At 62.2% G+C, this 57671-nt stretch carries 47 protein-coding genes, 3 tRNA genes and 2 pseudogenes (2 of these 52 cut by a window edge); 19 read left to right on the plus strand and 33 right to left on the minus strand.

The features are described from left to right. The 6 genes from RO07_RS20680 to RO07_RS20705 all read right to left on the minus strand — a co-directional run. Positions 1–955: the 5' portion of a heavy metal sensor histidine kinase gene (locus RO07_RS20680; protein WP_039405392.1), read on the minus strand. It extends 524 nt beyond the left edge of the window; 955 of the gene's 1479 nt are visible here — the first part of the coding sequence; the start codon lies at positions 953–955; the stop codon falls past the left edge of the window. A 68-nt stretch (positions 956–1023) separates the two neighbouring features. Beyond that, positions 1024–1716, minus strand: coding sequence for a heavy metal response regulator transcription factor (locus tag RO07_RS20685; RefSeq protein WP_039405394.1), 693 nt, complete (start codon positions 1714–1716; stop codon positions 1024–1026). A gap of 61 nt (positions 1717–1777) precedes the next feature. Then, complete coding sequence (locus tag RO07_RS20690) at positions 1778–4981, minus strand: efflux RND transporter permease subunit (RefSeq protein WP_052266760.1); 3204 nt, start codon at positions 4979–4981, stop codon at positions 1778–1780. Positions 4982–4998: 17 nt separating this feature from the next. After that, positions 4999–6288, minus strand: a complete 1290-nt coding sequence (locus RO07_RS20695; protein ID WP_084072734.1) for an efflux RND transporter periplasmic adaptor subunit — start codon at positions 6286–6288, stop codon at positions 4999–5001. Positions 6289–6296: 8 nt separating this feature from the next. Continuing rightward, positions 6297–7601 (minus strand): TolC family protein, encoded by a 1305-nt coding sequence (locus RO07_RS20700; protein WP_052266761.1) that lies wholly within the window; start codon positions 7599–7601, stop codon positions 6297–6299. A 144-nt stretch (positions 7602–7745) separates the two neighbouring features. After that, positions 7746–8066: a DUF4148 domain-containing protein gene (locus RO07_RS20705; RefSeq protein ID WP_039405396.1), complete on the minus strand. Its 321-nt coding sequence runs from the start codon at positions 8064–8066 to the stop codon at positions 7746–7748. Positions 8067–8281: 215 nt separating this feature from the next. Between RO07_RS20705 and RO07_RS20710 the strand changes: the two genes are divergently transcribed. Continuing rightward, positions 8282–9295: a cation diffusion facilitator family transporter gene (locus RO07_RS20710; protein WP_039405398.1), complete on the plus strand. Its 1014-nt coding sequence runs from the start codon at positions 8282–8284 to the stop codon at positions 9293–9295. Between the two features lie 78 nt (positions 9296–9373). Here the strand turns inward: RO07_RS20710 and RO07_RS20715 are convergent, their stop codons facing one another. The 4 genes from RO07_RS20715 to RO07_RS20730 form a co-directional block, all read right to left on the minus strand. After that, on the minus strand, positions 9374–10246 hold the full coding sequence (locus RO07_RS20715; protein WP_335645819.1) for an ABC transporter permease: 873 nt from the start codon (positions 10244–10246) through the stop codon (positions 9374–9376). An 89-nt stretch (positions 10247–10335) separates the two neighbouring features. Then, positions 10336–11241, minus strand: coding sequence for an ABC transporter permease (locus tag RO07_RS20720; protein ID WP_039405400.1), 906 nt, complete (start codon positions 11239–11241; stop codon positions 10336–10338). After that, positions 11238–12317, minus strand: coding sequence for an ABC transporter ATP-binding protein (locus RO07_RS20725; RefSeq protein ID WP_039413108.1), 1080 nt, complete (start codon positions 12315–12317; stop codon positions 11238–11240). Before RO07_RS20725 ends, RO07_RS20720 begins: the two co-directional genes overlap by 4 nt. A gap of 163 nt (positions 12318–12480) precedes the next feature. After that, positions 12481–13656, minus strand: a complete 1176-nt coding sequence (locus tag RO07_RS20730; protein WP_039405403.1) for an ABC transporter substrate-binding protein — start codon at positions 13654–13656, stop codon at positions 12481–12483. A 308-nt stretch (positions 13657–13964) separates the two neighbouring features. Between RO07_RS20730 and RO07_RS20735 the strand changes: the two genes are divergently transcribed. The 3 genes from RO07_RS20735 to RO07_RS20745 all read left to right on the plus strand — a co-directional run bounded on the left by RO07_RS20735 (position 13965) and on the right by RO07_RS20745 (position 17494). Then, positions 13965–15248 carry a glucarate dehydratase family protein gene (locus RO07_RS20735; RefSeq protein ID WP_039405405.1) on the plus strand — a complete coding sequence of 428 codons (1284 nt, stop codon included), beginning with the start codon at positions 13965–13967 and terminating at the stop codon, positions 15246–15248. A 160-nt stretch (positions 15249–15408) separates the two neighbouring features. Then, positions 15409–16518, plus strand: coding sequence for a porin (locus RO07_RS20740; RefSeq protein ID WP_237171478.1), 1110 nt, complete (start codon positions 15409–15411; stop codon positions 16516–16518). A gap of 229 nt (positions 16519–16747) precedes the next feature. Then, the gene (locus tag RO07_RS20745; RefSeq protein WP_115089050.1) at positions 16748–17494 is read left to right on the plus strand and encodes a FadR/GntR family transcriptional regulator; all 747 of its coding nucleotides are present in this window, start codon (positions 16748–16750) and stop codon (positions 17492–17494) included. 23 nt (positions 17495–17517) lie between these two features. Here RO07_RS20745 and RO07_RS20750 read toward each other — a convergent pair whose 3' ends face one another. Continuing rightward, the gene (locus tag RO07_RS20750) at positions 17518–18135 is read right to left on the minus strand and encodes an MSMEG_1061 family FMN-dependent PPOX-type flavoprotein (protein ID WP_039405413.1); all 618 of its coding nucleotides are present in this window, start codon (positions 18133–18135) and stop codon (positions 17518–17520) included. Positions 18136–18227: 92 nt separating this feature from the next. On the opposite strand from RO07_RS20750, the gene RO07_RS20755 reads away from it, so the two are divergent. Next, on the plus strand, positions 18228–19055 hold the full coding sequence (locus RO07_RS20755) for an AraC family transcriptional regulator (protein ID WP_039405415.1): 828 nt from the start codon (positions 18228–18230) through the stop codon (positions 19053–19055). 84 nt (positions 19056–19139) lie between these two features. Here the strand turns inward: RO07_RS20755 and RO07_RS20760 are convergent, their stop codons facing one another. Further along, positions 19140–20483: an MFS transporter gene (locus RO07_RS20760; RefSeq protein ID WP_039405416.1), complete on the minus strand. Its 1344-nt coding sequence runs from the start codon at positions 20481–20483 to the stop codon at positions 19140–19142. 214 nt (positions 20484–20697) lie between these two features. Continuing rightward, a complete protein-coding gene (locus tag RO07_RS20765) occupies positions 20698–21636 on the minus strand; it encodes a LysR family transcriptional regulator (protein ID WP_039405418.1) in 939 nt (312 codons plus the stop codon). Between the two features lie 121 nt (positions 21637–21757). Between RO07_RS20765 and RO07_RS20770 the strand changes: the two genes are divergently transcribed. Then, a complete protein-coding gene (locus tag RO07_RS20770; RefSeq protein WP_039405420.1) occupies positions 21758–22897 on the plus strand; it encodes an iron-containing alcohol dehydrogenase in 1140 nt (379 codons plus the stop codon). Between the two features lie 87 nt (positions 22898–22984). Beyond that, positions 22985–24430, plus strand: coding sequence for an NAD-dependent succinate-semialdehyde dehydrogenase (locus RO07_RS20775; RefSeq protein WP_039405422.1), 1446 nt, complete (start codon positions 22985–22987; stop codon positions 24428–24430). Between the two features lie 181 nt (positions 24431–24611). Here the strand turns inward: RO07_RS20775 and RO07_RS20780 are convergent, their stop codons facing one another. The 4 genes from RO07_RS20780 to RO07_RS20795 all read right to left on the minus strand — a co-directional run bounded on the left by RO07_RS20780 (position 24612) and on the right by RO07_RS20795 (position 27294). Further along, positions 24612–25130, minus strand: coding sequence for a 2'-5' RNA ligase family protein (locus RO07_RS20780; protein ID WP_039405424.1), 519 nt, complete (start codon positions 25128–25130; stop codon positions 24612–24614). A gap of 181 nt (positions 25131–25311) precedes the next feature. Beyond that, a complete protein-coding gene (locus RO07_RS20785) occupies positions 25312–25839 on the minus strand; it encodes a GNAT family N-acetyltransferase (protein WP_052266762.1) in 528 nt (175 codons plus the stop codon). Positions 25840–25884: 45 nt separating this feature from the next. Beyond that, positions 25885–26466 carry a membrane protein gene (locus RO07_RS20790; RefSeq protein ID WP_039405426.1) on the minus strand — a complete coding sequence of 194 codons (582 nt, stop codon included), beginning with the start codon at positions 26464–26466 and terminating at the stop codon, positions 25885–25887. A gap of 186 nt (positions 26467–26652) precedes the next feature. Then, entirely contained in the window at positions 26653–27294 is a 642-nt protein-coding gene (locus RO07_RS20795; protein ID WP_039405428.1) for an alanyl-tRNA editing protein, read from the minus strand. Between the two features lie 889 nt (positions 27295–28183). Here RO07_RS20795 and RO07_RS20805 point away from each other — a divergent pair. Further along, a complete protein-coding gene (locus RO07_RS20805; RefSeq protein ID WP_147284599.1) occupies positions 28184–30835 on the plus strand; it encodes an autotransporter outer membrane beta-barrel domain-containing protein in 2652 nt (883 codons plus the stop codon). Positions 30836–30845: 10 nt separating this feature from the next. Here the strand turns inward: RO07_RS20805 and RO07_RS20810 are convergent, their stop codons facing one another. Together RO07_RS20810 and RO07_RS20815 are read right to left on the minus strand one after the other, a co-directional pair. Next, complete coding sequence (locus RO07_RS20810) at positions 30846–31595, minus strand: SDR family oxidoreductase (RefSeq protein ID WP_039405430.1); 750 nt, start codon at positions 31593–31595, stop codon at positions 30846–30848. Positions 31596–31890: 295 nt separating this feature from the next. Then, positions 31891–32280, minus strand: a complete 390-nt coding sequence (locus RO07_RS20815) for a rhodanese-like domain-containing protein (protein ID WP_039405431.1) — start codon at positions 32278–32280, stop codon at positions 31891–31893. Between RO07_RS20815 and RO07_RS20820 the strand changes: the two are divergent. Beyond that, positions 32261–32755: pseudogene (locus RO07_RS20820) on the plus strand (helix-turn-helix domain-containing protein); the annotation flags it as partial. The gene RO07_RS20815 and the pseudogene RO07_RS20820 overlap by 20 nt on opposite strands. A gap of 241 nt (positions 32756–32996) precedes the next feature. On the opposite strand, the gene RO07_RS20825 reads toward RO07_RS20820, so the two are convergent. Further along, complete coding sequence (locus RO07_RS20825) at positions 32997–33983, minus strand: hypothetical protein (RefSeq protein WP_039405432.1); 987 nt, start codon at positions 33981–33983, stop codon at positions 32997–32999. Positions 33984–34379: 396 nt separating this feature from the next. On the opposite strand from RO07_RS20825, the gene RO07_RS20830 reads away from it, so the two are divergent. Then, entirely contained in the window at positions 34380–34946 is a 567-nt protein-coding gene (locus RO07_RS20830; protein ID WP_039405434.1) for a peroxiredoxin, read from the plus strand. A 113-nt stretch (positions 34947–35059) separates the two neighbouring features. Here RO07_RS20830 and RO07_RS20835 read toward each other — a convergent pair whose 3' ends face one another. Continuing rightward, positions 35060–35971: a LysR family transcriptional regulator gene (locus RO07_RS20835; RefSeq protein ID WP_039405437.1), complete on the minus strand. Its 912-nt coding sequence runs from the start codon at positions 35969–35971 to the stop codon at positions 35060–35062. Between the two features lie 146 nt (positions 35972–36117). On the opposite strand from RO07_RS20835, the gene RO07_RS20840 reads away from it, so the two are divergent. Together RO07_RS20840 and RO07_RS20845 are read left to right on the plus strand one after the other, a co-directional pair. Continuing rightward, positions 36118–37338: an MFS transporter gene (locus RO07_RS20840; RefSeq protein WP_418303728.1), complete on the plus strand. Its 1221-nt coding sequence runs from the start codon at positions 36118–36120 to the stop codon at positions 37336–37338. A 30-nt stretch (positions 37339–37368) separates the two neighbouring features. Continuing rightward, positions 37369–38580: a serine hydrolase domain-containing protein gene (locus tag RO07_RS20845; RefSeq protein WP_237171311.1), complete on the plus strand. Its 1212-nt coding sequence runs from the start codon at positions 37369–37371 to the stop codon at positions 38578–38580. 120 nt (positions 38581–38700) lie between these two features. Here RO07_RS20845 and RO07_RS20850 read toward each other — a convergent pair whose 3' ends face one another. Next, the gene (locus tag RO07_RS20850; RefSeq protein WP_237171312.1) at positions 38701–39273 is read right to left on the minus strand and encodes a P-loop nucleotide/nucleoside kinase family protein; all 573 of its coding nucleotides are present in this window, start codon (positions 39271–39273) and stop codon (positions 38701–38703) included. After that, positions 39248–39670: a MerR family transcriptional regulator gene (locus RO07_RS20855; protein WP_052266765.1), complete on the minus strand. Its 423-nt coding sequence runs from the start codon at positions 39668–39670 to the stop codon at positions 39248–39250. Before RO07_RS20855 ends, RO07_RS20850 begins: the two co-directional genes overlap by 26 nt. Before the next feature lie 117 nt (positions 39671–39787). On the opposite strand from RO07_RS20855, the gene RO07_RS20860 reads away from it, so the two are divergent. The 5 genes from RO07_RS20860 to RO07_RS20885 all read left to right on the plus strand — a co-directional run bounded on the left by RO07_RS20860 (position 39788) and on the right by RO07_RS20885 (position 50248). After that, positions 39788–40708, plus strand: coding sequence for an alpha/beta fold hydrolase (locus tag RO07_RS20860; protein WP_039405442.1), 921 nt, complete (start codon positions 39788–39790; stop codon positions 40706–40708). A 378-nt stretch (positions 40709–41086) separates the two neighbouring features. Next, the gene (locus RO07_RS20865) at positions 41087–43078 is read left to right on the plus strand and encodes an OspG family effector kinase (protein ID WP_115089048.1); all 1992 of its coding nucleotides are present in this window, start codon (positions 41087–41089) and stop codon (positions 43076–43078) included. A gap of 1908 nt (positions 43079–44986) precedes the next feature. After that, a complete protein-coding gene (locus RO07_RS20870; protein WP_039405446.1) occupies positions 44987–45892 on the plus strand; it encodes a hypothetical protein in 906 nt (301 codons plus the stop codon). A 1633-nt stretch (positions 45893–47525) separates the two neighbouring features. Next, positions 47526–48329, plus strand: a complete 804-nt coding sequence (locus RO07_RS20875; RefSeq protein ID WP_039405449.1) for a hypothetical protein — start codon at positions 47526–47528, stop codon at positions 48327–48329. A gap of 644 nt (positions 48330–48973) precedes the next feature. Continuing rightward, a complete protein-coding gene (locus tag RO07_RS20885; protein WP_397558746.1) occupies positions 48974–50248 on the plus strand; it encodes an IS256 family transposase in 1275 nt (424 codons plus the stop codon). 301 nt (positions 50249–50549) lie between these two features. On the opposite strand, the pseudogene RO07_RS20890 reads toward RO07_RS20885, so the two are convergent. From RO07_RS20890 to RO07_RS20920, 7 genes and pseudogenes are all read right to left on the minus strand, one after another. Next, a pseudogene (locus tag RO07_RS20890) lies at positions 50550–50991 on the minus strand (late control protein); the annotation flags it as partial. Positions 50992–51164: 173 nt separating this feature from the next. Then, positions 51165–51362, minus strand: coding sequence for a hypothetical protein (locus RO07_RS26395; protein ID WP_174556329.1), 198 nt, complete (start codon positions 51360–51362; stop codon positions 51165–51167). 212 nt (positions 51363–51574) lie between these two features. Next, a tRNA-Cys gene (locus tag RO07_RS20900) sits at positions 51575–51648 on the minus strand. Between the two features lie 282 nt (positions 51649–51930). Beyond that, entirely contained in the window at positions 51931–53181 is a 1251-nt protein-coding gene (locus RO07_RS20905; RefSeq protein WP_039405457.1) for an aminotransferase class V-fold PLP-dependent enzyme, read from the minus strand. 53 nt (positions 53182–53234) lie between these two features. Next, positions 53235–53690, minus strand: a complete 456-nt coding sequence (locus RO07_RS20910; protein ID WP_052266767.1) for an iron-sulfur cluster assembly scaffold protein — start codon at positions 53688–53690, stop codon at positions 53235–53237. A 2-nt stretch (positions 53691–53692) separates the two neighbouring features. Beyond that, the gene (locus RO07_RS20915) at positions 53693–54136 is read right to left on the minus strand and encodes a helical membrane plugin domain-containing protein (protein WP_218026555.1); all 444 of its coding nucleotides are present in this window, start codon (positions 54134–54136) and stop codon (positions 53693–53695) included. Between the two features lie 42 nt (positions 54137–54178). Next, complete coding sequence (locus tag RO07_RS20920; protein WP_039405461.1) at positions 54179–55369, minus strand: NAD(P)/FAD-dependent oxidoreductase; 1191 nt, start codon at positions 55367–55369, stop codon at positions 54179–54181. Positions 55370–55538: 169 nt separating this feature from the next. On the opposite strand from RO07_RS20920, the gene RO07_RS20925 reads away from it, so the two are divergent. Further along, entirely contained in the window at positions 55539–55997 is a 459-nt protein-coding gene (locus tag RO07_RS20925) for a helix-turn-helix domain-containing protein (RefSeq protein WP_072637123.1), read from the plus strand. A gap of 161 nt (positions 55998–56158) precedes the next feature. Here the strand turns inward: RO07_RS20925 and RO07_RS20930 are convergent. The 3 genes from RO07_RS20930 to pgsA form a co-directional block, all read right to left on the minus strand. Then, a tRNA-Gly gene (locus RO07_RS20930) sits at positions 56159–56234 on the minus strand. A gap of 48 nt (positions 56235–56282) precedes the next feature. Beyond that, positions 56283–56358 (minus strand) — tRNA-Gly (locus RO07_RS20935). Between the two features lie 177 nt (positions 56359–56535). After that, positions 56536–57129, minus strand: a complete 594-nt coding sequence (gene pgsA, locus RO07_RS20940; RefSeq protein WP_039405463.1) for a CDP-diacylglycerol--glycerol-3-phosphate 3-phosphatidyltransferase — start codon at positions 57127–57129, stop codon at positions 56536–56538. Positions 57130–57307: 178 nt separating this feature from the next. On the opposite strand from pgsA, the gene kch reads away from it, so the two are divergent. After that, on the plus strand, positions 57308–57671 hold the 5' end (the start) of the coding sequence (kch, locus tag RO07_RS20945) for a voltage-gated potassium channel protein (RefSeq protein WP_237171313.1). It continues 863 nt past the right edge of the window; 364 of the gene's 1227 nt are visible here — the first part of the coding sequence; its start codon is at positions 57308–57310; its stop codon lies beyond the right edge, outside the window.

Consider the following 57671-nt stretch of genomic DNA (forward strand, 5'->3'; position numbering starts at 1 on the left):
TCTCCGTATGAGCGGACTCCGTGCGCGCGAGAAAGAGCATCGACGAGATCATGTGCGAAAGCCGCTCGCACTCCTCGACGCTCGACTCCAGCACGGCCTTGTATTCGGCCGGCGTCCGATCGCGCGAAAGCGCGACCTGCGCTTCGCCCATGAGGTTCGATATCGGCGTGCGGATGTCGTGTGCCAGATCCGAGGAAAACTGCGAGAGCCGCGTGAACGACTCGTTCAGGCGCGCGAGCATCCGGTTGAACGCATGCGAGAGGTCGCGCAGTTCCGCCGGCGTATCGTCCTCGGCCAGCGGCGTGCTCATTCGCTCGCTCGACACCTGCTCGGCCGCATGGGTGAGCTGTCGCAACGGCTTGAGTCCGAGCGTCACGAGCCAGTACGCCATGGCGCCGACGATCAGCGTGCCGATGATCTGCGCGACGACCGCCGTCAGTGCGAAGCCCGCCAGCACATTCACCTGATCGCGCGGATCGAGCTGCACGACGAGGGTCACGTGGGCGCCGGGACGGCTTTCTGCCCCCCGGGCGCCCCCGACACCGATAACGCCGTCGGCCGCGATATAACGCAACCGCACACCGAGCTCGGCGTTGGCGACCTTCTGCACGTCGCGCTCGTCCGGCACCTTGTCGCTGCTCACGCGCGACAGCGCCGCCACGGGCGGGCGATAGCCGCGACTCGCGATCAACGTCTTGCCGTCCACGTCCAGCACGGCGAAATCGAGATTCTGATGCCCGTGCGTCGCGTCGTACCAGCGGCGTGGATCGGCGCCGATCTGCGCCTTCGAGGTGATGCCGCTCAATTCCGAGCGAAGCGCGTTGACGGTGCCCAGCAGATCCTGATGCGCACGCGCGCGCAATTGCTCGGCCAGCGCGAAGTACTGATATGTCGCCATCAACGCCAGCACCGTGAACATGCAGCCCGCGACGAACAGCGTGAGGCGGGCGCGCAACGATCGTGCGCGACGCCAACGCCAGGGGAGTGAAGCGGTCGGTGTCGGCCGGGATGACGTCGTGGCGCTCATGACGGCAGCGCCGCGGGCGGATCGCGAAGTTCGAGCACGTAACCCATGCCTCTGACGGTGTGAATCAGCTTGGGCTCGAAGGGCTCGTCGATCTTCGCGCGCAGGCGTCGCATGGTCACGTCGACGATGTTCGTGTCGCTGTCGAAATTGACGTCCCATACCTGCGACGCGATCAGGCTTCTGGGCAGAATTTCGCCCTGCCTGCGCATCAGCAACGCGAGCAGCAGGAATTCCTTGGCGGTAAGTGCGATGCTGACGCCCTGACGCGTCGCCTTGTGTCCAAGCAGGTTCAGTTCGAGATCGCCGACCCTGAGCACGTCGGGCTCGCGCGTGCGCCCGCGCCGCAGGATCGTGCGCACGCGCGCAAGCAGCTCCGCAAAGGCGAACGGCTTGGTCATGTAGTCGTCCGCGCCGAGATCTAGTCCTCGCACACGGTCGCCGAGATCGTCGCGGGCGGTCAGGAACAGGACGGCCGTGTGCTGCTGTGCGCGCAGTTCGGCCAGCACCTGCCAGCCGTCCTTGCCCGGCAGCATGACGTCGAGCACGACGAGATCGTAGGCGCCGGTCACGGCCAGGTGCAGGCCGTCAGTGCCGTCGTTCGCCACATCGACGACGTACCCGGCCTCGGTCAACCCCTTCTTCAGGTACTGACTCGTCTTGTATTCATCCTCGATCACCAGGATCCGCATGTCCTCTCCCCAGCCCCAGTCCTCTCCAATCGGTCTTCGCCCGATCCGCGGCGCGCCCCGCTCAGACACGGCGCCGGCGCGCGATCCATGCAAGCATTGCCGCCCATCGACCATTGCCGCCCTGCTCGTCGCGCTGGCAGACCCTCCGATACAGCACCGGCAGCACCAGCAGCGTGAGCGCGGTCGACGACAGAATGCCGCCGATGACCACGGTCGCCAGGGGACGCTGCACCTCGGCGCCCGTGCCTGTCGCGATGGCCATCGGCACGAAGCCGAGCGACGCCACCAGCGCCGTCATCAGCACCGGACGCAGCCGGGTCAGCGCGCCATCGCGCACCGCGGCGTCGAGCGGCTGCCCGTTTTCACGCAAATTGCGTATAAAGGATATCAAGACCAGGCCGTTGAGGACCGCCACACCCGACAGTGCGATGAAACCGACGGCTGCCGTGATCGACAGCGGGATGCCACGCAGCCACAGCGCCACGAGGCCGCCGCTGAGCGCGAAAGGAATGCCGGTGAAGACGACGAGGCCGTCACGCACGTTGTTGAACATGGCGAACAGCAGCCCGAACACCAGCAGCAACGCCACCGGCACGACGATCTTCAGACGTTTCGACGCCGATTGCAGCTGCTCGAACTGCCCGCCCCACGCCGTCCAGTAGCCCGCCGGGATCGCGACCTTGTCGATTTCGGCGCGCGCGTCCTCGACGAACGATCCGAGGTCGCGGCCACGAACGTTGGCGCTCACCACGATCCGGCGTTTGCCGTCTTCGCGGCTGATCTGGTTGGGGCCCGGCGCAAGATCGAGCGTCGCGACCTCCGACAACGGAATGAAGGCTGCGCGCACGGCCGTGCCGTCGGGGTTCGTCGTTTCGCCGCGAGGCAAGGCGATCGGCAGACGGCGAATCGCGTCGATGTTCTCGCGCAACGCATCCGGCAGACGCACGACGATGCTGAAGCGTCGATCGCCCTGGAACAGCGTGCCGGCCGTCTGCCCGCCGAGCGCCGCCGCCACGGTGTCCTGCACGTCGGCGACGTTCACGCCGTAGCGCGCGATCTTCGCGCGATCGACGTTGATCGTCAGCATGGGCAGGCCCGACGTCTGCTCGACCTTCACCTCCGTCGCACCGTTGACCGTCTGCAGCCGCGCGCCGATGCGATTGGCCACCTCGTTCAGCACGTTCATGTCGTCGCCGAACACCTTCACGGCGACGTCGCTGCGCACGCCCGAAATCAGTTCGTTGAAACGTAGCTGGATCGGCTGCGAGAACTCGTAGTTGCTGCCGGGAATCGACTGGGCAATGCGCGTGACTTCCTCGATCAGTTGCTCGCGCGACTTGCCCGGGTCCGGCCAGGCCGACTTCGGCTTGAGCATGATGTAGCCGTCGGAGATGTTCGGCGGCATCGGGTCCGACGCCACTTCCGCCGTCCCGGTTCTCGCGAACACCCGCTCGACCTCGGGCAGTTGCGCTACGAGCGCTTTCTCCAGTTGCTGCTGCATCTGCACCGATTGCGTGAGACTCGTGCCCGGGATCCGCAACGCCTGAATGGAGAGATCGCCTTCGTTGAGGTTCGGCATGAACTCGCTGCCCAGGCGCGTGCCGAGCGCAAACGTGAGCAGCACCGTCGCGCTGGCGCCGGCGATCACTGTACGGCCATGGGCGAGCGCCCATTCGAGTGCAGGCTCGTAGACGCGGCGCGCAAACCCCATCATGCGATTCTCTTTCTCCGAGACGCGATTGCCGATGAAGGCCGCCACGGCCGCGGGAATGAACGTCACCGAAAGCACCATCGCGGCGGCAAGCGCCATGACCACCGTCATCGCCATCGGGTGGAACATCTTCCCTTCCACACCCGTGAGCGCAAAGATCGGCACATACACGACCATGATGATGGCCTGACCGAACAGCAGCGGTCGGCGCGCCTCGCGCGCGGCGGAGAACACTTCCGCCAGCCGCTCGCGCAGCGTGAGCGGCCGCCCGAGCGCGTGTTGCGCGTGGGCGAGACGCCGCACGCAGTTCTCCACGATCACGACGGCGCCGTCGACGATGATGCCGAAGTCGAGCGCACCGAGACTCATCAGGTTCGCGCTCACGCGCGTGGCGGCCATGCCGGTAAAGGTCATCAGCATCGCCAGCGGAATCACCAGCGCGGTGATCAACGCCGCGCGCAGGTTGCCGAGGAACAGGAAAAGGATGGCGATGACGAGCGCCGCGCCTTCGAGCAGGTTCTTCTTGACGGTGGCGATGGCCTTCTCGACGAGCGCCGTGCGGTCGTAGACAGGCACGGCGGAAACGCCCGGCGGCAGCGTCTTGTTGATCGCCACCATCTTCTGCGACACGGCGTGCGAGACGGTCCGGCTGTTCTCGCCGATGAGCATGAACACGGTGCCGAGCACGACCTCGCGACCGTTCTCCGTCGCCGCGCCCGTGCGCAGCTCCCGCCCGATCGTCACCTCCGCGACATCCCTGACCTTGACCGCCACGCCGTTGACGTTCTTGAGCACCACGTTACCGATGTCGTCGGTGTTGCGCACCTGCGCCGGCACGCGAATGAGGTATTGCTCGCCGCCGCGCTCGATGTAGCCCGCACCCACGTTCGCGTTGTTGCGCTCCAGCGCCTGCACGACTTCGGCCAGCGTCAGGCCATAGGCGATAAGTCGCGCGGGATCGGGCGCAACCTGATACTCCTTGGCGAAACCGCCGATCGTGTTGATCTCCGTGACGCCCGGCACGTTGCGCAACTGCGGCTTGATGACCCAGTCCTGGATTTCGCGCAGGTCGGTGGGCGTGTAGGGCGTGCCGTCCGGCTTGCGCGCGTCGGGCGCCGCTTCCACGGTCCAGAGATAGATTTCACCAAGCCCCGTGGAGATCGGGCCCATCTCCGGATTGATGCCCGCGGGCAGCTTCTCCTTGGCCTGCCCGATGCGCTCGTTCACCAGTTGCCGGGCGAAATAGATATCCGTGCCGTCCTTGAAGATGACGGTGACTTGCGAAAGCCCGTAACGCGACATCGAGCGGGTCTGCTCCAGTCCCGGCAGGCCCGACATCGCGGACTCGATGGGAAACGTGACGCGCTGCTCCGCCTCGAGCGGCGAGTAGCCGGGAACGTTGGTGTTGATCTGCACCTGGACGTTGGTGATGTCGGGCACGGCGTCGATCGGCAGGCGCTGATAGGCGAACACGCCCGCCACGGCCACCGCGAGCGTGACGACAAGCATCAGCCAGCGATGCTGGATCGAGCACTGAATGATTCTTTCGAACATGCGTCGGTCCCCGGCGATCAGTGGCTATGCTCGGCGGTGCTCTTGCCGAGTTCCGCCTTGAGCACGAAGCTGTTGGCCGCGACATATGGCGTGCCCGAGTCGAGGCCCCTAACGATCTCGACGGCAACGCCGTCGCGGCGGCCGGTCTCGACGGGCGTGGCGACGAACCCTTCGGCCGTCTTCACGAAGACGACGGGGCGCCCTTCCACGGTCTGCACGGCGTCGGCGGCAACGGCCACCGGCACCTTCACCTCGTTCGTCCCCAGCGAGACGTTCACGAAGATGCCGGGACGCCACGTCGTGTCCGGATTCTGCAGCGTCACGCGCGCCTTGGCCGTACGCGTCTGCTCACCCAGCAGCGACCCGACATACGCAATGGTGCCTTTCGCCTTCGAGTCGAACGCGCTCGCGCGCACCTCGACGGGCGTGCCGACGCGCACCACGCCGAGGGCTTGCGCCGGCACGGCGATCTCCGCCCAGACGGTCTTCAGATCCGAAATGGTGAACAGGTTCGTGGCCTCGGTCACCGCCTCGCCGAGCGCCGCGTGCTTTTCCACGACCGTGCCGTCGAACGGTGCGCGCAGCTCAAACCGGTTCAGTCCCTCGCCCGAGTCCGTACCGGCGCCCACGGCGTTGAGCTTCTGGCGCGCGTTGCGCACGGCGATGTCGGCCTCGCGCAGCGCCTGCTGCGCCTGGATGAAATCCTGCTCGGCGGAGATCTTCTCCTCCCACAGCATCTTTTCGCGCTCGAAGGTCTTCAACGCGACGGTGCGACGCTCCCGCGCCGTCAGCCACTCCGCGCGCTGCTCCGAGACCTGTGGGCTGGAGAGCACGGCCAGGACGTCGCCCCGCTTGACCTGCTGGCCAAGACTCACATTCACGCGCTCGACCACACCCGCCACGCGCGGCACGATGTGTCCGGTGCGGTCTTCGTTGAAGCGCACTTCGCCCGGCAGTTCGATCGACTCGCCGATGCGTGCCTCGCCGGCCGTCCTGATCTCGATGCCGGCGGCCGTCTGCTGGGCCGCCGTCAGACTCACCAGCCCTTCTTCGTCGTGCTTTTCATCGACGTGTTTTCCGTCGGCGTGGTCGTCGCCCGTCTTTCCGCCGCTCTCGCCGTCCTTCCCCGCCTTCGCGCTTTCGTCCGCGTGGTCCGCATGGTCGTCGTGAGGTCTCGCCTCCCTGGCCGACGATGCGGCGCTCGGCTCGGACGCGCCGGACCGCTCGGTTCGAATGAGACTGGCACCTACGCCGATACACAGCGCGAGCACCGCGCCGATGGCAAACAATTTCTTGGCTCGTTGCACGGGATTCCTCACTGAGCAAACGGTTGCAGTATTTTTTCGGACGACAGGAGCGCGACACCGTCGACGCTGCCCCCCACGGCGAGGCTCACGGTCGCGTAGGCGCCATAGGCGCTCGCCGCCGAGGTGATGTATTGGGAGCGGGCTTGCGAGAGCGTGCGCTGCGCGTCGAGCACGTCGAGGAAGCCGAACTTGCCGAGCAGGAACCCCCGGCGAGTGGCGTCGTAGGCGCTTTGCGCCTGTGGCAGGATCTGGTCGCGCAGACGCAAGGTCGCCTCGCGCGTCGCGGTGTATTCGGCGTAGGCGCCTTGCAGCGTGGCCTGCTGTTGCCGACGCACGCCGACATAAGCGTCGCGCGCCATCTCGGCACGCTGCGCGGCTTCCATGCTCGCGCCCCGACGCGTGTCGAATATCGGCAACGGAATCGAGAGTCCGACGACGGCCTGATTGTCGGTCCGGCCGCCGTCCGTCACCCGCTTGAGCCCGAACGTCACACTCACGTCCGGCACACGCTGCGCACTCTCGAGCCGGGCGAGCGCGCTGCGCCGATTGATCTCTTCGCTCGCCGCCCGCAGTGCGGGGGTGCCTTCCAGCGCACCGACGAGCGATGCCCACGGCGGCAGTTGAGGCAATGCGTCGAGGTCGCCCGACAGTTGCCGCGGCAGTTCCGCCTCGCCAATGCCGATCGCCTGCGACAGACGGGCGCGGGCGCGCCTGAGCGCGGCCTCGGCCGTGGAAAGCTCGATCTGCGCGTTGTCGGCGGCGATGCGCGCGCGGCCTTCGTCGACCGGCGAGACCTTGCCCGCCTGCACACGGCGCTGCGCGGCAGCGTGCGTCTCCTGCGCGATCTTCGCGGTCTCGGCCGAGAGCTTCACCAGTTCGGCCGCCGCCAGCGTCTCGAAGTAGCGCGCCACGACTTCGCTGCGCACGGTGGCCTCGCTGGTCTGCATATCGAGCGTGGCCACGCGCTGCGCCGCCTCGCCGGCTTCGACGCGATAGTGACGCTTGCCCGCGAGCTCGATCGGTTGCGAGAGCTGCGCCGTGGTCGTGCGCGACGTGCTGCGAAAATTCTCCTGCATCACGGAGAACTCGGGATTGGGGCGTGCGCCCGCCTGCATGAGCGCACCGGATTGCGCGTCGATTTCGCGGCGCGCGAGCCGAAGGGCGGTATTGTTTTCGAGTGCCAGCCGCATGGCCTGCGCGAGCGTCAGGTCCGGACCGGCCTGGGATGCTGGCGCGGACGCCCCGGCGTGGACGACGCTGCTCGCACCGGCCGCGCCGAACGCCACGCACATCGCAAGGATCAGGTTCTTCATGAAAAGGACGCGGTTCTCCCCTGATGCCGGACGGCCGGTGCCCTCGACGGCGTGACAGGGGAATCAATGGAGAAGCGGCTCGCCTCGCGACGCCCCGCAAGCGACGAATCGCTGCGTGACGCTGTCGCCAGCCGGCGCAACGGCTCAGTCGGTCAGCAAACGCGGGTACACGGTGTCTGGCTGGTCCAGCAGCCCTTGCGCCGCGGCTTCTTCCAGCTCCTTGCGCACTTGCTCACGGGTCTTGCGCGAGGGCGACTGCGTCGCTTGCAGCGCCTTGAGGCTCGAGGCCACAGGCACGCCGCCGGCATGGGCCTGATTGAGCTCCGCCTGGACGTCGGCACGATTCCCGGACGGACCGCCCGGGAACATCGGCAGGTTGTTGTCGTAACGGGCGGTGGCCTGCGCCGAAGCAGAGAACAACACACCCAGAGCGATGGCGGTGGAGAGCAGAAGGCGCTTTTGCATGGTGATACCCCTTTTGAAGATGACTCGGGAAAATCCAGACCCGCGAGGCGGCTCGCCCCTCGGATCTGTTGGGTACCATCGTAAAAAGCGCGCCCCGACACCAACATGAAACCCGCATTACATTTTTGCAATGTTGGCGGCGGCAGCGGTTTTCCGTCCGCTCGGTTAGCATGTCGTTCAAGCACACCGCACACCGATTCCGCGCGAGGACTGCAATGACCCACGCTCCGCACGACCCTGCGAACGAAGACGCGCATCGCCACGATCACTCGACGGACCACGGCGCCGAGCCACCGCACGCGCACGGTCACGACCATGGGCACGGTCATGGACACGGACACAGTCATACCGGCGGCGTCACCGATCAGAAGCGCATCGGCATCGCGTTCGCATTGATCGCGGCGTTCATGGTGGTGGAGATCGTCGGCGGCCTGCTGTCGGGCTCGCTCGCGCTGCTCGCGGACGCGGGTCACATGGTCAGCGACGCGGCGGCACTGGCGTTCAGCTGGATCGCCATCCACTATGGCAAGCGACCGGCGACCCTGCAGCTCTCTTACGGTTACAAGCGACTGGAAGTGCTCGCCGCGTTCGTGAACGGCTGCGCGTTATTCGTGATTGCGGCATGGATCGTCTTCGAGGCCGTCCGCCGTTTTTACGAGCCGGTGCCGATCGTCGGCATGCCCATGCTCGTGGTGGCGTTCGCGGGCCTGCTCGCGAACATCGCGGCGTTCGCCGTGCTGCACGGCGGCAACCGCGACAACCTCAACATGCGCGGCGCGTGGCTGCATGTGCTGGGCGACATGCTGGGATCGGTCGCCGCCATCGTGGCCGCGTGCGTGATTCTCGCCACGGGCTGGACGCCCATCGACCCGATCCTGTCGATCTTCGTGGCGGTCATCATCCTCAAGAGCGCCTGGGGCATCGTCAAATCGTCGGCGCACATCCTGCTCGAAGGCGCACCCGCCGAACTCAGCTCGGAAGAGATCAAACAGGATCTGGAAGCCAACGTGCCGGAGGTCGGGAACGCGCATCACATTCATGCGTGGTCGATCACCGGCGAGCGGCACATGGTGACGTTGCACGTCTGTCCCGCGCCGGGCGTCAGCACGCGCGACACCGTCATCGCCGTGCAGCAGCGCCTGGCGACGCGCTTCGCGGTCGGTCACGTCACGGTGCAGGTGGAAGAAGACGGGTGCCCGGACAGCACCGGACCGCAAGGTCGGTGCTGACCGGACACGCCTCCTAGCGCAGGAGGCGCGGGAGACACAAGACAGGGATCGCCGGGAACGCCGAACGACCTGCCGGGCTCACTCGCCCTTCGGCGCTTCCTTGACGCGGCTCACCAACTGCGTCGGGCTGACGAACTGGAGGGCGATCAGCACCCACAGCAGCGTGATGGCCATGTAGATCATCGCCATCGCGTCGATGGATTGCGGCGCCCGCACTCCGGTCGAGAACACCGCGTAGTAGAGCGCCACGACCAGCGTCTGCGTGTCGGGCCCCGCGGTGAAGAACGTCAGCTCGAACATGCCGATCGTGCGCACGAGCACCAGCAGGCCCGCGGCGAGAATGCCCGGCACCAGCAGCGGCAGCAACACGTGACGGAAGTACTTCAACGTGTTGGCCCCGAAGATGCGGGCGGCGGCTTCGAGATTCGGGTCGATCTGCTCGATGAACGGCGTCATCACCAGAATCACGAACGGCAGCGACGGCACGAGGTTCGCGAGGATCACGCCCGCGAGCGTGCCGCCCAGGCCGATCTTGTAGAGCACCGTCGCCATCGGGATACCGTAGGTGACCGGCGGCACCATCAGCGGCAGCAGGAACACGAGCATCGCGAGCCGCTTGCCCGGAAACTGCGCCCGTGCCAGCGCATACGCCGCGGGCACGCCCAGGGCGATCGACAGCAGCACCACGGCGCCGACGACTTCGAGCGTGACCCACAACACATCCGCGAGCTGGAAGTCGCGCCATGCCTGCGCGTACCAGTGCAGCGTAAAACCTTCAGGCAGCGGGGTGCCGAACCAGCGCGTGGCGAACGAGTTCATCGCGACGGTGGCGATCATCAGCCCCACGTTCACGAGGAAGAAGAGCATCGCGCCCCACACCACCACGCGCCACAGGCGCGAGCCGGGGCCTTCGCGGCGCATGCGAGTGCGCTTGGCCGATACCGCGGGCATCGCCGCCGGACGGCTCAGGGGCGAAGGCGTCGTCATGAAATCTCCGTTCTGCGCGGCCAGTGTGCCGGTCACGGGTTTGTCTGTGGTGCTCATCCCTTACCTCCCGTGGTCGGACCGCTGTAGAACGCCCGGCGTGCGCCGAGCATGCCCGCCACGATCAGCAACTGGACGAAACCCATCACGATCGCGACACACGAGGCGAGCGAATAGTCATAGCTCTCGAACGCCGCTTCATACGCGGCAATCGACACCACCCGCGTCGCGCCTGCCGGCACGCCGAGCAGCACGGCGGACGGGAACACCGAGAAGGCCTGCACGAACGACAGACACGCCGCCATCGTCAATCCTGGGACCAGCAGCGGCAGATAGATCAGGCGGAACTGCTGCCAGGGTCCGGCGCCGAGCGTGCCGGCGGCGCGCGCGAGCGTCGGGTCGATGCCGGTCACGTAGGACAGGATCAGCAGGAACGCGAACGGGAAGCCCGAGATCACCAGCGAGATCAGCACACCCCAGTAGTTGTGCGTGAGGCGAACTTCGTCGCTGTACAGATGCAGTGCGTGCAGCGCCTGCGGGAACCAGCCGTTCGGACCGTAGTAGGTCAGCATGCCGTCGGCGATGAGCACGGTGCCGAGCGTGACGGGCACGACCAGCAGCATCGTCACGAACTTCGACGCACGCGAGCTTCGGCGCAATGCGAACGCGGCCGGAATCGAGGCGCCCACGTTGATGAGCGTCGCCGGCACGGCGAGCTTGAGCGTGATGAACACCGTCGGCCACAGCGTCGGCTCGGAGAAGAACTTGAGGTAGTTCGCGAGCACGCCGCCTTCCATCGGCTGAAACGACAGGAACAGGCCGTAGGCGAACGGGTACACGAACATCGCGAGCAGGCACACGAGCGCCGGTGCGACGAGCCAGCCCCGGCCATCGAAGCGCGCGGCCGGAGCGAGCGCGGAAGCGGTGGAAGCGGTGGAAGCGGAGGAAACGGCGGCACTCATGCGCGCTCTCCGGCATACACCAGTGTGCGCTCGGCCGGCACGTGCAGCGGGACGCGCTCGCCCACGGCGTAGTCGCCGGGCAGACGCGCATACAGCGGGCCGAACGGCGAGGCGACGCGCAGCAGCGAATCGCGGCCGCCGTACTCGACCGTCTCGACGACCACTTCGAAGGCGTTGTCGTTGGCCGCCTGCGCACGCTCGAAGTCGTCCGGACGGATCGCCACGCTGACATTGCCGTCGCCGGGCGGCTCCATCAACACGCCATCGAACGACGCGCCGCCGCACGACACACGCGCGTGATCGCCCTGCGCCGACGTGATCGAGACGTCGAGCACGTTGCGGTAGCCCATGAAACGCGCCACGTGCAGATTGCGCGGGCGGCCATACACTTCGCGCGGCGCGCCGATCTGTTGCACCACGCCCTCCTTCATCACCACGATGCGGTCGGCCATCGACAGCGCCTCGTCCTGATCGTGCGTGACGTAGATCGTCGCGCGATCGAGCTTGCCGTGGATGCGGCGAATCTCGGCGCGCATCTCGATGCGCAGTTTCGCGTCGAGGTTGGAGAGCGGTTCGTCCATCAGCACGACCGGCGGCTCGATCACGATGGCGCGCGCAATCGCCACGCGCTGCTGCTGACCGCCCGAAAGCTGTCCCGGCAGCTTGCGCTCGTGACCGACGAGCTGCACGAGCTGCAACGCTTCACGAGCACGCGCCTCGATCTCGGCGCGCGGCACGCCGCGCATGCGCAGGCCGAAACCCACATTATCGAGCACGCTCATGTGCGGAAACAGCGCGTAGTTCTGAAAAACCATGCCGAAGCCGCGCTTCTCGCTCGGCAGGATGTCGATGCGCTCGTCGTCGAGCCAGATCGCGCCGCCGGTCAGCGGCGTGAGTCCCGCGATGCAATTGAGCGCGGTGGACTTGCCGCAGCCGGACGGCCCGAGCAATGCGATGAATTCCCCCCGCTCGATGGTCAGATCGAGGCCGTTCAACGCGGCCACGGACTGCCCTTCGGCGTTGGTGAAACTGCGCGCCACGTGATCGAGGCGCAGTTGCTGAAAGTTGTGCTTCATGACGAAACCCTTGAGACGCTCACCCGGCGCGATTCGCACCGGTCTTCGCGGCGCAACGGCAACCGGTTCCGTTCACGCAATTCCCATCGAATTGCCATGACCGGCATCGCTCCGGTTGCCGCCGCACCCCATCGCGGCGTCACCTCGACGCCGCCGCACTGCATTACTTCGATTTCTTTGCTCCCACTTCGACATCCCACTTCTGGAAGGCGGCGACCATCGCGGCCGCATCGAGCGGTACGGCGTGCGGGAAGTCGGCGATGAGCTTCCTGTACTCCGGACGGCCGTACTTGACGATCACTTCCTGGCTCTTTGCCGGCGCGGAGGTGATCGGCACGTCCTTCACGGCAGGGCCCGGATAGAAGTAACCGTCGTCGTACGTGAGCGCCTGCTGTGCCGGTTCGAGCATGAAGTTGATCAGCTTGAAGATGACCTCCATCTTGTCCTTCGGCACGCCCTTGGGCACCACGATGAAGTGGGCGTCGTTGACCCACGTGAACTTCTCGAACGCCTGCACCTTGAAGCTCGCCGGCACCACGCCGAGGGCGCGCGGATTGATGTCCCAGCCGGTCATGGTCACGGTCATGTCGCGGCTGCCTTCGCCCAGTTCCTTCATGACGGCCGACGTGCCCCCCGGGTAATACGGAATGCAGGTGTCGAGCTCCTTCAGGAACGCCCATGTCTTGTCCCAGCCCTTGACCGGATCATGCGGGTCCTTGTCGCCGAGCAGATACGGCAGGCCCATCAGAAACGCGCGCCCCGGGCCCGAGTTGGCCGGACGCGCATAGATCAGCTTGCCTGGATTCGCCTTGCACCACGCGAGCAGTTCGGCGGCCGTCTTGGGCGGATTGCTCACCTTGGCCGGGTTGTATTCGAGCAGCGGTCCGGCAGGCGTGTACGTCACCGCCAGGCCATAGCCCTTCGACAACTCCTGCATCGCGCGGACGTTCGGCGAATACTTGTCGAGCACGCCCGGCAGTTTCTCGCCGTAGTCGGGCAGCAGACGTTGCCAGAGGTTTTGCTGGATGCCGGCGGCGAGTGCGTCGGTGCCGGTCAGCACGATGTCGATATCGGAACGCCCCGCGGCCTGCATGGCCTTGATCTTGCCCGGCAATTGCGGCGCGGGTGCGTTCGTGAAGGTGATCTTCGAGACGAGATCCGGGTACTTGTCGCGGAAGGCCTCGAAGCCCTTCTGCGTGAGCGCCAGATTGCCCGCCACATCCACAATGTTCAACGTGACCGGCGCGGCGTATGCGCCCGTCGCGACACTCCCCAATACGGCGGCACATGCCACTGCGCCAAGCGTGCGTTGCCAGAATCCCCTGCGGCTGAAGGCCATGCTGTCTCCTCTACGTTGAAATTCTCGTAAGTCATCATATGACTGAGACGTTGAATTTGCAATCGGGAGACAGGCCGCATCGCCTCAGAGATTTCCCTAGGAGATCGAGCTATTGTTGTTTTTTCTGGCGATTCCTGGCGTTTTTACGCCACCAAGGTGTCTTTGATCAGGGATTTCACCGATAGAGGGATCCTTGGTGCGTCACCTAAATTACGCCAAGTCATACGATGACGTAAAAGTTGAAAAAAACGCCTTAATACCATCGCCGCTTCGGCATTCGAGCCGAAGGTGGCTCAGGACAAGTTGCCGTGAAAATCCAGCGCATCACGATCACCCCGATTGCCTTTCGCGACCCGCCCCTGCTCAATGCGGCGGGCATCCACGAGCCGTATGCCTTGCGCTCGATCATCGAGATCGAAACCGACAACGGTCACGTCGGACTCGGGGAGACATACGGCGATGCCCCGGTGCTCGCGTTGCTTGAAAATACCCGTCCCCATCTGATCGGCATGGATCCGTTCGACACGAACGGCCTGCGTGAGCGCGTGGCGGCGGTGGTTCGACGAGGGGTCGGCGGCGAACGCGTCGAGTACGAGCTGGCGCCGGGCACCGACCCGCGCAAGGACGCCGAGAAGATCTACTCCGCGTTCGAGGTCCCGTTCCTGGACCTGCAGGCCCGCCACCTCGGCATTCCGCTCGTGGAACTGCTCGGCGGCGCGGTACGCGACGAAGTGCAGTACAGCGCGTACCTGTTCTTCAAGTACGCGCAGCACATCGATGCGCCCGCGAGCGGCTATCCCGTCGACCCGTGGGGCGAGACGTTGAACGCCGACCAACTGGTCGCCCAGGCCCGCACGATGATCGACACCTACGGCTTCGGCAGCATCAAGCTCAAGGCCGGCGTGCTCGAACCGGCGCAGGAAGTGCAGTGCCTCAAGGCCCTCAGGCGCGCGTTTCCAGACAAGCCGCTGCGCATCGATCCGAACGGCAACTGGTCGCTCGCGACCGCCATCGCGATGGGGCGCGAACTCGCGGGCGATCTCGAATACTACGAGGATCCCACGCCCACCCTGGAAGGCATGGCGGCGTTGCATCGCGCCACCGGCATGCCGCTGGCAACGAACATGGTCGTGACGGACCTGCGCCAGTTCCGAGAAAACGTGCGGCTGGGTGGCGCCCAGATCGTCCTCTCCGATCACCACTATTGGGGCGGCCTGCGCGACACGCAGTTACTCGCGCGCATGTGCGAGACCTTCGATCTCGGCCTGTCGATGCACTCCAACTCCCACCTCGGCATCAGTCTGATGGCCATGACCCATCTGGCCGCAAGCGTGCCGCGTCTGTCGTACGCGTGCGACACGCATTACCCGTGGCAAGCGCCCGACGAGGAAGTCGTGCGCGGCGGCAAGATCGCCATTCGCAACGGGGCGGTCGCCGTGACCCAGGCGCCGGGCCTCGGGCTGGAGATCGACCCCGACCAGTTGGCCAAACTGCACGAGCAATACCTGCGTTGCGGACTGCGCACCCGCAACGACGCAGTGCAGATGCGCAAGTACCAGCCGGACTGGAGCGGCAAGGCGCCTCGCTTCTGACCGGCAGCCGGACGTCACGCATGGGCCGGCGCCATCGTTGTTACATCGGTGTACTAATCGAATCACAAGAAAACACATCACAAGAGGAGAAGTCGTGAGACACAAGACACTGTTTGCCGGGCTCGTATTGGCCGGTCTCGCTGCCGGCGCCGTACCGGCGATGGCGCAGTCGAACGTGACGCTGTACGGGATCGTCGACGATGCGTTGACTTACAGCAGCAACCAGAACGGCAAGTCGAACACCTATCTGCGCAACGGCAACCTCGCCGGCAGCCGCTGGGGTCTGCGCGGCACCGAGGATCTGGGCGGCGGCACGCGGGCGCTGTTCCAGCTCGAGAACGGTTTCGACGTCAACAGCGGCGCGTTCAGCACGTCGGGGGTGATGTTCAACCGTCAGGCATTCGTCGGCCTGAAGAACGACAATCTCGGCACCGTGACCATCGGTCGCCAGTACACGCCGTATTACCAGCTCGTGGGCACGATCGGGCCCACGACGTACGTCACCGGCGCGACCGGTGCGCACCCGGGCGATATCGACGGCCTCGACACGACGATCCGCATCAACAACTCCGTGACCTATACGTCGCCGGTGCTGTGGGGCGTGACCGCCAGCGTGCAATACGGCTTCGGCGGTCAGGCCGGCGCGTTCAGCAAGGGCAACATGTACTCCGGCGCCCTGCGCTACGACGGCGGGCCGTTGTCCATCGCGGCCGGCTACCTGCGCATGAACAACGTGGGCGGTGGCGGCACGAGCTGGAACAGTGCGTCGACGGGCTCGTTCGGCACGTCCGCCGTGAACCAGGGCTATGTTACGGCCGACGCGCTCCAGCACATGGCGGTCGCCGGCATCTACACCATCGGCAGCGTGACGCTGGGCGCGACCTACAGCAATGTGCAGTACAAGCCGGGCGCGACGTCGCTGTTCCACGACACGGCCATCTTCAATACGGCAGGCGTGCACGCGTCGTGGATCGTCGCCCCGCAATGGCGACTGGCGGCGGCGTACAGCTACACGGCCGCGTCGAAGTCCAACGGCATCGCCGATGCGGCGACCTATCATCAGATCTCGCTCGCCCAGGTGTATTCGCTCTCGAAGCGCACGTCGCTATATGCGCTCGAAGCGTGGCAGCATGCCAATGGCAAGTCGCTCTCCGCGAACGCCGCGAGCATCATCAACGCGGGTCCGGTCGTGGGCGATTCGCAGAACGGCACGCCGTCGTCGACGAGTTCGCAGTTCGTCGGCATGCTGGGGATCCGCGTCGACTTCTGACGTCCTTCCCGAAACAGCAAGCCTGCCGGACCGCCGCCCCATGCGGCGGTCCGGTCGTCACGAGTGGTCGCGAGAAGCCGTACTTCGGCCGCCGGCGCCGCATCGGGATTGAATGTGGCGTTGGCAGTCGACTCTTATCGGTTGTCGTATGTATGGATAGGTATCGCGCGGTCGATAAGGTAAACTGAGGGCGTTTTTCGTCACCCACATTCCAATCGACGCCATGTCCATGACCAGCCCCTTGCCCGCACGCCCTCGCCGCAAGTCTCGCAGCCTCACGGAAGAGGTCGTGAGCGCCTTGTCCGAGCAGATTCGCGCTGGCGCGTTCCGGCCGGGCGACAAGCTGCCGACCGAGTCGGCCATCATGGAAAGTCTCGGCGTGAGCCGCACGGTGGTGCGCGAAGCGATTTCGCGCCTGCAGGCCGCGCAACTGGTGGAGACACGTCACGGCATCGGCACGTTCGTGCTCGAAGCGCCGCGCGAGAATGCCCTGCAGGTCGACACCAACAGCATTCTGACGATGCTCGACGTCATGGCGATCCTGGAGTTGCGCATCTCGCTCGAGACGGAGGCGGCCGGGCTGGCAGCGAACCGTCGCACCGACACGCAACTCAAGCTCATGCGCCAGGCGCTCGACGATTTCGAGATGCACGTGCGGCAGCGCACCGGCAACGCCGTCACGGCCGACGTGGCGTTCCACCTGCAAGTGGCGAGCGCGACGGGCAACCGCTATTTCCACGACATCCTCGAACAGCTCGGCAATACGATCATTCCGCGCACGCGCGTCAATTCCGCGGCACTTGCCGACGACGATCAGGTGTCGTACCTGAATCGCGTGAACCGCGAGCACGAGGACATCTACAACGCCATTGCGCGACGCGACCCGGAAGCGGCCCGCGCCGCCATGCGCACCCACCTGACTAACAGCCGCGAGCGCCTGCGCCGCGCGCAGGAATCGGCCGGCGCGCAAGGGTAAGTCGCTTCCGCGCGCTTTCCGTCTCAGTACAGATCGCCGCGCACGGCGCGGTAGTATCCGGCGTCGATCTCGCTCGCCTTCGACGGGTCCACGCCCGTGAGCGCCGCCTTCATATCGCCCATCGACGGTACGGCCTTGCGCTCGAGCTGCGACTCCGGCCGCCACAGCTTCGCACGGTTGATGGCCTTGCCGCAGTGAAACAACACTTCGTCGAGGGTCACGACGATGGCGGTTTTCGGCGTGCGCTCGCCTTCCCTGAGCTTCGAGAGCAGGTCCACATCGACGGAGATCCGTGCACGGCCGTTGATGCGCATGAACACCTCCAGCCCCGGAAACAGGAACAGCATGCCGACGCGATCGTCCTCGGTCAGATTGCGCAACGAGGCGATACGGTTGTTGCCGGGCCAGTCGCCGAACGCGACGGTCCTGTCGTCGAGCACTTTGACGAAACCGGGTGCGCCGCCGCGCGGCGAGGCATCGAGGCCTTGAGCGCCGCCGGTCGCAAGACAGAAGAACGTGGCGACATCGAGATACGCCGTGTGAAACGGCAACAGGCGGGACATCACGCCTTTGACGATCGTCTCCGACGGCGGGTCGTACAACGCGTCGAGATTCGCCGTCGGATGGTCGGGTTGAGACATGGGAACGCTCCTTCATGAACACGGCCCGAGCATATCCCCGCCCCCGATGGCGCTGATAGACTATTGCAGACATTCAATAGCGCAATTACGCCATGAATTTACCCGATTCGCTGAAGCGGAAGATGGAGCGCGTTCATCACATGGGTGAGAACGATCCGCCGCTGCTTGCCCTGGTCGGGCGACAGAGCGTGCCGCGCGTGTCGCAGACGCATCGGCACGCCTCGGGGCAACTGCTCGGGCTGTTCACCGGCCTGCTGACGGTGCATACCAGTCTCGGCGCTTGGGTGATTCCGACGACGCGCGCCGTCTGGGTCCCCCCCAATCATCCGCACTCAGCGTTTTCTCATGGACCTTTCTTCGGCTGGGCGGTGTACGTACGGCCCGACAAATGCGCGGGTCTGCCGGAGCAGCCGCGCGCCATCGAGGTTTCGGGACTGCTGCGCGAGGCTGTGGTGCGCGCCGCGCCGTGGACCATCGGGATGCCGGATCGTGTACAGACCAACGTCATGCGGGTGATTCTCGACGAGATCGCGATGAGCCCGGCGGACACGTTCCGTCTTCCCATGCCGGGCGACACGCGCCTGCGCCGCATCGCATCGGCCCTCGTCGACAATCCCGCCGATGCGCGTACGCTCGACGAGTGGGCTGCCTGGGCCAACGCGGCGCCGCGCACAGTAAGCCGACGGTTCGTGGAGGAGACGGGACTGACGTTCACGGCATGGCGCCAGCGAGCGAGGCTGCTGCGTGCGCTGGAGTTGCTGGCGTCCGGGCAACCTGTCGGGACAGTGGCGCTCGATCTCGGTTACGACAACGCGAGTGCCTTCATCTCGCTCTTTCGCAGGACGTTCCACACCACGCCCGGCAAGTATTTTTCGTCAGGCACAACAGCCGCACTGGCGCTCGACGAAACCGCCGAATGACCCGCAAGCCTTGATCCGGGTTTCTAAGCGCCAGGGACCCGGGGTGCGCAGGACGCAGCGCCCACGGTCCCCGGCAAGCGACGTTCAATCGTCCAGCGGCATGCCGCTGCGATCCTTCGCGCAGGCGACCGCGACGATCGACACCAGCGCACACGCGATCATGAACATCACCACAGGCACGTAGCTGCCGCCGAAGTAGGCGACCAGCGCGGTGGCGATCAGCGGCATCGGGCCGCCTACCAGCGCAGCACCGATCTGGTAGCCGAGCGACATGCCCGTGTAGCGGATCGTCGCCGGAAACGCCTCGGCCAGCAGCGTGCCGATCATCGAACCGTACGTGGTCCAGATCACGCCCAGCCCCACGCCCACCGCCAGCGCCGCGAGCACGATCGACTTCTGGTTCAGCAGCCAGAAGAACGGTGCGATCCAGACGATGAACGCCATGCTGCCGTAGATGAACACCTTCTTGCGTCCCACCTTGTCCGACAGATGCCCGAAGTAGAGCATGAACGGGAAGGCAATCAAGGCGCAGACCAGCACGATGTTCAGAATCTCCGAGCGCTGAAAACCGTGCCCGATCATGTACGACACCGTGAACGTGGCGTACAGGAAGAAGGTCGACGTCTCCACGACCTTGGCGCCGATGGCGATCAGCACGACGCGCCAGTGATCCTGCAACGTTTCCGTGAGCGGAATGCGGGCGTGGCTGCGCGTGGCCAGGATCTTCTTGAACGATGGCGTTTCCCCCACCGCGTTGCGGATCCACATCCCGACCAGCACCAGCACGATCGAGCCGACGAACGGAATGCGCCAGCCCCAGCTCTGGAAGTCCGCATCGCTCATCGTGTTGCTCATCGCCGACGTGATGATGTTGCCCAACGCCAGACCGAGCACGGCGCCCGTTTGCGGCACCGCGCCGTAAAAGCCGCGGCGATGGCGCGGCGAATACTCGACCGCCAGCAGAACGCCCCCGCCCCACTCGCCGCCGAGCGCCAGACCTTGCATCAGGCGCAGGAGCGACAGCAGGATCGGCGCCCATACGCCGATCTGATCGTAGTTGGGCAGCAATCCCATGCATACCGTGGACATGCCCATCATCGACAGCGTAATGGCCAACGTCTTCTTGCGGCCGACCCGGTCGCCGATGTGGGCAAAGATCACGCCGCCCAACGGACGAATGACGAACGCCAGCGCAAACGCTGCCAACGCCAGCAGTTGGCTGACCAGCGGATCGGTGCTCGGGAAGAACTGCTTCGCGAAGATGATGGACGCCATCGTTCCATACAGGAAGTAGTCGTACCACTCGATCGTGCTGCCGACCGCACTCCCGAGCAGCGCACGCCGGCGCTCGACATCGGGAACCAGGGTTTCTTTGATGTCTGCCGTCAACCCGGGATTGCCGGCGCTGTTGGGCGCAATTCCGCTCATTGTCTCCACCTCGTTATTTTGCGAACGAACGAAGTCTACAAAGGCGCATCGCACCCGTACACTGACGGTTTGCGTTATCGATATAACTTTTAGCTATTCCAGGAACCTTCGGGGTCCGACACCACCATGCCGGACGCGCATACTGCTGCGTCGCGAGGTGGTCGGGGCCATCGAGGCCATCGAGGTCATCGCGCCCGTCGAGCCGCTTCGTGCATCACTCGCTCCGTTCGGCGCCGCGCGCGACGACGGCGTCCATCAGCATCCGTGCCCCGTGCGACAGGGGCGCACCGCGACGGGTGACAAGTTCGTACGGTTCGCTGCGCGAGGCGAGTTGCAGTGGCAGCGTGCACGCCACGCCGTGCCCAGTATAGAAACGCGCCACGTCGGTCGACACGAGCGCCACCAGCGATGGATTTTTCTGCAACAGGGACACCGTCGCGAAGGCGGAAGTCGTCTCCAGCAAATGAGCGGGAAACCGCAGTCCGGCATCGTGGAATTCGCGCTCCAGCAGCAATCGCATCGGCATGTTCGCGCGGTAGACGACCCACCGATAGTCCGTCAGGTCGCCGAGCGAGACGCGCGCCTCATGCGCGAGCGGGTGCCCCGTATTGGCGATGACGGCCAGCGTTTCGTCGCGGACGAACGTGCTGTCATAGAGGTAGGGCGTCTGGCTCACGCTCGTGCGGCAAATGGCGAGGTCGAGCCGGCCGGCATCGATCAGGCTGAGCAGCGTGGCGCTCGTGTCCTCGACGATCTCGATCGACATGTCCGGCTGCGCTTCGGTGACGACCGTGACGGCGTCGGTCAACAGCGGCACCGCTCCCATGATCACGCCGACCGACACCCGGCCCCCGTGGCCGCGCATGATGCCGACCATCTCCTCGCGAAGGTGCGCCAGATCGGATTGAATCAGACGCGCGTACCGGATCACGCAATGCCCCACGGCGTTCGGCTCGAGGCCGCGATTCGAGCGTTCGAACAGCGACGCGCCGAAAGTCGTCTCGATCTCGTGCAACGCCTTGCTCGCACCGGGCTGCGTCATGGCGAGTTGCCTGGCCGCCCCCAACAGCGAGCCGTGCTCTTCGATGGCAATCAGAAGGCGAAGCTGCTTCACGTGCAGGCGGGAGATGATCGAGTTGAGGGTCGGCGTCATTCTGAATTGATAAAAAGTTATAGCACTATCAAATGCTGTCAATTCCGTGACATTGCGATGAGACATACACTGCGGAATCTCGGCAAGAGCATAGCCTTCCTATAACTTTCCGTCATCTACCATGTCCCTCATCAACTACATCACGCAGATCCAGTTCGGCTTCGACTCGATCCGTCTTCTGGCCGGCGAGTGCGAGCGCGTCGGCATTCGTCGCCCGATGATCGTGACCGACGCGGGCATTCGCGCCGCGGGCCTGCTCGATACGGTGCTCGCCGCCCTCGCTGCGAAAACGCCCGTGCCGGTGTTCGACGGCACGCCGCCCAACCCGAACGAATCGGTGGTGCGCGATGCGGTGGCCATGTACAAGGCCGGCGAGTGCGATGGCGTGATCGCGCTGGGCGGCGGCTCCTCGATCGATCTGGCCAAGGGCGTTGCCGTGTGCGCGACGCACGAAGGTCCGCTGCAGAGCTTCGCCGTCATCGAAGGTGGCGCGGCGCGCATCACGTCGGCCACGGCGCCGGTCATCGCCATCCCGACGACCGCCGGCACCGGCAGCGAAGTCGGCCGCGGGGCGATCCTGATCCTTGACGACGGCCGCAAGGTCGGCGTGATTTCGCCGTACGTCGTGCCACGCGTGGCCATCTGCGATCCCGCGCTCACGCTCGGCCTGCCTGCCGGACTGACGGCCGCGACGGGCATGGACGCCATTGCCCACTGCATCGAAACCTTCATGGCGCCGGCCTTCAATCCGCCGGCCGACGGCATCGCGCTCGATGGTCTCTGGCGCGCCTGGCGGCATATCGAGCGCGCCACGCGCGAGCCCGGCGACCGGACGGCACGCCTGAACATGATGAGCGCGTCCATGCAGGGTGCGCTCGCGTTCCAGAAGGGACTCGGCTGCGTGCACAGCCTGAGCCATTCGCTCGGCGGCATCGACCCGCGCCTGCACCATGGCACGCTCAACGCCATCCTGCTGCCGGCGGTGATCGCCTTCAATCGCGAAGCGCCGTCGATGCGGGAAGACGCGAAGCTCGACCGCATTGCGCAGGCGATGGGGTTGGCCTCGGGCGACGACGTTGGCCCGGCGATCGCCAGGATGACCGCCACGCTGGGCTTGCCTCGAGGTCTTGCGGAACTTGGCGTGACAGAGGAAATGTTTCCTCGCATCATCGAGGGCGCACTGAAGGATCACAGTCATAAAACCAACCCGCGCGACGCCTCCGCGCAGGACTACCGCACGATGCTCGAAGCTTCGATGTAAAGTGACGAGGTGCGCCGCCGCCCCGTTTCGCAGGGCGGCCCTGGCACCCCGATTTCCGCTTTGTGCTCCTCTTCAAGGAAACCCGACATGGTCACAGCAGGATATACAGACACCCGCCTTCTGATTAACGGCGAGTGGTGCGACGCCGCCAGCGGCAAGACGATCGACGTCGTCAACCCGGCGACGGGCAACACGATCGGCAAGGTTGCGCACGCCGGCATTGCCGATCTCGATCGCGCGCTGGAAGCCGCGCAGCGCGGTTTCGCCGCGTGGCGCAAGATCCCCGCGGTCGAGCGCGCCGGCACGATGCGCAAGGCCGCCGCGCTGGTGCGCGAGCGGGCCGACGCCATCGGCCGCCTGATGACGCAGGAACAGGGCAAGCCGTTCGTCGAAGCCCGTCTTGAAGTGCTCGCGGCGGCCGGCATCATCGAATGGTTCGCCGACGAGGGGCTGCGTGTGTATGGCCGCATCGTGCCGTCGCGCAACCTGAACGCTCAGCAGCTCGTGCTCAAGGAGCCGATCGGCCCGGTCGCGGCCTTCACGCCGTGGAATTTCCCGGTCAATCAGGTCGTGCGCAAGCTGAGCGCGGCGCTCGCGAGCGGCTGCTCGTTCCTCGTCAAGGCGCCGGAGGAGACTCCCGCGTCGCCGGCTGCGCTGCTGCAAGCGTTCGTCGAGGCAGGGGTGCCGGCGGGCACGGTCGGTCTGGTGTTCGGCGATCCGGCCGAGATCTCGGGCTACCTGATTCCGCATCCGGTGATCCGCAAGGTCACGTTCACCGGCTCGACGCCGGTCGGCAAGCAGCTCGCCTCGCTCGCGGGTCTGCACATGAAGCGCGCGACGATGGAGCTGGGCGGTCACGCGCCGGTGATCGTCGCCGAGGACGCGGATCTGGCGCTTGCCGTCAAGGCGGCGGGCGGCGCCAAGTTCCGCAATGCCGGTCAGGTGTGCATCTCGCCGACGCGGTTCCTCGTGCACAACAGCGTGAAGGACGAATTCGCCAAGGCGCTGGTCAAGCACGCGGAAGGCCTGAAGCTCGGTGACGGTCTGGCCGAAGGCACGACGCTCGGCCCGCTCGCCAATGCACGACGGCTGACGGCAATGAGCCGCATCGTCGAAGACGCACGCAAGACGGGGGCGACGATCGCCACTGGCGGCGAGCGGGTGGGTTCGACCGGCAACTTCTTTGCGCCGACGGTGCTCACGGACGTATCGCTCGAAGCCGACGTATTCAACAACGAGCCGTTCGGCCCGGTCGCCGCGATCCGTGGTTTCGACAGGCTGGAAGACGCGATCGCCGAAGCCAACCGTCTGCCGTTCGGGCTGGCCGGTTATGCGTTCACGGAATCGATCCGCAATGTGCACCTGCTGTCGCAGCAACTGGAAGTCGGCATGCTGTGGATCAACCAGCCGGCGGCGCCCTCGCCGGAAATGCCGTTCGGCGGCGTGAAGGACTCCGGCTACGGCTCGGAAGGGGGACCGGAAGCGATGGAAGCCTACCTCGTGACCAAGGCAGTGTCGGTCATGGCGGGATGAGTCTGCCTCGGCGCCTGGTCACGCGTGAAATGATCAGGACGCGGTCGATGCAAGCGGAAAGCCCCGACATGTCGGGGCTTTCGTTTTCCGTGGGCTGCGGATCCGTGTGATGACGGCGTTGCTTGGCGGATCATGCACAACCGTGTGGCGGGACATTGGATTGACTCGCCGGCGACATGGATCAGGACTGCAAATCGAGTTTGCACATCTCCACCCACCGTCCTGACGAATTCTCCAGCAGCGTGATATGGGTGCAGCGTGACTCGATACCCACGGCCCCTTGCAGTCGCCGATGCAATGCCGACGACACCGGGTCGACGACATCCGGTTCGACGGAAACGGTGAGGTGCGGAACGATCTCGGAGTGACGCCCGCCGAACGGTGGATAGTCGGGAAATTCGCCGGCGATGGCCGTGGTCAGCGCCACAAAGGGGTCGGGTACGGCGGGGCGCAGGAATACGACTCGCTTGTCGAAACACCCGACGGCGTCGAGCCTGAACGAGAAAGCCGGGATTGACGAGAAGACGCGATGGGCCTGCGAAAGCACGCTCGGCGTGATGTGCTCGGGCGCCATGAACGGGTAGAGAACGGTGATGTGCGCCGGGACGCCGACGCGCGTGCTCGGGTCGTATTGCTGCCGAAGATCCGCCACCATCGGCTCCGCTTCCGGGACTTTCACCACGAACGCTGACGTTGCCATGTCGGCTGTGCTCCTTGATTGATGAGGATGCCATGCGCTGTTCGATAACATCCAGGCATTCTCTTGGACTGCCCGTGCCGGGAGATCGGACGTGGGTGTTTTTCCGCGCGATGGCGGCGAGGCGCTGTTGCGCAACCTATGCGGGATTATGCAGTGCGAAAGCGCGGCGGCTGCGTCAGGCTCAACCAGCGTTGGACGCTACAGCCGGCATTAAACGCTCCATCACGATCGCTCGACCGGCGAATCCCATCGCCGGTTTGCGAAGCAATTCGACGAAACCCTCCCGCTTCCAGAAGTCGAACGCTCGTGGGTTCGTGTCGAGAACGGCAAGGCGCAATACATGGCATTGCCAATGGCTGGCGACGGCTTCCGCGAAGCGCACTGCCTGCGGGCCGAAACCTCTTCCCTGATAAATCTCGCGGAACAGCAGCAGCCCGATGAAAGCGACGCCGGTCTCGGGATAGTGCCTGACCATCTCCAGACATCCGATGGCTTGGGCGTCGCAAGCGACTTCGTAGACGAACTTGTCCGTGGCGTCCTTGCCGGGCGGCAGTGCGTCGAGGACGTCAACGGCCGCGTTTGGCGCGGGCGGCTTGCCTTCGACTATCAGGCTATATCCAGGCGCCCCTTCGAGCACGGATTGCAGACGCTGAACGTCGTCCGGCTGGCGGCGGTCGATCGGGCGTAGTGTGGGAGCGGTTGTGTTCACGGATGATCGGCTTCCCCGAGGTCGGCATCAAGAGGCACTGTCAGGTCAGTCGGCTTTCTTCACCATCTCCCAGAAGTCTCCTGCGGTGTGGTCCGCCCGCCAGGCTTCGAACTGGGACCGCCATGCTTCGAGCAGTCCGCCAAGTGGATGCCTCGGATCCTCGCTCAAGGAATAAGCCATGCCCTCGATCAACCATTTCGGCTTGGTAAACAGTGCCAGATTGCCAAGTTCCTCGGCTTGGCGATGATGGATCAGCTCGTGGGCGACGTAGAAGGTCTTCCAGCCGCGCGGCGCCACGATGAGGCCGACGTCGCCAACGGCTTCCGCCGCGCGTGCGCCCAGGCCGAACATGTCCGCGCACTGCGAGGTGACGCAGAAAATCATGCGCGGTGCCAGCCGAAATTGTCCGACAGCTTTGCTCGCGACCGCCGAGCCATCCGCGTACAGCCTTTCTGCTGCAGCCAGCCTCGAGACATCGTCGATGCAGATCCTGGCGCCCACGCACGTGATGCCAGGCATCAGCGTCGGCACGGCAACGCGCAGCGGTTTGACGAACGCCAATGCCGCAATGGGTAATGCGGTGGCGATGATGACAAATCCTAGAAGCAGTTGGCGGCGGATTTTCATGGGTTGGCTGTCCTGCAAGGGGCTGCGTTGTAGCGTGCGTCGGGATGCGAGTATGGGGGGCCGCAATTGGTCGCTCCCCTCCGTTCGCCCGCCCGCCTCTCCCCATCTCGGAGATTTTCCTAGCGGCCGTCCATGGCCGCCGAATGTTGTTGAAAGACGATCACTCAACTGCGCGAAACTATACAGCTATTCAGCGAGTGTGATCTCGATTCGTTCTTTTCCCTTGCCCTGATTTTTTCGTTTGAGTCTCAGCGCGCCGATTTCGCCCGTTGATCTCGGATGCGTCCCGCCGCATGCCATCGTCGCAAAACCGTCGACCTTCCAGAATCTGCGCTGCGCCTGGACATCGCTGTAATCGGTCACGATCGGCAGATCCCGCTTCGTCAGATATGCCGCTGCCGATTCGATTTCGGCAAACGATGACAGGAGACTTGCATCGCTGGCGAAATCGATCCGAGCCTTGTCTTGCGATATATGCGCACCAATTCGCTCAATACCGGGCCGCAGCCGATATACCAGTTGCAAAACCATTTCGGCGGCGAAGTGCAGACGCATCAGCCGATACCGTCGATCCCAGTCGATTTGCCACGTGGCAACGTCTCCGACTCGCAGTGTATGGCCTTGCGGCAAGGTGTATACGATGTCGATCCCTCGCTTTTCCGCCTTGACGACGGGAAATCCGCCAAACGAACCGGCGTCGCTTTCCTGCCCACCAGAAAACGCAAAGAAAATCGTCGAATCGACCCGAACCTGATCGCCATTCACGTAAGTCACAACAGCATCCAGAGTCGTTCGATAGGGGTCAATCCAGAAGACTTTTCGCGTCATTGCCAATCCAATTGTTCCTGAAGTCATCAATCAGGATACTGAAAGAGGCTGTGTCTCGGCTTGTACGTTCTTGCGACGGAAACGCCACAATTGCGTCGTTCGAAATGGTCCCCATCGAGATTCCTTTGTCTTGCGGTCGACACTTGATAGTGCTTTCACCGGCATTGAGCATGCGTGCGTATCCGGTGAAGAGAAGCGGCTTCGCTTTGATTTCCCTCATCCCCAAAGATATTTTTCCATCCAGCAAAACAAATCGGCACTCCCGCAAAACAGATCGGCTTCGACTGGACGGTGCACGGCATAGGATGCAGGTGCTCGCAAATAACACCAAACATCCGCTACGAGAGACCGTCCAAAATGCCGCACAAGCGCAAGCTAAAACAAAAAAAATTGCCTTTGGCCATTGCTTCAACCTTGGCGTCCATTGCTCCACTGGCGAGCGCAACCCCAATCTCCTGCTCGATCACCACGCCAACGAGTGCCACGGTGCAGTGGACATCCGGCGATTGTTCCGTAACGAGTCCCGTTCAAGTGGTGAATGGCGCCGGCATCAACGTTACTGCCTCAGTCGGCACGCTGACCAGCAGCAGCACCATCGCGTCGACAGGCGCTGTCGGCGCCAACGGTGCGAATGGCTCGCCCACCCCCGGAACTCCCGGTAGAGCGGGCGGCATTGGCGGTCAAGGGCTCGGCGCATCCAACTCAGGCACCATCGCGGCATTGCGCAACGACGGCACAATTCAAGGCACAGGGGGAACGGGCGGGAACGGTGGAAACGGGGGGGCATGGACCAACGGAGCGCCGGGGATAGGAGGGAATGGGGGGCTGGGTGCCGGTGTGAGCAACACCGGCATCATTTCCCTGCTGACAAACAACGGCGCCATCATCGGTGCTGGAGGCGACGGGGGAGTCGTGGGGACCCGGGGGAAGCAATCCTTCGTTCCGCGCGCCTAGCGGCATCGGTATTGGCGTTGCGAACGACGGCACCATTGGCACACTGAACAATAGCGGCACTATCTGGGGGCGTGGCGACGTTAACAGCAGCAGCGGCATTAGAAACAATGATTACATCGGTACGCTGAACAATTCAAGTTCCGGCACTGTCATCGGTGAATTAGTAGGGATCCTAAATAGCAGTGGAAGCACCGGTACCATCGGTTCTCTCGTCAATAGCGGAAAGATCATCGGTCTAGGCTATGGCTATGGCATCGTCCTCAACAGCGGCCTGATTACCTCGCTCACCAACAACTCGAGTGGCCTCATCAGTGGAGCAACCGGCATTTCGAACGGTGGCACCATTGCGACGCTGACCAACGGAGGCACGATCGACGGTTCCAACGTCGGGATCTTTAACGTAGGAGGAACCATTGGCACGCTGGTAAACAGCGGCATCATCCGCGGCACCGATAGCGATAACGGCATGGGCTTCATAAGCTATGAGTCCGTCGGCACGCTGAACAATGCTCGCAGCGGCACCATCACCGGCGGCATTACCGGCGTCGCGATTTCCGGCTATGTCGGCACACTCACCAACAGTGGCAACATCAGTGGCACCATTTCCAGCGGGATAACTAACGACGGCACGATTGGTACGCTGAACAACAGCGGCAATATCACTGGTGGGGCCGCCGGGATCGGGAATAGCGGCACTATCGGTACGCTGATCAATAGTGGCACCATCAGTGGCAGCGCCATGTATGCCATTGGCAACGAGGGAACGCTCGGTGTCATCGCCAACTCCGGCGTGATCGCCGGGAACATTGCGAACCTCACGTCACAGAATCTCACCATCAACGGCGACACGAGCGGCGCGGTCGGCGCATTCGGCACGCTCACGGGTTACACCGACGGCGCCATCGGTGGCATCGGAAAGATCACCAATATCGACGCCAACGTGGTGTTCGGTGCCGGAAACCTGGTGCTCAACGACAGCATCAATGTCGGCGCCCACGCGGTAAACAACACCGGCGCGACGCTGAAGGTCAACGCGCCGATGACAATCACCGGCAACTACAATCAGGGCGCTGCTGCCACGTTACTGATAGGCGTGAGTGCTGGTGCGAGCGCCAAGGGCTTGATGGCCGATACCGGCTACGGGCGTCTCGTCGTGTCCGGCAGCGCTCTGATCAGCCCGGGAGCAACGGTTGCGCTGTCCAGTCAGAGCTACGCGTTTGCTCCAGGCCAGCGGTTCGTGGTCGTGGACGCGGCGAGCGCCGGTACAAACTACAACGAAGGCACGCTGACCTACAGCATCCGGGGTTATAAGTCGGTTTTGACCGGCGCCAACGTGACGGCCGGTGGTCGCAGCGATCTGGTGGTGACCGTGGTCAGCGCGACACCGTTCCCGCCGCCGCCGACACCCCCGGTCATCACGCCTGAAACGCCCCCTGCCCCGCCAAGGGCGGGCGCCACGACACCCAACGCCATTGCCGCGCTCGCAGGCTTGGCCAAATACACCGGCATTAGCGACCCGGCGCTGTTGAACCTGTTCAACGCCGGGCAGGCATTGAATCTCGGGAGTACGGCCTCGGCCAACCGCGCCGGCGCGCAACTGAACCCGTCGTCGCCGGGGGCGATCAGCCAGGCCGTGTCGGCACCGACCTTCAGCGTCCTGAACATTATCGCGGGGCGCAGCGACGGGATGCGTCTTGCGGGGGCAGACGGCGGCAGCGGCGTGTCCACGGGAGAAGCGCCTCCAGCGTGGGGCGTTTGGGGACAGGCGTTTGGGGGTCGCGCGAGCCAAGGCGAACACGACATGATCGATGGGTACAGCGCGAACTTCGCCGGCTTCCTGATTGGCGCCGATCGCGCGATCAACGACGCCTGGCGTGCCGGGGGAGTTTTCAGCTACAGCAACACCACCATCGACAGCACCGGCAACACCGCAGGCAATCGCACTCGCGTCAACGCCTTCGGCTTGGTGGGGTACGCAAGCTACATCGCCAGCGCGTGGTACGCCAACCTGTCCGCCGGCGTGGTGCAACAGCGCTACGACACGAGCCGCACCATCGACTTCACCGGCTTCTCCGGCAGTGCAAACGGCAGGTTCAACGGCACGCAGTACGTGGTTCGCGCCGAGGCCGGCTATCCGCTGGCGTTGCGCTTCGCCACGGTGACGCCGATAGCATCCTTGACGTATAGCTACTTGCATCAGAGTGCCTACACTGAGTCCGGCGGTAATGGCGCCGCGTTGGCAGTCGACGCAGCGCACACCACCTCGGTAACCAGCGACTTCGGTGTAAAGATCTCCCGCGAGTTCCCGACCGTCCATGGGACCCTCGTACCGGAGTTGCAGGTGGGATGGCGCCACCAGTACGACAACTCGCGCAACGCCACCAACGCGCGCTTTGTCGCAGATCCGACCGGCGCCGCCGCCTTCACGTCGCTGAGCGCGCATCCGGTGTCGGATCTGGCCGTGGTGCAGGCTGGCCTTACGCTCCTGCGTGCCAACAATTTGAGCGTAACGGCACGCTATGAGCTGCAAGTGGGTGGCGGCCTGGTGTCACAAGCCGGCACACTGCGGTTGCGTCAATTGTTCTGACTTTGCGCGGTTACTTTACTGCAGAGTTTCCGCCGTCAGCGAACAATGCAGAGCCAGCAACAAAACTCGACATGTTGCTGGCAAGGAACAGGGCGACTCCGGCGATTTCCTCCGGCTGTGCGATCCGCTTCATGGCATGAAGACTGGCAGCCCAGTCTTTCTGGGCCTGGTCGCCTGCCATCGCAGTGTCGACGCCACCAGGCAGAAGTGCATTGGCCCTGATTCCCTTTTCTGCATAGTCTGAGGTAATTCCCTTGACCAGCCCCATCAGTCCCGCTTTCGTGGCGCCGTAAACCGCCATGCCGGGAAGCCCGGCGCTTGTGCCGACAAAGCTCGACGTGAAAATAATCGAGCCGCCGCCCCGTTCGAGCATGGCTGGAATCTGGTAGCGGCTTCCAAGGAAGGCTGACGTCAGATTTGCGGCGAGCGTCTCCTGCCACTCCGTCACAGCAACGTCCGCAAGCGGTTTTATCGGTCCGATCATTGCCGCATTGTTGAACGCGATGTCCAAGCCGCCGAACACCTCAACGCATTCGCTGACCATTTCCATATGCGTCTCCCACTGACTGACATCACCGGCCACGATATGTGCTTTTCCTCCCTTCGCGCGGATGGCTTCCGCCACGTCTTCCAGAGCCGACCTGCCCCTGGCATTCAATACAACAGCTGCCCCCTCGGCAGCGAATAGCAGCGCGGCAGCACGACCGATCCCCGATGATGCGCCTGTGACGATGGCCACCTTGTTCTTCAGCATGCCCATGATTGATCTCCTGTAAGTGGAAGATCGAAGGCTACGGGGTGACGGACGGTGCAACAATCCGTTTCTTGTTGTCAAATTCGCTGCGCGTCCACGAGCACACTCCCCGAGTTTTCTTTGACAATAGTGCCGTCGCCGATTGTCGATCGCTCTGCTACACGACGTCGACCGTCTCGAGTTGGCCGATTTCTATCATCTGCTGCGGCCTACATTGATGACCCGACGCGGCAGTTGGATCACCGAAGGGGCTTTGCCGATCCTTGTGCGCAAGCTCCTCATCAACGCCCGCTCGGATCGATCACTCAAGTTTGCTCACTGCAAGGTCGAAACCTTCGTCGAGCCATCCGGTAACGCCGCCGATCATCACCTTCACTGGTCGTCCCAACTGAGCCAGCCGAATGGCGCCTCGCGTTGCGCCATTGCAGTGCGGTCCCGCGCAGTAGGTGACGAAGAGCGTGTCGTGCGAATAATCGGCGAGCTTCGACGCGATGATCTTGCCGTGCATCAAGTTCACGGCGCCAGGAATGTGGCCGCAAGCAAACAGCGCCGGACTTCGAACGTCGAGCAACACGAAGCCGGGCGATCCGCTGGCCAGTGCACTGGCAACATCGGAGCAATCGGTTTCAAATTGCAGCGACGCGCGGAAGTGGGCAAGTGCCGCGGTGCTCTCGGCGGCGGGGCTCGACATGCTCCTCCATCTGGTACGACGGGATTACGGAAGCGCAGTGGCCAATCGTGTTGCCCAGCGGCTTGTGGTGCCTCCACACCGCGAGGGCGGTCAGGCACAGTTTGTGCCGCGACCAATGCCGCGCGACGAAAGCGGACGGCTGGCGAAGTTGATCGACTGGGTACGCCAACACCCGGCCCTACCGCACACTCTGCGCTCGCTTGCCGAACGGGCGGCGATGAGTCCACGCACCTTGCAGCGGCATTTTCAGGACGCTACCGGCATGGCGCCCTATGAATGGCTGACGCACGAACGTGTGGCGGTGGCGCGAGAGTTACTCGAAGCGCAACCGTCCATGCCGATGGTGCACATCGCCGAGCTGGCTGGTTTCGGATCGGAAGAATCGATGCGCAGACACTTCCGACGCATCGCCCATACGAGTCCGACCGCCTATCGGGAGAAGTTTGGTCATGACGCTCGGACGCGGAAGGTTTAATGGGTAAAGCCGGAACTTGTCCGGAGGACGATTACGATCGGTAGCCGCGGGTCGTTAAGGGACGCTTTCGACCCATTGCCGTCATCCAGATTACTCGATCATTTGCACCGTCGCCGAGCGAAAAACGGACATTCGTTGATTAGAAGTCGCGTGACTGTCACCCTGCGGATATGGAATTTTTTCCCGGATTCACAATCGAGGCACTGGTTCCGGAATCAGCGCATTCGCGCGAGCGCAACGGCTAGACGACTAAAGGACCTTGCACCCACGGGGCGACGAATTCACTGGTGCCAGTGCAGATTAGATTCTTTGTGTATGTCCTGGGCAAACTTATTAGAGGCACGTAGAAAGACAGCAGGTCTGGATCACGAAGCTGGATCGTAATGTGCTGCCGCACCAAGGCCGAAAGCGAGCTTTGCTCCGCAATCAAAGGGAAGGGACTATACCGGGCACAGAACATCGCGATGGCGGCAGCGAGCGCATGAAGGCAGTTCTCCAGCGTCGCCAGGGGGAAATATGTAGCACGATCATGCTTTGTTTTGTTATACGCGTCATACCAAGGCAAAGTCGCCGTCGGACTGGTAGACGACCAACCGTGGAATGGCCGAAGTGGTGGTAGCCCATCGAAAAGTGCGAACGCGATCTCGTACTCAGCGAGGTGCAACGGGCCAAGTAACCGCACGTAGTGATTTGTTGTTAATCGGCCTGTGGAGTGCCCTGCAAGCGCAAGATAGCGCCCCCAACTGTCTTCAACCTCGGTACACGCGAGGATCAACAACTCACGAGTCTTATGACCGTATGACTTGAGGCCAGTCGGCGATGGCTCAATAAACAGTAGTATCTCATCGAGCTTCTCGACGAGTATCCGCAAAGCCTGCTCGGCAGTACGCTGTTCGTACTGGCTTGTCTGCAGCGCCTGATGTATCTCCGTTGTCGTGAACAGCCCCGGTCGCCAAACACCTGCTATTACTTCTCCAACTTCGCGCTGCATCAGGGATGGATTCGCGGAGCCAAATGCCTTCTTTGCCCAGTCCTCAACCGGGACACCTGCAACACCTTGGCTTGCGGTCAGGCCCGTAGAAATCGTGTATAGCGAATCGCCCTTTCCGTAGATGTGGATGTTGTAACCGGCGTTTGCATAGGCATAGCCTCGGGGCTGGTCCTTGTGAACCGTTGATACCCAGCCGGGAAGCGTTGTCGTCGTGTTTTCGTAGGTGATGGCCCGCATATCTTCGTGTAGGTCAGTCCGACTTCGAAATCCAATTTGGTCGTATTACATTGCGCGGATGCTCCGTGAGCAGCATATAGTAACCATCTCAACCCAGGTGAACGGTAGGCAGGTCCGGTACGGGTAGCTCGTCGAGCAGATCGTTAATGAAACGGTCGCTAATTGACGTGGAACCAACGTTTGAGGAATTTCGCTCACAGAAAGGCAAACGGCAGGAGTTAGCCGATTTCCATCGTCCACGGAAGCCGGTTTGCACCCCTGAGCGGCCTCTTGCTCGCCATCAAACAGATCCCCCTACTAGTGATTCCCTGGCATGCACAGAGCACACTGAGGCTTTCGTGACTCCATGGCTGACTTCGTCGCCCGTATTGATCGACTTGAATAGAAGGAGGATTTGTGAGCGATGTCTTTTCCGTAGACTGGTCGACGGTACCCACCCCCATCGACGACGGATCGACTCAACACCTGCCGGGTAAACCGCTTCCGCATGTGGCACTGATATCGACCGACGGTAATGTTGTCGATCTTTCGCGCTTGAGTGGCCGTACGGTCATCTACGCATTTCCTCGCATGCACCACCCCGATCAGCCCATCACCGAGGGATGGTTCACGATTCCAGGCGCACCGGGCTGCACGCCTCAATCTTGCGCGTTTCGAGACCACGCGAAAGAACTGGCGGCTGCCGGCGCCGCGCACATCTTCGGCTTGTCGACGCAACACACATCCGATCAGCGTGAAGGGGTAAAGCGCCTGCACTTGCCCTTTCCCCTGTTGTCCGATCACGATCGAGCCTTCACAAACGCACTCTCGCTTCCCACGTTCGAAGCGGGCGGCATGCTGCTGCCCAAGCGCCTCACATTGATCGTCAGGAATGGCGTGATAGAGCACGTGTTCTATCCTGTTTTTCCGCCAGACAAGAATGCCGAAGACGTCTTGAAATGGCTGGAACAACGACGTAACTGACTTATCTCTCGCGCTGGCAACTGCATTCCCGTCTGCCGGAGATCCCTGCCGATTATGAAACGGTCGCTCTCGCGATCCTATGGCCGATTGCCGCAGGGGCGACGTCCACCACGCTATCGCTGCCGTATTCCAAAGCTCTGGTCAGCAAACAGCCCCTCGGCCATGAAGTCAATGAACACGCGTAGTTTCGGCGCCAGGTGCTTGCTGGAAGGCCAAAGCAGGCGGAAGGTGCCTTGGTGTTCGACATGTTTGTCCAGAACGGTGGTGAGTTCTCCCTGCTCCAGAGCGCTGCGCACCATGAAATCGGGCAGGCAAGCGATACCCAGGCCATCCTTGGCAACATCCAGCAGTGCCTCGGAGGTATTGCAGACCATGGTGGCCGGAAGCGCCACGTCCGGCTGCGCATCCGTGCGCTTCAGCGGCCAGGCTTCAAGCTTGCCGGTACTGGGGAACTTGTGCTGCAGACAAGAGTGGGCGGCGAGATCGGCGGGAATCAGCGGCCTGCCATGGCGGGACAGGTAATCGGGCGACGCGACCAGTACCAGCCGATATGTCCCGAGCGGACGGGACATCAGACGCGAGTCCGTCGGCTCGCCGGTCCGCACGACGGCATCGAATCCTTCCTCGATGACATCCACCAGCCGATCCGAGAAATCCACATCCAGCTCAATGGCCGGGTAGCGATGCATGAAGGCGGTCAGGACGGGCATGATCAATCTGAACACCAAAGGCAGGCTGATGCGCAGTCGCCCCTGTGGGGCCTGACGTGTTTCCGACAGTTCCAACTCGGCCGCCTCGAGTTCGGACAAGACGCGCCGGCAGCGCTCCAGAAACAGAGTGCCTTCAGCTGTCAGCGTAATGCTGCGCGTGCTGCGGTGAAACAGACGGACGCCCAGACGCTCTTCAAGTCGGGCGACGCTCTTTCCGACTGCCGAGGACGAGACACCAAGATTGCGCCCAGCCTCTGAAAAGCTGCGGGTTTCCGCTGCCTGCACGAAGAACGCAATACCGTTGAGCGATTCCATATCACGTCAATTCAAGAATATTTGTCCGATATGTTCTGAACATTAGCATTATTGTCTCGTGCTCACCCGCAGCTTAAGGTGATCGCCTGCTCTGCACGCGCGGTGGTGCGCATGCAATCGGCGCTCTGAACAGGTGAGTCATGACAATTTCGACAGGAACAGGAATTCTCGGCAACGGTGGCGAAGCCCTCGAAGGATCTCAAGGTCCGGACCGGTTTCCCATTGCATCCCTATTGGCCCTGGCCTTGGCAGGATTCGTCACCATCCTGACCGAAGCGCTGCCAGCCGGCTTGCTGCGGCAGATCGGCGCGGAGCTGGCAGTTTCGCAATCGCTGGCAGGCCAGCTGGTCACCCTCTATGCGATGGGTTCCCTGCTCGCCGCCATTCCATTGATTGCCACCACGCAGGGGGTACGGCGCAGGCCCTTGTTGCTTGCCGCCATCGCGGGCTTTGCCATCGCCAACATGGTCACGACGTTTTCCACGAGTTTTGCGCTGACGATGGTGGCCCGGCTCCTGGCCGGCGTGTCGGCGGGGCTGCTATGGGCGCTGCTGGCGGGGTACGCCGCGCGCATGGTCCCGGAGCACCAGAAGGGGCGCGCCATCGCGATTGCCATGGTAGGGACGCCATTGGCGCTGTCGCTCGGTGTGCCCGCCGGCACCTTTCTCGGCGCGGTCGTGGGATGGCGCGCCTGTTTTGGCATCATGACCCTGTTGGCGCTGGCCCTGATGGTCTGGGTACGGGCCGAGGTGCCGGACTTCCCCGGACAGGCGAGGCGTGAGCGCCTGCCACTCGGACGCGTGCTCACCATGCCAGGCATACGTCCCGTCCTGTTCGCGGTACTGGCATTCGTGCTGGCGCACAACATCCTCTACACCTATATCGCGCCGTTTCTGACGGTTGCCGGGATGGCCGAACGGACGGATCTGGTCCTGCTGATCTTCGGCATCGTCTCGCTGATCGGCATCTGGATCGTCGGTGTCTTGATCGATCGCCATCTGCGTGCACTGACCCTCGCCAGCACGCTGCTGTTCGGTCTTTCCGCGCTCGCACTCGGCGTCTGGGGCGATCATCCCGCCACGATCTATGGCGCTGTCGCCGTGTGGGGACTCGCCTTCGGCGGCGGCGCCACGCTCTTCCAAACCGCACTCGCCAAGGCCGCCGGCGACGCCGCCGACATCGCGCAATCCATGCTCGTTACCGCCTGGAACATGGCGATCGCGGGTGGCGGATTCATTGGCGGGCTGCTGCTCGACAAGGCAGGCGTCGGCGCCTTCGCCCCGGCCATGCTTTTCCTGCTAGCCCTGTCCTTTGTCGTGGTCTGCGCCGCGCGCCGAAATGGGTTTCCTGCCACCCCTTCCCGCTGATCCGACTCCCTCAACGCTCTGGAGCTTCCCGTGCCCCACGCTTTGGCCAATGGCCTCCCATTTCCCTCCATCCCGCCGCTTTACGGCCTGACCGAGCGCGTCGATGCCGTCATTGACACTGCCATTGCGCAACAGCGCGTGGTGGGCGCCGCCGTCCTTATCGCCAAGGATGGTGAGACGATCTATTCCCGTGCCGCCGGGTACGCCGACCGCGAAGCCGGTCGCCCGCTGGCGCCGCACACGCTGTTCCGTCTGTCATCCGTGTCGAAGGTCTATGTATCGGTCGCGACAATGGTGCTGATCGAGCACGAGCGGCTCAGCCTCGATGCGCCAGTCACGAGATGGCTGCCCGATTTTCGGCCGGCATCGCCAGCCGTCGACTTCCCCGACATCACCATCCGCCACTTGCTCAGCCATACCGCGGGTCTGGGCTATGGCTTTCTCGAACCTGCGGACGGGCCATATCACCGCGCCGGCGTATCCGACGGGATGGACATCGCCGAGCTATCGCTGGAAGAGAATGTCCGGCGCATCGGCACCGTGCCGCTGCTGTTCGCGCCGGGCACCGCCTGGACCTACTCGCTCGCGACGGATGTGCTCGGACTCGTGATCGAACGGGCGTCTGGCATGCCACTGGCCGAAGCGATCCAAGCGTTGGTGACGGGGCCGTTGGGTCTGGCGGACACCGGCTTTGCCGTCGCCGATCCCAGACGCCTCGCGGCAGGGTATGTCAACGAGGGCGACGCGTCCCGTCGCATGACCGACTTCGAAGTGATTCCACTGCCCTTCATTGAAGGCGCGGACGGGATGCGCATGTCGCTGGCGCGGGCTTTCGAAGATCGGGTCTTCGCCTCGGGAGGCGCAGGCATGATCGGCTCGGCCGAGGATCTGCTCGCCCTTCTGGAAACGCTGCGCAAGGGCGGCGCACCGCTGCTGTCGGCGGCTCAGGTCAAGGCGATGGCGACGGACCAGACGCCGGGCATGGATCTCCTGCCGTGGCCAGGCCGCGGTTTCGGCCTCGGCTTCACGGTGCTGCGCGATCCGGTCGCCGCCAACTCGCCCGAACCGATGGGGACGTGGCGTCTGGGCGGCGCCTATGGACATTCATGGTTCGTCGACCGTACCAACGAACTGACCGTCGTCGCTTTCACCAATGCGGGTCTGGAAGGACAGTCGCCCGGCGGGCGATTCCCCGATGAGCTTGCCAAAGCCATATATGGGAGAGCAGGCGGGATGCGGTGAAAGCTTCGTCAATTCCGCGATTCGACGAGCGCGGACAAGATCGAGGATCCTGACAATCGGACAAGTGCATGGAAAGAGAACACCACTTGGACGACAGTACTCACGACGCAGATAAACGACTCAACGCCGCGGAGTTGTCGCCGACAAACACTGCACGATAGCTTCGACGGCCTGCTCGACCGATAGCTTCGCGGTATCAATGACGAGGTGCGCAGACTCCCATGGCTCATATTGACGTTTAAGCACGCTCGACCATGTGGGTAACTGAAAATCGGGAATGTCGGCCTTTCGCTCTTCAACCCTCTGCCGGTGGATCGCGACGTCCGAGCAAATCAATTCGATCTCGAGAATCTCCACCCCTGCGTCAACCGCCACGTTTCTCCAATCATTGCGCGTAACGTGCAACGCATTGACCGAGTCCGCGACAACCGTCGCCCCGAGTCGTAAGTTATCGCCGGCAACCGCATACGCAGCCAGATATCCGGCAGGCCCGATCTCTGCCTTGCCGCTTTCGCACATCTTGATTGCGTGTTCGAACGTATCTATGCGCAGATATACGGCAGCAAGCTTGCGGGCAAGCATTTGCGCTACCGTCGTCTTTCCAGTGCCAGGCAGTCCGCCAAAAACAATCAACACTTTCGATGCTCCATGTTCCGTGGATGCAGCGTCACGTCTGCCGAAATAGCCGCGCATGCGATTTGTCCGCGCGCTTTTTCCGGCCGTCAAGCCGTAACGTCTCGTTGGTGTCGATGGCATGAAGCAGCGTTGCGACCACGCGTCGACTCTCACTGAGGTTGTGCAGTTGGACGTCGAGCTTTTCGACTTCACGCCGCAACGCGGCACGCGCTTCGGCGCAGGGGTGGAAAACAGGCTTGGTGCCGAGGACGCAAGGCAGCAACAGGCGGATACTGCGGATCTTCAATCCCGCCGAACTGAGCACACGGATGCGATGTGCCGCATCGACATCGTCCGGACCGTAATCGCGGTAGCCCGTATTCGTCCGCTTCGGTGTCAGCAAGCCTTCCTGCTCGTAATAACGCAACATCCGCTCACTAACGCCGGTGCGGCGAGCCAATTCCCCGATACGCATGACATCTCCCGAACGATTCGCTTGACTTTGACAGCACTGTCAGAGTTTAGCCTTTTTCGAGCAACGGGATTGCCCGCTGTTCAATTCGCAATTCGTAAAGAGTAAAGGGACTTGTTCATGGCGCCATCCAATGACACGTTTGACGGAACGTTTCCGTTTGCGCCGCGTTTCACCAACGCGGCAGGATTTCGCATGCACTACGTCGATGAAGGGCCGACTTCAGGGGAAGTCATTCTGTGTCTGCACGGCGAACCGACCTGGAGCTATCTGTTTCGCAATCTTATCGGCGCCCTCTCGAGCCACTACCGCGTGATTGCCCCCGATCACATGGGTTTCGGCAAAAGCGAAACGCCGACGGATCGCACGTACTGGTTGCAGGATCACATCGACAACATCGAGAAATTTGTGCTCGCCCTCGGCTTGAACGACATCACACTCGTCATGCACGACTTTGGTGGTCCCGTTGGCATGGGACTCGCTGCGCGGCATCCTGGCCGAATTCGCCGAATCATCAGCACGAATGGCCCGACACCGTTCGGTCAGGAAACGCTGTTCGATCGCCTCGATGCGAATGCCTCCGTCTCGCCATGGTTTCAATGGATCGCTCGTGCCGCGAAGCAAGGCCGCCTCAAGCCGGTGCTGGACGAATTGGGTTTCAATATCCTGAGCACATTGAAGCTCAATGGCTTCGAGAACCATGCGTGCATCGACGATACCTGGCTGCGCGCCTACGGCTCACGTTTTTCTGTACCGGCCGACAGCGCCGGCGCCATCGGCTGGGCTCACGGGTTCGCGATCGGGGCGCATCGTTTCGAAGTTCCGAACGCTGCCGCGCTCGATGCCATTCGGTCGAAACCGGCACTTGCCATCTGGGGCGAAGCCGACCGAACCCTGGCGGCAGAGCACTTCCTGCCGCTGTTCAGCGAACTGTTCTCGCAGCCACAGATCCACCGACTCGCTGGCGTCGGCCATTACTGCCTTGAAGATGCGCCGCAGAAAATCGCCGACCTGATCGGGACCTTCCTGAAAGGACAGTAGGTTTCGTGCCGAGATTCCCCGGCATTCCACAATGAACCCCAAAAAAGCCAATCCGGCCTGGCACACCGAGCACTGAGCGATTTATAGAAGTGCAAATGGCGAGACTATGCGACAGTCAATCCTCATCGCAAGAATTTCCATCATGTGAGGCCATGAATCGAGCTTCCAACACTGGCGCCACGCACTATCAGCCCCAGCGACTACCTCAACGTCGGCGCGGCCTCGACGGAATGCACATCCGCCTACTGCGTCAGTTGCCAATGTGCGCGTGGTGCGTCATGCCGATGAGTGCCCCGACATGCGGCCGAGCTTGGCCCAACGACTGCTTTCTTTCGCAACCCTCGAAGTCCCCTCGAACAGCGGAGCGGAAAAGGATCGGTGGAAGCTAAAGTGACCAAGATAAATTATCCTGCAGTCCTTAGTAACAGGGTGGGTGCATTTTGGGCTGACCGAAACCTCGAGGCGCGGAAATTGGAGCTGCGTCACAAGGAGCGCACCGGCACGTCGCACGATTCCACGGCGCCCACGATGGCGAAAAGCGTGGCATTCGTTCAGGCGGCCCATCACTCGCCCGACAATTCAGTCGGAATGACTCGGCTGCCGAATCCTCGCGCGCTTGCCCTCCTCACCTTGCTATCCGTGTTGCCGGGCGGTGGATTTGCAGCCTGGGCGAGCGCGGATTCCAATCCACATTCGGCTTCCATCGCCGGCGGCACCGTACCAACTAATGTGTCGTTGCCCGTACTGTCGCAGGGCATCGACATCGTCTTGAATGCTCCGGCTCACGGAGAACTTTCGGCAGCACCCATTTCGTTGCCCACAGGTCCCGCGAGTGAGGCTGTCTCATCATCCTCGCAGGCAAGGAGCAGACGCGCGGCGGACGCCAAGCCTCAGTCGGTGGTGGTACCTCTGACCCATGTTCATAGCCGTCAGGAGTTGGCCAGACGAGCGCTGCTTCTGGCGGAGCTGGATCCGGACAAAACCTACTCCGTCCGGGACGTCTTCCCAACGGGCTCCGAGGTGCCGGGAGACGCGGATGTCGAGCACTCGATGAGCCTGCTGGATATCTACGTCGAGCACGGAAAGGTCAAATTTCCTGCATTGGCCCGTCATGTGAAGGATGCGCCGAACCTGGACAAATTGCCCGATCTGGACAAGTATTTTGACGTGGAATTCGAACGGGCGATGAAAGTCCAGGCGATAGACATAACAGAAGCAATCCAGCGCCACATTGACACATCTGGCATCGATTCCTCGTCAACGCCCGCGAGAGTATTTTCTGTCAGCTATGAGCGTCAGGCTTGGATGCCGCTTGGCCACCACAAGTCGCCTTATCGCTATGCGATCGACGGAAAATATGGCTATATCCTTGATGTTGTTCAGGGTAGCCGACACCGAGTGTATGCCGTTTCCATCTCGGATAATGAGCTGACCATCGATGAGGTACGGGACAAATCCTGGCTCACCAATAATCAGAAAAAGTTCTTCGGCCGTTCCGAAAATTGGCCCGCCGTTCTAAGCTCGCCAATCAGCTATCCACGGACGACTGATGCCACCAAGGCTATTGCAGAAAAGCTCGTCGACGTAACGAAAAGCGAGCAAAGAGAGGAGGCATTCAGATCAACCGAAATGGAAAAGTATGTCGACGAGTACCGTATGGAGCTCGCAATGATCGCCGCAGATCTAGTGCCAGCGAGTTCTGGAGTCAAAAAAGGCATCAAAGCCGCTTCCAAAATCATCGGGGCGGGTCCAGCAGCTTCGAGAGGCGTGTCCCACAGAGCCGCGGCGGCTGTCAACTCGTTGAAGAAAGCGACCGTTATCAGAAATGCCGCGCCCAAAATGGTTGGCAGTGGCGTGGCTGGCAGGGTTTATCAGGTCAATGCAAATAAGCTGATCAAAGTTTACAGCAACCCGATCGGTATAAAGAACGGCGCACTTTACCGGTCAAGCCTGGACCGCGCTAAAAATAGTGTGGAGGCATTCACGCGGCTCTATGGCAAGGACGCCGCGAAAGTGACGATAAAAGACGGCCTTTATCCAACGCAGCCGCTCGTGGTTTTGCAAATGAAGAAAATACCTGGGAAATCGCTGGAGTCGATATTAAAGAGCGGCAACCGGGAACTCATCGAGGAAGTCCGGCAACAATTCCGGGATAGAACTGTGGCAAAGCGGTTGATAGACAGGTTGACGTCGAAGGGGATCGTTCATCACGATATCAACCTTGGAAATATCCTCTACGACCGAAGGACGGGGCAGTTCAACCTGATTGATTTTGACAGTGCTACCTTCGATCATCTAACCGATTCACTATCTGCGGATATGTTAAGGAAGCTCGAGTTTGACTTTGAGGAGTTCGCGCAGCGAGGCTGACCGGAGGGTAACCCCTGCTCAGATTCCGAGCCATTTTCCGGGAGTTGACTGATGCGCAAGTTTGCAGATTTCGGTCATATAGGTGTAACGACCCGCATTTCAAACGGGCCAGACTTGCTGTCGACGCGATTTTCAACCAACATTAATTGCAACTGACGGAACGGGCGAACCGGGATTAGTTGCAACCGAACCGGCATGCAACCGCGTCAACCTGCATTGCATCCTCGCGTGCGGAGATTCGCTGAAACCATCCGCTGTGGTGAGCAAATCTCCATCGAGCTGCAAAACGGATCGTTTCACGACGAGTGCTTGAACTTGCACTGGTTCCAGGCCGAGGCCAAATAGCATTGATTTGCTTTCCGAGGAGAAGTCGCCATGGGAATCGTTTTCATTGTCGCCTGGGTTGCTGAAATGGCGGCGGCGGCTGCCATTTCCATTGAAGTCACGAATTTGCTCAGGGGATTATTCGGCTGAACCGCCCCGGGTTTAGTGGAGGCCCCAATCAGAGGCGTACGGGAAAGGTATGCGCACAAAGAAAAAGCCCTGACAAGTCAGGGCTTTTGAATTTTGGAGGCGGGAGTCGGAATCGAACCAGCATACACGGCTTTGCAGGCCGCTGCATATAATTAATTATCAAACACTTACAAAAGCAACCACCCATAAAACCACCTCGCAGTATGGACATTGGGCGGCCACCGGCGACTGTGATTCAACTCGAAGCATACGCTTCCGGAACCGCAAAGCAGTTAACATCGGCGCTGACTGGCACACGCTGGCATTGCACTGGCCAATGGGGCCAGGGACTGGAATCCGACACTCACAATAATCAACCATATGTGAACTTCAGGTGCACAAATGGCGCACATTGAACTCGGAAGCCCTACGCGGCGGCACTACTACACCGACCTATCCGTTCAAAGGGGGCAAGCCCGCTAAGCTGGCCATTTTCTGCAAGTGCAGAAAGCGACGTTGTGCGAACCTACGTCACGGTCCGAATTTCCCTCATACGAAACCACGATGAAAACGTTCAGCGTCGGAGCAAACCCCAGCCATCAAATGATGACGTCGACGCAGCTTCCGCAGAATGCACACGCGGTTGCCCCGTGGGGAGATAATTTGCGATTTGTGCGTAGGGCCGCCGGGCCATCCGGCATGCCATGGAGCCAGGATGGGGAGCCAGTACGTTATGAAGCCTCGGCCCCGGCTCGACAGGCGCTTCAGGCCATGCAGAGAATATGCAGCACCTCGTCGAATTCGGTCCAGCAACCGTCGTCGCCCGCCTCCCTACAAACCAGCCGACAGGCACCGCAGGGCGTGGAGATGCCTGGTATGTCGTCGATTTTGAGTCGACAAACACGGAGCCCCAAGCCAGATGAGCTCGCACAAATAATTCAGGAATTGGAGCGCGATTGTCCGCCCGCGTCGGACCAACCTCCACCTCGCCCCGAAAACCCGGAGAGCATTCGGCCCCCGATTGAGGGCACGTATCAGCCCGATATGCCGTCGATTTGGGGTCTACAAACACGGAGCCCCAAGCCAGGTGAGCTCGCACAAATAATTCAGGAATTGGACCCCGCTTACCAGCCCACGTCGGACCAACTTCCACCTCGCCCCGAAGAGGGCACGTATGAGCCCGGTATGCCGTCGATTTGGGGTCTACAAACACGGAGCCCCAAGCCCCACGAACTCGCACAAATAATGCAGGAATTGGACCGCGATTGCCAGCCCACGTCGGACCAACCCCCACCCCGCCCCGCCTCCCCGGATATCCTTCGGCACGCGCTTCAGGGCACGTATAAGCCGGGTATGCTGCCGAACTCTGGCCACCGACCATCTGCCCTCGCAACACTAGAAACTTCGAAAAGCGAAGCGCAAAAGCATTCGGCACCACAGGACGCGAGCAGTGTAATGGATGGTACTTCGATGCCGCCGCCCGCCAAAATCGCTCGGGAATCGCGAACTGCCGCGAGCGTGAAGAAGATACACGCCCAGATGGAGGCCCTCGGCAAAGACGCCGGCAAAGCATGGTTCGAGAAAGAGGGCGGGGTCAGAGGTCTCGCCAGGAAGTACGGTATCAAGCCTACAAACTTGAAGAACTACGTTCTTAAAAACGGCGACCTGACAGCGGATGGCAAGGACATCGTCAAGGGGGCCAGCAAAGAGAAGGTCACTAAGGAAAAACTACTACAGTGCGAGCACCTACTCTTAGCGGGAGAGTGGCCGGAGGATGGGGTCCGAGGTCTGGCCAAGAAGTTGAATGTCAAGTACGACGACCTGAGAAAACCGCTAAAAAACTATTTCTCGGCCAAGGGTCTTTCGATGCCGCCGCCGGCCAAAATCGCTCGGGAATCGCCAAATACCGCGGCCGTGAAGGAGATACACGCCCAGATGAAGGCCCTCGGCGAACACGGCGGCAAAGCATGGTTCCAGGCCGAGGGCGGGTGCAAAGGTCTCGCCAGGAAGTACGGTATCAAGCCTAAAACCTTGGGGAGGTACTTTCTTGAAAACGGCGACCTGAGCTCGAATGGCAACGACGTAGTCTACGGGGACAGCAAAAATCCGGTCACTATCGACATACTGCGAAAGTGCGAGCAGCTACGCTCAGAGGGAAAGTGGCCGAAGGGTGGGGTCACAGAGGTGGCCGAGACGTTCAATGTCAGGTCCGACTTACTGAAAAACTATTTCAAGGCCAATGGTACCCTGAGGAAACGTCTCGGCGAAAGACGGCTCAAAGCGATCAAAGAGGGGACATCGCTCGAGCAGCGAAAAGCTCAACGGCTCGCGCAACAAAAAGGTCATTCACAAGTCGGCTAGTGAGAACTCGTGGCTAGCACAATGCGTAATTACCTTATGCAGACGGCAGCCGGAAATGTCGCGCTGGGACACGGTTACGCAAGACACGCCCCTTCGCGCGAGGGCTGTCTGTGTACACGCTCACAAATATCTCGCCGGGCGTACGTGTGCCGTGCCGTGAGCGAGCGCCGACACCAATCCTACGATGGCCAGGCAGCGACTGTACGCGTATGCGGCAGCGCACAGTCCACCGGTGCACACAGATATTGCACTAACCAATGGGGCCGGGGACCAGAATCCGACACTCACAATAATCAACCACCTGTGAACTTCAGGTGCACAAGTGGCGCACATTGAACTCGGAAGCCCTATGCGGCGGCACTAAACCGACCTATCCGTTCAAAGGGGGCAAGCCGGCTAAGCCAGCCATTTTCTGCAAGTGCAGAAAGCGACGTTGTGCGAACCTACGCCACGGTCCGAATTTCCCTCATACGAAACCATGATGCAAACGTTCAGCGTCGGAGCAAGTCGCCCCGGCCATCAAATGATGACGTCGACGGAGCTTCCGCAGAATGCACACGCGGTTGCCCCGTGGGATGTTAATTTGCGATCTGTGAGTAGGGCCCCTAGGCCATCCGGCATGCCATGGAGCCAGGATTTGGAGCCAGTACGTTATGAAGCCTCGGCCCCGGCTCGACAGGCGCTTCAGGCCATGCAGGGAATATGCAGCACGTCGTCGAATTCGGTCCAGCAACCGTCGTCGCCCGCCTCCCTACAAACCAGCCGACAGGCACCGCAGGGCACAGAGATGTTCGATATGTCATCGATTTGGGATCTACAAACACGGAGCCCCGAGCTAGATGAGCTTGTACAAACAGTGCTGGAATTGGAACGCGATTATCCGCCCACGTCGGACCAATCCCCACCCCGCCCCGAAAACCCGGAGAGCATTCGGCCCCCGATTGCGAGCACGTATGAGCCCGGTATGCCGTCGATGTGGGGTCTACAAGCACAGAACCCCGAGCCAAATGAGTTCGCACAAATGACGCGGGAGCCGGAGCGCGATTGCCAGCCCACGTCGGACCAACCACCACCCCGCCCCGAAACCCCGGAGGGCATTCGGCACGCGATTCAGAGCGCGTATCAACCCGGTATGCCGTTGATGCGGGATTCACAACCACTGGAACCCACGCCCCACGAACTCGCACAAATAATGCAGGAATTGGAGCGCGATTGTCAGCCCACGTCGGACCAACCCCCACCCAGCCCCGAAAATCCGGAGAGTATTCGGCACCCGATTGAGGGCACGTATCAGCCCGGTATGCCGTCGATGTCGGGTCTACAACCACAGAGCTCCGAGCCAGATAAGCTCGCACAACTGGTTCGGGAGCTGGGGCTCGATTGTCAGCCCACGTCGGACCACCCCCCACCCCACCCCGAAACCTCAGAGATCATTCAGCCCCCGATTGAGGGCACGTATGAGCCGAGTATGCTACCGAACTCTGGCCACCGACCGTCTGCTCTCGCAACACCGGAAACATCGAAACGCGAAGCGCAAAAGCGTTCGGCGCCACAGGACGCGAGCAGCATAACGGATGGTACTTCGATACCGCCGCCGGCCAAAATCGCTCCGGAATCGCGAACTGCCAAAATCGTGAAGGAGATACACGCCCAGGTAGAAGCCCACGGTGAAGCATGGTTCAAGAACGAGGGCGGGTGCAAAGGTCTCGCCACGAAGTACGATATCCCGTATAAGACCTTGAAGACCAACTACTTTTTTAAAAACGGAGCGCTGAGACCGCTTGGCGACGACATCGTCAACGGGGCCAGCAAAAAGCCGGTCACTGACGACATACTGCGAGAGTGCGAGCAGCTACGCTCAGAGGGAAAGTGGCCGAAGGGTGGGGTCGCAGAGGTGGCCAAGATGTTGAATGTCAAGTATGGCTCACTGGGAACCTTTTACAAGGCCGACGGTACCCCGCGCCCTCCCCGCAAAACGGCGCCACAGGACGCAAGATCCGCTCGGCGACCGCGAATTACCGCGTTCGTGAAGGAGATACACGCCCAGATGGAGGCGCTCGGCGAAGACGGCGGCAAAGCATGGTTCCAGGCCGAGGGCGGGTGCAAAGGTCTCGCCAAGAAGTACGGTATCAAGCCTAAAACCTTGAGGTACTACTTTCTTGAAAACGGCGACCTGACCTCGAATGGCAACGACATAGTCAACGCGGCCAGCAAAAGGCCGCTCACTGTCAAAGCAATGCTAGAGTGCGAGCGACTACACTCAGAGGGAAAGTGGCCGAAGGGTGGGCTCAAAATGGTGGCCAAGATGCTTAATGTCAGGTTCGACTCACTGAAAAACTATTTCTTGGCCGACGGTACCCCGACGACCCCTCTCGGCGAAGCACGGCTCAAATCGATCAGAGAGGGGATATCGGTCGCGCAGCGAGAAGTTCAATGACTCGCGCAGCGAAAAAGTCATTCACAAGTCGGCTAGTGAGAACTCATGGCTAGCACAATGCATAATTACCTTATGCAGACGGCAGCCTGAAATGTCGCGTTGAGACACGGCTACGCAGGACACGCCCCTTCGCGCGAGAGCAGTCTGTGTACACAATCACAAATATCTCGCCGGGTGTGCGTGTGCCGTGAGCAGGAGCCGACACCATGCTACGATGGCCACGCCGCGACTGTACGCGCGTGCCGCAGCGCACAGTCCACCAGTGCACCCAGGAGATCCTGCTGAACCCATACTAGCCACACGTCGTAATCCGGTTCGACTGGCTCGTCGGGGATCGTACAGTCCGCAGCGAGGCTACTGTCGAGCTGCGGCTTGCTTGGCAGCGGCAACGGCTTCGGAGAGACTGCGCACCCAACCAGCATCAGGACGGCAATCAGCAGGGAGAGGCTTGTCTTTCGCATAGCTTTTCAAGTCCTTCGAGATTTGTGAGAGGCGACCGAGAATGGCGGCACTCTCCGAGTTGTAAGCCTCTGCCGCCACTTTCACGCGGCTGGCGCCCTCAGCCATGTCGGCGAGCGCGGACTCGGCGGACCTATCCGTGATTTCGTGGGCGGGGCATATCATGAGGGGTAAAAGCCATGGATATGCCGATGAAGAAGAAAAGACAAACCGTAGCGCGTCAGGCAGCGGCCCGAGGGCCGCTGCCTGAACTTCCCGAGGAACTGCTGGACCAGTTGGTCAAGGGGCCGATGACGCCGACCGAGGTCCAGGATCTGATGCTGGCGTTCAACAAGGCGATCATCGAACGCGCAATGGGCGCCGAGATGAATCTGCATCTAGGCTACCCGTCGGGCCAGTCCAAGCCGGCCGGGCAAGCCAACGAACGCAACGGTGCCAGCGGCAAGACGGTAATCACTGATCGCGGTCCAGTTCGAGTCGAAGTCCCCCGCGATCGTGACGGCAGCTTCGAACCAATCCTGATCCCAAAGCATGAGCGCCGCTTCACTGGCTTCGACGAACGCATCATTGCGATGTACGCGCGCGGCATGAGCGTGCGCGAGATTCAAGGGTTTCTGGCCGAGCACTACGGCACCGAGGTGTCGCCCGACTTCATCAGTTCGGTCACCGACGAGGTGATGGCCGAGGCGCTGAGCTGGCAGAATCGCCCACTCGAGGCGATGTATCCGGTCGTGTTCTTCGACGCGCTGAGGGTCAAGATCCGCGACGACGGCGTGGTCAGCAACAAGGCCGTCTATCTGGCCTTGGGCATTCAGGCCGACGGCCAGCGTGACGTGCTGGGCCTCTGGATCGAGCAAACCGAGGGCGCCAAGTTCTGGCTCAAGGTGTTCAACGAACTGAAGACGCGCGGTTGCCAGGACATCCTGATCGCCGTGGTCGATGGTCTGAAGGGGCTCACCGAGGCGATCGGCGCGGCCTATCCCAAGACGACTGTCCAGACCTGCATCGTGCATCTGATCCGCAACAGCCTTGAGTACGCCGGCTACAAGGACCGTAAGGTGCTCGCCGCCGCGCTACGCCCGATCTACGCCGCCGCCAGCGAAGAGGCGGCAAGGCAGGCGCTGCAAGACTTCGCCGATGGACCCTGGGGCGCAAAGTACCCGACGATCGTGCAGTCGTGGCAACGCGCGTGGGAGCACGTCGTGCCGTTCTACGTGTTTCCGCCGGAGATTCGACGGGTCGTGTACACCACGAACGCCATAGAAAGTTTAAACATGCAGTTGCGCAAGATCATCAAGACCCGCGGTCACTTCCCGAATGACGAGGCCGCAGTCAAACTGCTCTGGCTGGCGCTGCGCAACGTACTGGCCAAGACCGTGCGGTCCGCCTTCGACTGGAAATCAGCAATGAACCAGTTTGCAATCCTGTTCGGTGAACGATTCACGCAGGCGCGCGGATAACCCGCTGTTCAACCGCCTCGCCCACAAAAGTGCGGACAGGTTCGACTCGGCCGCCTCGGCCCTATCGTCCGCACGTGCCTGCTTAGCCTCCGCAACAGCGGCACTCATCCGCCAACCGTTCACCACCCACCCGCCAGCGAACCCGGCAAGCAACACCAGCGCAGCGCATGCGAGCACTGCGCCGACCTTCGGCACAACATCCCTTCACACCTCCTTTGCGCATGAGCGCGAAGCCCTCGCGGGCAACAAAAAACCGCGCATCGGCGGCTCCGGGGTTTCTCCAATAGACGGCCTAGTCCGCTTACCGGGGAGGCGTAGGCACAACGAGATTCACGCTCTTGGTCTTCTTCTTACCGTGGCCGACCTTCGCCTTACCCTTGTTGCCCGCGTTGAGATCGAAGGCGAGCGGATGCCGCCAACTTTGCGGCCTCGGCGCTGCCGAACGCATGGCGCTCGGTGTGCACCGCCGCAAACGATGCCCGGTCGGGAAACGACACCTCGTAATGCCCGACGTCGGAACGGGCCAGCGTTATCGCTGGCAATGGCTTGCCGCTCGCACTCTTGCCAGCTCCGCGAGGGGTCACGATGAGCTTGCCCGCCTTCACCGTCGCCGTCGCACCGTGCATGCGTGCCAACCTCGTGATGAAGTGCAAATCGCTTTCGCCAAACTGGTCGGCCCTGGGCACGACAGCATCTACGCTGCACGCTGCCGCCCACTCGTTACGCCGGGCGACGTCGCCCACACCCATGAACAAGCCCTACATCATTCCCGGCCCGACCGCGATCAACGCGCAGGCATGATCAGTCTGACGAGCACGATCAGCTACGACCCGATGGCAGCACGCCCCACGACACTGCTGCTGATTGGCAAATACGTAGTCCATCGCAAGCCCCTCCTCCACACGCGGATGACGGCTTACATGATCATGTTCGAGGGCACGGTCGTCGGTACGCAGGTGTCCATGAGATCCGAGAGGGTGTGCGAGCTGGCCGTGTTGGCCGAGGTGAACTCGACCGGCACAATACCCGCATCGAGCGGCGCTTCGAGGCGGCGTACATACTCGTCGCCTTCGGCCTCGCTATGGAACGAGAGATAAATTGGCTTAATGAGCAAGCCCTTGCGCTTTACAACGTACTCCCACATTACCCCGAAATCTTTTTGTCGCCACCCCTAACTCGCGTACACGGCAAATAGTCCTGTATTCCGGGTGGCAAGACGCCTCATCCCGGGTGGCAGAGACGGTTTTATCCCACTTTTGGCGGGTTTTCGCGGAGATGAAACGGGGAGCAGATAAAGAAAAAGCACTGTAAATACAGTGCTTTAGATGGAGGCGGGAGTCGGAATCGAACCGGCGTACACGGCTTTGCAGGCCGCTGCATGACCACTCTGCCATCCCGCCATCGGGATATGCCTTGTAACCACTCGCTGTTTCCATCGAGGGCGCCCTTCGGATCGATCGCCGTGGGCTCTTCGGCAAATAAAAAGGGAAGCCAGGCTTCCCCTCTGGATTACTTTCTTCGCGTCAGTGGTCAGCGAAGAATTTGATTATAGCCTTGTTTTTTGCCCTCGGCAACAGGCTTTATCCACCGTCCCACCGGGCGGCATGGGCATCCGTTCATCACCACCGCCGCTCAGCTCGGTAGCTTGCACGGCCGAGGACGACCCGCCGCCAAGTCTCGACCTACTCACCTTCAATGATCTGCCTCGCGCGGCGCAAGCCTGCGACCAATTGATCGACGTCCTGCTGCGTGTTGTACAGGCCGAAAGACAACCGCACCGTGGCGTCCTGACCCAAGCACTGCATCAACGGCATCGCGCAATGGTGGCCGGCGCGAATGGCAACGCCGAAGGCGTCCAGGACCGTGGCCACGTCGTGGGGGTGGAGACCTTCGAGGTTGAAGGACACGATGCCGCTGCATGGCCCCGAAGGCACAAGGAGCGTCAGGCCAGGAACGTCCCTGAGTGCGGCAACGGCATAGGTCAGCAACCGGTGTTCATGTGCCTGGATTGCCGCCAGCCCACGCCGTTCCAGATAGTCGATCGCGGCATGCAACCCGATGGCGCCGGCAATGTGTGGCGTACCGGCCTCGAAGCGGTACGGGAGCGCCGCGTATTCGGTGTTCGCCAGACTGACGCTGTGGATCATGCCGCCGCCTGCCTGCCACACAGGCATGGCGTCCAGGTATTTGCGCTTGCCATAGAGCACGCCGATGCCGGTCGGCCCATACATCTTGTGCGCCGAGAAGACGTAGAAATCGCAATCCAGGGACTGCACATCGACCTTCAGGTGGCCTGTCGCCTGGGCGCCGTCAACCAGAACGGGAATGCCGCGGGCATGGGCCACGGAAATCATCGCCTCGATCGGCGGCATGCTTCCCAGCACGTTGGAAACCTGCGTCACCGCAAACAGCTTCACCCGGGGCCCCAGCAGCCCCGGGTAAGCGGCAACGTCGAGCTGCCCATCGCTCGATACCGGGACCGCCTTGAGCGAGGCCTTCCGTTCGGCGCACACCCTCTGCCACGGGACGATGTTGGAGTGATGCTCCAGTTCGGTAATGAGAATCTCGTCCCCCGGCGCGAGCACATGCGCCGCATAAGACTGGGCAACCAGATTGATCCCCTCCGTCGCTCCTCTGACGAAGACGATTTCCTCCTCGTGCCCCGCGTTCAGCCAGTTCGCGACGCGCTGTCTCGCGGCGTCGTACAAGCGGGTGGCATTCTCGGACAGCCGATGCACGCCGCGATACACGTTGGCGTTGGCGCGGAGATAGAAATCTCGCTCAGCCTCCAACACAATCCAAGGTTTCTGCGTGGTGGCGGCATTGTCCAGATACGCCAGCCGCTGGCCATCCGGCATGTGGCTCAGTAGCGGGAAATCGAGAGCGGCGCCATCGAGCGACGAGACGGCGGCGACGGGCCGGCGATCTTTCATGAGTTGCAGCCTTGCGTGAAGTGTCCCGGGTTCCTGCGCCTGCGTGGATACGCTCACGTGTCGGCGGCCGGGGCAGTCTGGAAGTTGGCCCGCTGCAGGATGTCGAATGGAAGCAGGATCGCACCATGACGCGAAGGGAACGCACGGGCAGCGGCGAGCATCGCCAGCACTTCCCAGTCGGATGGGAACTGAACATCCTCACCTGCCAGCAGGCGGGTCAGCATCTGCCCCGCCATGTCGATTTCCTGGAAGCTGCGCCCTGGAGCCAACTGCACCATGACAGCGGTGGTGGCCATACCGAGCGTGCACGAGCGTGTGTAGTGGCCGAGTGCGGTGATCGTGTCGCCTTCGTACCTGACATCCAGCGTGACCGTGCTGCCGCAGGTGCGGCTGACGCGTGAGATGGACGCATCGGCCGGCGCCAGTCTGCGATCTGTCCGCACCTTGCGCGCCCAACCGCGAATGTCCGCGCTGTACAGCGCCTGCACATCATCGCGTGCCTGCAGCATCGTCAATCGTCCGCATCTTTCCGCATCTGCCGCCCTAGCACCGCGAGGAACAACAGCGAGAAGTGAAGACCGCGCCGCACATCTTCCTGACCGGCCACCCGCTGCAGCTCGATCGCCGAAGGAGTCGCGGAATTCTCCGCAGCGTTCTGCGCATATCGAGCAGCGTTGGTCAGAGACCAGAACGTGCCAATGCCACTCTCGAAGGCATTCATCAGCTTCTGGATCATCGCGTCGTCGAACATGTCGATCGCGTCCGAGACCAGCGAGAGCAAATCGACGACGTTGTGAAGGCGGTTGCCCTGGATCAGGGGCGCCAGCTTTTCCACCAGCGAAACCAGTCCGCGCTCCGTGGACTCGTTCAGCAAAGCGGCGATGCGCGAAGCCTGACCCTCCGGCATGTTGTCACCACCCTGAACAACAGGAGTATTAGTGTCGGGTGTCTTCATGCTCGATGACTCTCCATAGATGCCATTCGGGCCGACTGACGATCAAATAATGCCCCGCGCAACGGTCCAGTAAATGCCGCGGTTGAACGCCTTGCGCATCAATCCACCCACCTTTGTCGGCGGCGTGGGATGCACATCTTCGTCGTAGTCGTACCAGAGTGGCATGCCGGCATCGAGGCCCATCTGAGCGACCGCCTGCACCTTGCCGTCATACACGTCCACCGTCCTGCCAATGCGCAGGTCGCCGGCGATGTTGTTGACGATGACCGGACACTGGTTATGGCAGGAGCCGCCCGCCTTGCTGATCGGCAGATCGACCGTATCGCCCATCACGTAGGCATTCGGGTAGCCCTCCAGTTGAAGGGTCTGCCGATTGGTCGGCAACCAGCCTTCGTTGTCCAGGGCTTGCGACACGCCGCTTTCCAGCACGGCGTCCACCGCGCGGATCGGCGGCGTACACATCAGCAGGTCGAACGCTTCTTCCTCCCCCTCCTCGGAGCGAGCGATCTTGCGCTCCGGGTCGACCGAGGCGAGCGTGAATCCGCGCTTGTACTTGATGTTCCGGCTATCGAAGGCAACCGGAAGCACTTCGCAGACCTCCTGCTGCAGGAACAGGCAGTTGCGCAGCAACTGGGACACCGTTGGATAGGTGTACACAATCTCGACGGAATCCCGCACACCCTTGCGCTTGAGGTAGTCGTCCAGCATCAGGGTCGTCTCCACGGGCGCAATCCCGCATTGATGCGGAACATTGGGCGTCCTGGGAAAGTTGACCGTGATGAAGACCCGGCCCTTTTCGAGTTTGAGCAGTTTGTCGGCCAACCGACGCGCTGGGTCGTACTGGTAGAAATAATCCCCAGCCTCTTTCATCCCGGGAATTCGTTCGGGCGCAGGCAGGCACCCGGTCGCGACAACGATATAGTCATAGCCGATGGTCTTTGCGCTGACCGTCTTCACCTTGGAACCGGCAAAATCGAAAGACTCCACCTTGTCGAGCTGAAAATCGATTTCCGGTCGCAAGAGGCTTCTTTGTTTTCTGCGCAATTCGCCCTCGAAGAACATATCGAAGGCAACATACATGAAGGCGGGCTTGTAGTAATGCCATGGAGAGTCGGACAACATGGTCACTTTGACCTTGTGCGCGGAAACTTCGTCATAGAGTTTCGCAACGATGCTGTTGGCGGTCATCGTGCCACCGATGCCCCCGCCGACAATCAGCACGTGTTTTGTCATGGCGCCACTCCTGTCATGGACTCCTATGATTTAACCAGTATAGGTGCGGGGGCAGCGCGGCCAACGCCGCAAAAGGACCAATGCTTCCGTTTTGGAAAGGTTTGCCGTCATGCCCTCATCATGAGGCGGTCGCCGAAAAGAGTCGGTCGACACGACTGGAGTCAACGCTATGAACAACCCGGAAGAAGTGCGCGCTGCGGTGCAAGCCCAGATCATCGAGTGCCTGAACCGTTTCTACGCGATCGAGACAGGCATGTGGGGCACTCCCCTCGATGCCCTGATCATCCGTACCGTGGTCGTCGGCGAGAAACAGAAGAAGCCCTATGACCTCTCGGCACTTGCCTACACGTTGGGACTGAGTCTCACCACCGTGCACCGCAAGACCCGCCAGTTGGAGAACACAGGCTTCCTGCGGCACGAGAACGTGCGCCGATCGGTCTATCTGTACGCGACGGAAAAGACCAAGCTGGACTTGAACGAATCGTTCATCGAGATGGTGAAGACACTACAGGCGTTCTATTCCGAGCCCGATCTGCAGGAGGCCCTGCGCTGGTGCAGCACCCGGAACGGCATCCCCAAGTCCCTTGACTCAGGCAGGAGAGAAGGCGCGCCGAAGCCTCTCGAATGAATACAGCCGATGCACGCCATGCAGCAGCGACTTCCGTGAGGCAGGGAAGGATGGCCGGCGGCCGTGGGATTTTCGCGGCTTCCGCCGGAATGAAAAAAAGAGGCTTTCGCCCCTTTCTTCAATGACTTACAGACATCGATGGAAATCTGTAGAACATAGACTGGAGCGGGAGACGAGTCTCGAACTCGCGACCTCAACCTTGGCAAGGTTGCGCTCTACCAACTGAGCTACTCCCGCATGGCACCGGACACCAAGGAATCACTCACTCAATGTCCAGCGCGAAACTGGAGCGGGAGACGAGTCTCGAACTCGCGACCTCAACCTTGGCAAGGTTGCGCTCTACCAACTGAGCTACTCCCGCATTCTCATGCGTACTACCAATCCAACCACTTCTTAAAACTTCGCTGCCGGGCTGATGCCGTAGCAGCGAGAAGGAGATTATGTCCAAACCCCGATTCAGTGTCAAGCACCTGCACCGAAAATTTGTGAAGTTTTTTCTCCCTCACCGCGTAATTCCCGCGCGTTCAGGGGCTTACGCTCACATCTTGCCCGCGCCACGCTCCCGAATCTGCGGCCACGCGCGGCGCAGGTAATACAGCATCGACCACAACGTGAGAACCGCCGCCACGTAAATCAGCCACGTGCCCCAGAACCGCGAGTCGAAACGCAAGCCGTTCCACACTACCGTGCCGTTGAACAGCAACAGCGGAATCGCCACCATCTGCGCCGCCGTCTTGATCTTGCCCAACTGATGCACCGCCACGCTGCGCGACGCGCCGATCTGCGCCATCCACTCGCGCAACGCCGAAATCGTGATCTCCCGGCCAATGATGATCAACGCCACCAACGCATTGATCCGCCCCATCTGCAACAGCATCAACAGCGCCGCCGCCACCATCAGCTTGTCCGCCACCGGGTCCAGGAACGCCCCGAATGCCGACGTCTGATTCCAGCGCCGCGCCAGAAAGCCGTCGAACCAGTCGGTCAGCGCCGCCAGCACGAAAATCGCGCAAGCCACCCAGTTCATCTCTTCCGTCGACAACCAGGCCGCCGGCAAGTAATAGACGCCGACCACCAGCGGGATCAGCACGATCCGAAGCCAGGTCAGAAAGATGGGGACGTTGAAAGGCATGGCAGCATGAGTTCGGCAAACGGCAGTCGACACACGGCGCCCTCGGCAACCGTACCAGACCCGCATTGTGCCGTGTATGCCCCGCAGCGACAAGGCCGACGCACCGCCCCCGCCTGTTGACATGTGCGCCGGTGTGCCCCTATCTTGCTCGCAACCACCCGCCAATAGCGCCGATCTCGTGAAACTGCCCTGGCCCCTGCCCGCACTCCGACGACCGCTGCTGCGCCCGCACGTTCTCATCGCAGGACTCGTCGGGATCAACGGTCTGCTGCTCGTCGCCTCCGTGCTGCTGCGCGTGCCCGGCGCCGTCCTCGTCGACCTCTTCGTGCACGGCGATCTCTCCGCGCTGGAACGCATCGAACCCCACCATCCGCCGCGCCTGCTCTTCGGCCTGGACGCCATCGAGCGCATCGATTTCTTTCACCTGCCACGCGCGCTCGTCGGCGTGTCGCTCGTTGCCCTCGCCTGCGGACTCGCCATTCGCGCGCGCACCGCCTGGGCCTTCTCACTCGTCATCCTGGCGCTGGCCGCCATCATCAACT

This window comes from Pandoraea pulmonicola (assembly GCF_000815105.2).
GTDB lineage: Bacteria > Pseudomonadota > Gammaproteobacteria > Burkholderiales > Burkholderiaceae > Pandoraea > Pandoraea pulmonicola.

Coding starts and splice junctions, on each gene's coding strand:
- pgsA (WP_039405463.1), bottom strand. CDS start 57,129: ATGCCTTTCAACGTCCCCATCTTTCTGACCTGGCTTCGGATCGTGCTG.
- RO07_RS20810 (WP_039405430.1), bottom strand. CDS start 31,595: ATGGGCATGCTGAAGAACAAGGTGGCCATCGTCACAGGCGCATCATCG.
- RO07_RS20775 (WP_039405422.1), top strand. CDS start 22,985: ATGGTCACAGCAGGATATACAGACACCCGCCTTCTGATTAACGGCGAG.
- RO07_RS20925 (WP_072637123.1), top strand. CDS start 55,539: ATGAACAACCCGGAAGAAGTGCGCGCTGCGGTGCAAGCCCAGATCATC.
- RO07_RS20815 (WP_039405431.1), bottom strand. CDS start 32,280: ATGTCGAGCCCCGCCGCCGAGAGCACCGCGGCACTTGCCCACTTCCGC.
- RO07_RS20720 (WP_039405400.1), bottom strand. CDS start 11,241: ATGAGTGCCGCCGTTTCCTCCGCTTCCACCGCTTCCACCGCTTCCGCG.
- RO07_RS20715 (WP_335645819.1), bottom strand. CDS start 10,246: ATGCCCGCGGTATCGGCCAAGCGCACTCGCATGCGCCGCGAAGGCCCC.
- RO07_RS20825 (WP_039405432.1), bottom strand. CDS start 33,983: ATGCGGGCCATCACCTACGAAAACACGACGACAACGCTTCCCGGCTGG.
- RO07_RS20690 (WP_052266760.1), bottom strand. CDS start 4,981: ATGTTCGAAAGAATCATTCAGTGCTCGATCCAGCATCGCTGGCTGATG.
- RO07_RS20705 (WP_039405396.1), bottom strand. CDS start 8,066: ATGCAAAAGCGCCTTCTGCTCTCCACCGCCATCGCTCTGGGTGTGTTG.
- RO07_RS20745 (WP_115089050.1), top strand. CDS start 16,748: ATGACCAGCCCCTTGCCCGCACGCCCTCGCCGCAAGTCTCGCAGCCTC.
- RO07_RS20910 (WP_052266767.1), bottom strand. CDS start 53,690: ATGCTGCAGGCACGCGATGATGTGCAGGCGCTGTACAGCGCGGACATT.
- RO07_RS20915 (WP_218026555.1), bottom strand. CDS start 54,136: ATGAAGACACCCGACACTAATACTCCTGTTGTTCAGGGTGGTGACAAC.
- RO07_RS20710 (WP_039405398.1), top strand. CDS start 8,282: ATGACCCACGCTCCGCACGACCCTGCGAACGAAGACGCGCATCGCCAC.
- RO07_RS20725 (WP_039413108.1), bottom strand. CDS start 12,317: ATGAAGCACAACTTTCAGCAACTGCGCCTCGATCACGTGGCGCGCAGT.
- RO07_RS20730 (WP_039405403.1), bottom strand. CDS start 13,656: ATGGCCTTCAGCCGCAGGGGATTCTGGCAACGCACGCTTGGCGCAGTG.
- RO07_RS20905 (WP_039405457.1), bottom strand. CDS start 53,181: ATGAAAGATCGCCGGCCCGTCGCCGCCGTCTCGTCGCTCGATGGCGCC.
- RO07_RS20750 (WP_039405413.1), bottom strand. CDS start 18,135: ATGTCTCAACCCGACCATCCGACGGCGAATCTCGACGCGTTGTACGAC.
- RO07_RS20795 (WP_039405428.1), bottom strand. CDS start 27,294: ATGACGCGAAAAGTCTTCTGGATTGACCCCTATCGAACGACTCTGGAT.
- RO07_RS20885 (WP_397558746.1), top strand. CDS start 48,974: ATGCCGATGAAGAAGAAAAGACAAACCGTAGCGCGTCAGGCAGCGGCC.
- RO07_RS20860 (WP_039405442.1), top strand. CDS start 39,788: ATGGCGCCATCCAATGACACGTTTGACGGAACGTTTCCGTTTGCGCCG.
- RO07_RS20700 (WP_052266761.1), bottom strand. CDS start 7,601: ATGAAGAACCTGATCCTTGCGATGTGCGTGGCGTTCGGCGCGGCCGGT.
- RO07_RS20790 (WP_039405426.1), bottom strand. CDS start 26,466: ATGAAAATCCGCCGCCAACTGCTTCTAGGATTTGTCATCATCGCCACC.
- RO07_RS20780 (WP_039405424.1), bottom strand. CDS start 25,130: ATGGCAACGTCAGCGTTCGTGGTGAAAGTCCCGGAAGCGGAGCCGATG.
- RO07_RS20920 (WP_039405461.1), bottom strand. CDS start 55,369: ATGACAAAACACGTGCTGATTGTCGGCGGGGGCATCGGTGGCACGATG.
- RO07_RS20760 (WP_039405416.1), bottom strand. CDS start 20,483: ATGAGCGGAATTGCGCCCAACAGCGCCGGCAATCCCGGGTTGACGGCA.
- RO07_RS20835 (WP_039405437.1), bottom strand. CDS start 35,971: ATGGAATCGCTCAACGGTATTGCGTTCTTCGTGCAGGCAGCGGAAACC.
- RO07_RS20855 (WP_052266765.1), bottom strand. CDS start 39,670: ATGCGTATCGGGGAATTGGCTCGCCGCACCGGCGTTAGTGAGCGGATG.
- RO07_RS20770 (WP_039405420.1), top strand. CDS start 21,758: ATGTCCCTCATCAACTACATCACGCAGATCCAGTTCGGCTTCGACTCG.
- RO07_RS20765 (WP_039405418.1), bottom strand. CDS start 21,636: ATGACGCCGACCCTCAACTCGATCATCTCCCGCCTGCACGTGAAGCAG.
- RO07_RS20685 (WP_039405394.1), bottom strand. CDS start 1,716: ATGCGGATCCTGGTGATCGAGGATGAATACAAGACGAGTCAGTACCTG.
- RO07_RS20850 (WP_237171312.1), bottom strand. CDS start 39,273: ATGCGCGGCTATTTCGGCAGACGTGACGCTGCATCCACGGAACATGGA.
- RO07_RS20870 (WP_039405446.1), top strand. CDS start 44,987: ATGGATGGTACTTCGATGCCGCCGCCCGCCAAAATCGCTCGGGAATCG.
- RO07_RS20740 (WP_237171478.1), top strand. CDS start 15,409: ATGGCGCAGTCGAACGTGACGCTGTACGGGATCGTCGACGATGCGTTG.
- RO07_RS20755 (WP_039405415.1), top strand. CDS start 18,228: ATGAATTTACCCGATTCGCTGAAGCGGAAGATGGAGCGCGTTCATCAC.